The organism is Bradyrhizobium sp. NBAIM03 (assembly GCF_020194055.1).
In the GTDB taxonomy this organism is placed as follows: domain Bacteria; phylum Pseudomonadota; class Alphaproteobacteria; order Rhizobiales; family Xanthobacteraceae; genus Bradyrhizobium; species Bradyrhizobium yuanmingense.
On record NZ_JADYVS010000008.1, the window covers coordinates 228,675 to 285,353 of the forward strand.

Here is a 56,679-nt window from a genome sequence, read left to right on the forward strand (position 1 = left end):
GTCGACGGCACGGTCAACGTTCTCGAAGCGGCGCGGCACGCGGGCGCCAGCCGCTTCATCTATGCGGCTTCCTCCTCCTGCTACGGCATTCCGGATGTCTATCCCACGCCGGAGAGTTCCGAGATCCGGCCGATGTATCCTTACGCGCTCACCAAGAATCTCGGTGAGCAATGCGTCATGCACTGGTGCCAGGTCTACAAGCTGCCCGCCGTGGCGCTGCGCCTGTTCAACGTGTTCGGACCGCGCCATCGCACCACCGGCACCTACGGCGCCGTGTTCGGCGTGTTCATGGCACAGAAGCTGGCGGGCAAGCCCTTCACGGTGGTCGGCGACGGCGAGCAGACGCGCGACTTCACCTTCGTCAGCGACGTCGCCGATGCCTTCGTGACCGCCGCGCGCTCCGACGTCTCGCACGAGATCTTCAATGTCGGCTCGGACAACACCTACAGCGTGAACCGCCTGGTCGAGCTCCTCGGCGGCGACAAGGTCCACATTCCCAAGCGCCCGGGCGAGCCCGATTGCACCTACGCCGACATCAGCAAGATCAAGCGGGTCCTGAAATGGGCGCCGAAGGTGAAGTTCGAGGACGGCGTTGCGACGATGTTGAGGTCGATGGACCAGTACAAGGACGCTCCGCTCTGGACGGTGGACAAGATCGCCGACGCCACCAAGGACTGGTTCAAATATCTCGGTGACGACAAGGTCACCCCGCAGAAGGCAAGCCGTTGAGCAGATTCGTTCACCCCCCAATTTTGCCGCCAGCCGATCACGTCCGGGCCGGCCAACTGAGACCGACCGGCGCCTTGGGTCATTCACATGGGTAATGCTGCGACAGACAGGCCGGCCGGCCATCCGGCACCGCACGAGAAGATCAAGACGATCGAGGAGCTCGGCGAGATTGCGCGCGCCGCGCAGGCTGAGGGCCTGACCGTTGCGCTCTGCCACGGCGTGTTCGATCTGGTGCATCTCGGTCACGTCCGGCACATCCTGGCAGCCCGCAACGAGGCCGACGTCGTCGTGGTGACCATCACCGCGGACCGTTACGTCAACAAGGGCCCGGGACGGCCGATCTTTCCGGAGAACATGCGCGCCGAGATGCTGGCCGCGCTCGGCACGGTCGACTGGGTCGGCATCAATCAGACCTCCAGCGCCGAGCCGGTCCTCGATACCGTGCGCCCTGACATCTACGTGAAGGGCTCGGACTACGAGAATCCCGAGGATGACGTGACCGGCAAGATCGCAGTGGAGCGCGAGGCGGTCGAGCGTCACGGCGGGCGCATCGTCTTCACGCGGGACGTGACGTTCAGCTCGTCGTCGCTGCTGAACCGTTATTTCGACATCTACGATCCGCCGCTGCGCGACTACCTCCAGAAGGTGCGCGATGGCGGCGGCGCCGAACGCCTGCTGAAGCTGATCGACAAGATCCAGGACATGCACGTCGTGCTGGTCGGCGACACCATCATCGACGAATACCAATACGTCACGGCGCTCGGGAAGGCCTCCAAGGAGAACATCGTCGCGACCCTGCTCAAGAACGGCGAGCAGTTTGCCGGCGGCGTCATTGCCGCGGCAAATCACGTCGCGAGCTTCTGCAAGTCGGTCGAGATCGTCACGACGCTCGGTGGCAACGACTACCCCGAAGAGTTCATTCGGGCGCATGTCCGCCCGAACGTAAAGCTCACGCCGATCCGCGTTCAGGGCCGTCCGACCACCCGCAAGCTGCGGTACGTCGAGATGGGCTATCTGCACAAGCTGTTCGAAGTCTATACGATGGACGACACGCCGCTCGACGAGGCCGCGCGCACGGAGATCGACCGCGTCACCGCCGAGCGCGTCCGCGGGGCCGACGTCGTCATCGTCACCGATTTCGGTCACGGCATGATCGCAGCCAGCACGATCGACGCCTTGATCGCGAATTCCAAGTTCCTGGCCGTCAACGCCCAGAGCAACAGCGGCAACCACGGCTACAACCTGATCACGAAGTATCCGCGGGCCGACTACATCTGCATCGACGCACCGGAAGCGCGCCTGGCCGCCACCGACAAGTTCAACGACATCGCATCGGTGATCGAGGGCGGCCTGCATCGCAAGATCGATTGCGACAACATGATCATCACGCACGGCTCCTTCGGCTGCTACCCCTTCTCGTCGAAGACCGGCGTTGCGCGCGTCCCTGCTTTCACCAAGACCGTCGTCGACACCGTTGGTGCGGGCGATGCCTTCCTGACAATCACGGCGCCGCTGGTGGCGGCCGGCGGCAACATCGAGGACGTCGCCTTCATCGGCAATGCGGCGGGCGCGATCAAGGTCGGCATCGTCGGCCACCGCAACTCGGTCGAGAAGGCGCCGCTGGTCAAGTTCGTCACCGCGTTGTTGAAGTAGCGCGATCGAAGAATCCGGAGAACGACAGTGATTGATCGGAAATGGAATGTGATGGTCACCGGTGGCGCCGGCTATGTCGGCAGCGTGCTGGTTCCGCAATTGCTTGCCGCGGGCCACAAGGTCACCGTGCTCGACTTGTTCATGTATGGCGAGGACGTCTTCGACGCCGTTCGTGACAATCCGAACCTCCGCCTGATCAAGGGCGACATCCGCGATGAGGCCGCGGTCAACGAGGCCCTGCGCGGCAACAACGCGGTGATCCACCTCGCCTGCATCTCCAACGATCCCTCGTTCGAGCTAGACCCGGCACTCGGCAAGTCCATCAACTACGACTGCTTCCGTCCGATGGTGCGCGCTGCGAAGAAGGCGGGTATCAAGCGCTTCATCTACGCCTCCTCCTCGAGCGTCTACGGCATCAAGGATGAGGCCGAGGTGACCGAGGAGCTGTCCTGCGAGCCGCTCACCGACTACTCCAAGTTCAAGGCGATGTGCGAGACCGATCTTGCCGACGAGGCCGCGTCCGGCTTCGTCACCTGCACGGTTCGCCCTGCCACCGTCTGCGGCTACGCTCCGCGGCAGCGGCTCGACGTCGTCGTCAACATCCTGACCAATCTGGCCGTCAACACCGGCCGCATCCGCGTGTTCGGCGGAACGCAGAAGCGGCCCAATCTGCACATCCAGGACATGACGGCGGCCTATCTGTTCCTGCTGCAGCAGGACGATGCGAAGATCGACGGCAAGACCTACAACATCGGCTACGAAAACCACTCGCTGATGAAGATCGCCGACATCGTCAAATCGGTGGTCGGCAACAATGTCGACGTGGCCGTCGAGCCGACCGACGATCTCCGTTCCTACCACGTGTCGTCGGAGAAGATCCGCCGCGAGCTCGGCTTTGCGCCGACGCACACGATCGAGCAGGCCGTGTCAGGTCTCGTGGACGCCTTCAGGGCGGGCCGTCTGCCGAACTCACTCAACGATCCCAGGTATTTCAACATCAAGATGATGCAGAACATCAGCCTGAAGTGAGCGGCGTGCGGATCGGCATCGATTTCGACAACACGATCATCTGCTACGACAAGGTCTTTGCCGCCGCCGCGCGCCAACGCGGGCTGGTGCCGGAGGGCTGGGACGGGCTGAAGACCGACGTGCGGGATTTCTTGCGATCCCGCGCCGGCGGCGAGCTTGCCTGGCAGGGGCTGCAGGGCTTCGTCTACGGCAAGGGAATCGGCGGCGCCGAGATCAACCCTGGCGTCCGCGAGTTCCTTGCCGCGTGCCGCAAGGCCGGCGCGAGCGTCCATATCGTCAGCCACAAGACGCAGTTCGGCCATCAGGATCCCGATCGGGTCGATTTGCGCGAGGCTGCGCGTGGCTGGCTGAAGAGCGCGGGCCTTATCGACACCGCCGACGCGGCGATCTCGGCGGGCAATGTCTATTTCGAGGACACGCTGGCGGCCAAGGTCGAGCGGTTGGCAAGCCTGCAGCTCGACATCTTTATTGACGATCTCGTTGACGTCTTCGAGCAGCCGCATTTTCCGAAGGCGACGCGATCGATCCTGTTCACGCAGTCGCGGCCGCCGCATCCCGCGCATTGCGAGCCGCTCGCGACCTGGGCCGATATCCACCGCGGAGTGTTCGGAGCATGAGCCAGTCGGACCTCAGCGCACAGGATGCGGTCTCGATCGGCAGCCGCCTCTCCGGGGCGCGGGTCGCGGCGGCGCAACCGGCGCGGGCCGGCGGCAACAACCGGGTGTTTCGGCTGGAGATGGCGGAAGGCCCGCCCCTCGCCCTCAAGCACTATCCGTCCGACGGGCGCGATCGGCTGGGACAGGAATATGACGCGCTCTCGTTTCTCTCGCGCCACGGCATCAATGCGACGCCGCGGCCGATCGCGAAGGATCCGGCCGCGTTCTGTGCGCTGTATCAATGGTTAGACGGTGAACCCGCGGTCCTGCATCCGCAGCCCGACGACGCCGACCAGTTGGCCGATTTCCTGATCGAGCTGCAAAAGCTGCACGACGCTGAAGGCGCGCAGACTCTGCGGAATGCGTCGGCCAGCATCTTCTCGGCCGAGGCGGCCATCGCCCAGTACGAGCAACGCCTCGACGACCTGAGGCGGACTTCGGATGATCATCCGGATCTGCGCGCGTTCATGGACGGCAGCCTGGTTCCCACCGCTGCCGTCGCGATCCGGCAACTCCGTCGGCGCTATGCGGAACGGGGCCTGGATCCCGCCGCGGACCTTGCGCCCGCCCAACGTGCATTGAGCCCGTCGGATTGCGGACTACACAACGCACTGCGCACCGACGACGGCAAATTGCGCTTCATCGACTTCGAGTATTTCGGCTGGGACGACCCGGTCAAGCTCGTGTCCGACACCGCGATTCACCCCGGCAGCGGTCTGCCCGTGGCCGATGCGAACCGATTGATCGAGCGGCTCTCGCGCGCTTTCGCGGCTGGGGATGACGCGTTTGCGGTCCGCCTTGACGTACTGTATCCTGTGTTCGGGGCGATTTGGTGCCTGATTGTCCTGAATGCCTATTTGCCGGAAAGCCGCTCCCGGCGTGCCCTGGCTGCGCAAGGTGGCGATCTGACGGTCCGCCTTGCCGGCCAGCTCGACAAAGCCCGTCGGCTCCACCAAACGATTTGCCAACGTGATCCAGATCTCACCCCACGCTGAAGCTGCTCTCACCTGCACGCTGGACGAGCGGAGCCTCTATTTGCGCCGCCTGGTCCTCGGTTCTGTCCGCTCCGCGGGACGCGGCCATGTCGGGCCTGCCCTGTCGCTGATCGAGATGGTCCGCGTGCTTTACGACGACGTGCTGCGGATCGACCCGAAGAACCCGGGCGATCCCGATCGCGACCGCGCCATCCTCAGCAAGGGACACGGATGTCTGGCGCTCTATGCGCTATTGGCCGACCGCGGCTTCTTCCCGCTGTCGGAGCTGGACGGCTTTTGCGGTCCCGACAGCATTCTGGGCGGACATCCCGAATACGGCATGGTGCCCGGCGTCGAGGCCTCGACCGGCGCGCTCGGACATGGCCTCTCGATCGGCGTCGGCCTTGCGCTCGCCGCCCGCATGCGCGAGCGCAGCTACCGCACCTTCGTGCTGCTCGGCGACGGCGAGATCAACGAGGGATCGGTGTGGGAAGCGGCGATGGGCGCGACCAAGCACGGCCTCGACAACCTCGTCGCGCTGATCGACTACAACAAGCTGCAGAGCTACGGCCCCACCGACTACGTGCTGCCGCTGGAGCCGCTCGCGGACAAGTGGCGCAGCTTCGGCTTCGCGGTGCAGGAGGTCAACGGCCACGACGTCGGCGCACTGCGCATGGTCCTGAAGCAGCTCCCGGCGGTTGCCGGCAAGCCCACCGCCATCATCTGCCATACCGTCAAGGGCAAGGGTCTTCCGGCTGCGGAATCCAATGCCGATTGGCATCACAAGAACAAGCTGACCGACAGCGAGCTCGACGCCATTCGCGTCGCCGTCGGCGATTTTTGATCGGCTCCCCATGCGCAACACCGCGATGAACATGGTCCACAAGCTCGCCGCGCGCGACGAGCGTGTGCTTTACATCGGCTCCGATCCGGGTGCCGGCACGCTACGTGCGATGAGCAAGGAGTTCCCCAAGCGCCATCTGATCGAGGGCATCTCGGAAGCGCATATCATCGGCATGTCGGCCGGTCTCGCGATGGAGGGCTTCGTGCCTTACGTCAACACCATCGCGACCTTCCTCACCCGCCGCTGCTACGAGCAGGTCGCGGTCGATCTCTGCCTGCACAATCTGCCGGTACGGCTGATCGCCAATGGCGGCGGCCTCGTCTATGCGCCGCTCGGTCCCACGCACCAGGCGATCGAGGACATCGCCATCATGCGGGCGCTGCCCAACATGACGGTGATCTGCCCGTGCGACGCCGACGAGGCTGCGCGCATGATGGAGCAGACGCTGGATTGGAAGGGCCCGATCTACATCCGGCTCGGCAAGGGCGGCGATGCCATCGTGTCCAAGGCCGAGCACGGCTTCGAGATCGGCAAAGCCATCCTGATGCGGCCGCCCGGCGACGTCCTCATGGTGACCACCGGCATCATGCTCCAGCGCGCCCTCGCCGCAGCCGACCTGCTGGCCGCGCAAGGCATTCGCGCCGGCATCCTGCACATGCATACCGTGAAGCCGCTCGATACCGCAGCGCTGCTGCAGGCGATCCGCGGCACCAGGCTCGTGGCCACGCTGGAGGAGCACGTGCCCTCCGGCGGCCTCGGCAGCGCGGTCGCGGAGGCGCTGATCGACAAGCTCGGCTCCGGTTTCCCTGCGATGCTGCGGCTGTCGCTGCCCGACCGCTTCATGCACAATTACGGCTCTCAGGACTCGCTGCTGAAGAAGCACGGGCTCTCCGCCGGCGCCATTGCGACCTCGATCGAGCATGCGCTCGCGGCGTCGCACACCCCCTCACCTCAACTTCATTCCACCTGACGGGTCACATGTACGACGTTCGATATTCCTATCTGCTCGAGCAATTCGCGGATCCCGCACCGATCCTCGCCGAGATCGGCCGGCTGGTTGCGACCGGTGACTTCACCCTTGGCAAGCCCGTCGCCGAGTTCGAGAAGCGCTTCGCCGAATTGATCGGCGTCCGGCACGCCATCGGCGTCGGATCCGGCACCGACGCGCTCAAGCTGCCGCTCAAGGCGCTCGGCATCGGTCATGGCGACGAGGTCATCACCGCCGCGAACACCTTCATCGCCACGGTCGGCGCGATCGCGGAAACCGGCGCGACGCCGGTTCTTGTCGATTGCGACGATTCCTTTTGCATGAACGTGGACCAGGTCGAGGCTGCCATCACCGGGAAGACCAAGGCGATCATGCCGGTCCAGTTGACCGGCGAGGTCACCGACATGGGCAAGCTGATGCCGATCGCGCAGCGCCACAACATGCCGGTGGTCGAGGACGCCTGCCAGGGCATCCTGTCGGAGTTCGCGGGAAAACGCTCCGGCACCCACGGCATCGCGGCCGGCTTCTCGCTGCATCCGCTCAAGAACCTCAACGTCTGGGGCGATGCCGGCGTCGTCGTCACCAATGACGACGGCATGAACGAAAAGCTCCGCCTGATCCGCAACCACGGCATGAAGAACCGCGACGAGATCGCGATCCTCGGCTGCAACTCGCGGCTCGATTCCTTGCAGGCCGTGGTCGGCAACTGGCTGATCGGCCAGACCAGCGAGATCACGCGCCGCAGAATCGAAAATGCGGCCTACTACGATGCGGGTCTCGCCGGCCTGCCCGGCCTGCGCGTCCCGCCGCGCCGTCCCAACGTGAAGCACGTCTACCATCTCTACATGGTGTTCGCCGAACGTCGCGACGAGCTCTACAAATATTGCCTGGACAACGGCATCGAGGCCAAGATCCACTATCCGATCCCGCTGTACCAGCAGGAAGGCCTGAAGCATCTCGGCTACGCGCCGGGCACGTTTCCGGTCACCGACCGCCACGCCAAGGAAGTCATCAGCTTCCCGGTCGACCAGCACCTGACGCGCGCCCAGCAGGACCGCGTCATTGAGACCGTCAGGAAGTTCTGCCATGGACGCTGACACCGGCCGCCGGCGCATCGGCTACGTCAATCTTCCCGCGCAGTTCGAGGAAGAGCGCGCCGAGATCATGCAGGCGGTCGAGGGCGTGTTCCAGCGCGGCGACTTCATCGGCGGGGCGGCGGTCGGAAGGCTCGAGGAAGAATTATCCGCCTATCTCGGCTCGCCGCATGTGGTGACGCTGAATTCGGGCACCGACGCGCTGATCCTCGCCATGCGGGCGCTCGACATCGGTCCCGGCGACGAGGTGATCACGCCGCCGAATTCGTTCGTGGCATCGACCGCCGCGATCATCGCGGTCGGCGCCACGCCGGTGTTTGCGGACGTGCTGCCGGACCAGAACATCGATCCGGCCGCGGTCGAGGCCGCCGTCACGCCGCGGACCAAGGCGATCATGCCGGTGCATCTGACCGGACGCATGGCCGACATGGCTCCGCTGATGGCGATCGCTGCGAAGCACGCGCTCGCCGTGATCGAGGACAGCGCCCAGGCGGTCGGCTCGACCTATGACGGCCGGATGAGCGGCACGATCGGCACCTTCGGCTGCTTCTCCGCCCACCCCTTGAAGAATCTCAATGCCGCCGGAGATGCCGGCTTCCTCGTCACTGCCGACGCCGAGCTTGCCGCAAGAATCCGACGGCTGCGCAATCACGGCCTGATCAACCGCAGCGACGTCCAGGAATGGGGGATCGTGTCGCGGCTCGACACGCTCCAGGCCGAGGTGCTGCGCATCCGCCTGCGCCACCTTCCTTCCGTGATCGAACGCCGGCGGCGCAACGCCGCGCAATACCGCGCCGAGCTCGCCGGCCTGCCCCTGTTCATTCCGCCCTGCCGGAACATCGAGTTCAACACCTTCCACACTTTCGTGGTGCAGACCGAGCGTCGCAACGACTTCCAGAAATATCTTGCCGACAAAGGCATCGAGACCGCGATCCATTATCCGGTCCCGATCCACTTGCAGCCGGCAGCAGCGCATCTCGGCCATGGCCGCGGCGCGTTTCCGGTGACGGAACGGCAGGCGGACCAGATCCTCACGCTTCCCATCAACCAGTTCCTGTCGGCCGCCGACATCAGCTATATTTGCGCGACCGCCCGGGAGTATTTTGCATGACGGACACGGACTTCCTGCACGCCGACGAGCAGGCGCTGGCGCAGCGTTTCATCGACGATGGCTTCGTCACCACCCCGGCCGACGATCGCGCCGGGCTCGACCGGATCCAGCGCCGTGCTGCCGAGCTCGCGGCGGACTATCTGAAGCTGCCGCACAGCAACGATCCCTACGCGATGCTCGACACCATCCACACGCGGGTGAGCGTGGATGATCTCAACGGCCTGCGGCTGCACGTCTTCAACGGCCTCAACGCCGAGCCCTGGTTCCGGCCGACCTATTTCCGCCTGGCGCGCTCGACGATCGAGACCATCGTCGGCAACGAGCTCTGCATGCAGCGCCGCGTCAATCTCAGCATCCAGCTTCCCGGCGACAGCTCCTCGCTGCTCGCCACCCATTCCGACGTCTGGTCGGGCGACTCGCCGTTCGAGGTCGTGGTGTGGGTGCCGCTGGTCGATGTCCACCGCACCAAGTCGATGTATCTGCTGCCGCCGTCCCTGAACGGCGAGATGCAGGACCGGATGGCGGCCTTGCGCAGCGCCGAAGAGCTCTACAAGACCATCAAGCCGCACGCGACCTTCATCGAGATTCCCTACGGTCACGTCATGCTGTTCAACCAGACCCTGATGCACGGCAATCGCGTCAACGAGGAAGCCGGCACGCGCTGGAGCATGAACTGCCGCTTCAAGAGCATCATGTCGCCCTACGCGGACAAGCGCTTCGGCGAGTTCTTCGAGCCGATCCTGCTGCGCCCCGCAACCCGTGTCGGGATGCAGTACAAGCTGCCGGGAGGCTTCCATGGCTGAGCGAGCCGGCCACCGCGGCTATATCGGCGCCAGGCCGCTGAACGGCAGCCGCACCCCGCAGCACGTCCAGAACATCGTGATCCGCGACTATGCGCGGCGCAAGAACCTGCACTATCTGTTGAGCGCCGCCGAGCACACCATGCCCGGCAGCTACATGGTGCTGGAAGACATCCTGGACGAGCTGCCGCAGCTGCGTGGCCTGATCCTCTACAGCATCTTCATGCTGCCGCCCGACGAGGCTCGGCGGCGGCAGATCTACGACCGCGTGCTGCGCGAGGGCTGCGATCTCCATGCAGCGGTCGAGGAGATCACGCTGGCGTCTCAGAAGGACATCCAGGCCGTCGAGGACATCCTGCTCGTCAACAGGTTCGCGACTATCCTGTGATGATGCCGCGGACCGGTTGGCCCCCATGACCGAGATCAACCTGCTCCAGCCGATGCACGCATCGACGAGGCGGGACTACGTCCAGCGCGTGGTCGAGCACGACAAGGCGGAATCCGCCACTGTGGCGCGGCAATGGGGACGCGACTATTGGGACGGCGACCGGCGCTACGGCTACGGCGGCTATCGCTATGACGGACGGTGGCGCCCGCTCGCCCAGACCCTGATCGATCGCTACGGCATCAAACCGGGCATGAGCGTACTCGACGTCGGCTGCGGCAAGGGCTACCTGCTCTATGAGTTCACCCAGCTCGTCCCCGATCTCAGGATCGCCGGCATCGACATCTCCGAGTATGGCATCGCCAACGCCAAGGAGGAGGTGCGGCCGCATTTGAAGGTCGGCAGCGCCGTCGAGCTCCCCTACCCCGACCACACCTTCGACCTCGTCGTCTCGCTCGGCGTGCTGCACAACCTTCCGCTCGAGGACGTGTTCCGCGCGGTGCCCGAGATCGAGCGCGTCGGACGCGGCACCTCGAAATATCTGATGGTCGAATCCTTCCGCAACGAGCGCGAGAAGGCCAATCTGCTTTACTGGCAGCTCACCTGCCTGAGCTTCCACGGCCCGCAAACATGGGCCTGGATCTACGACAAATGCGGGTATCGGGGCGACCATGGGTTCATCTTCTTCGAATGAGGCAGGCCTGCACCGGCCGACCTCGTTGCGCGCGCAAAATCCGGAAGTGTACTATTCGGACGATGCCATCGTCACCGCGGACGATGCCACGATCGCGGAGCTGAAGCGCATCGCCGCCGGCAACCCGCGCCTGCGCAGTCGGCTGTGCACGCATCCCGATCCTTCGTCCGGACTGCACGAGATGCTGATCGTGCACCATCGCGAAGCCTATGTGCGGCCGCACAAGCACCTTGGCAAACCTGAATCGTTCCACGTGATCGAGGGGACCGCGCAGGTCGTGATCTTCGAGGACGACGGCGGCATTCGCGAGGTGCTCGAGATGGCGCCCTACGGTCAGGGCAAACGCTGCTATTATCGCATGCCGGAACAGGTCTTCCACTCGATCCTGATCACCTCGGAATGGCTGGTATTTCACGAAACCACCGCCGGCCCGTTCGATCCTTCGCGCACGGCATTTCCCGACTGGGCGCCTGATGGCAGCGACGCTGCCGCGGTGCAGGACTACGTCACAAGAATTGGTAGGCTCGCCGCGGAGCATCTGAACAAACGAGGCAAAGCCTAGGACCATGGTCACCCCCGTCGGTTTCGACGATGCTCGCACGAATGTAGATCCGAAAGCTGCGGCTCTCCGACAACGGGAGCGGGCGGGCATTGGATACGTCTACGTCGCTCTGGTTCTCGCCTTTGTTACGGCCGTGCCCGCGCTGTTCGCGCGTGAGGTCTTCGGCGACGATTGGACTGTGTACTACATCTATTGGACTCAAGGTGCCGCTGGCGTCGCTCGCGTGCTGTGGGAGTCGGCACACGCCGGCTTCGCAATCCCGATGACGCTGTTTGTGGCGCTTTTGAACGATACTCCCGATGTCTCTGCGCGGCTCGCGGGACTAGCCTGCCATCTGGTCAACGGCGTGTTGCTTCACTCCGTCCTGTCGCGATCATCCTATACGAGACGGATCGCCGGTCTTGTCACGGCTCTGTTCCTGCTCAGCCCGTTCTATGCAATTCGCCTGACACTCAACGCGGTCTACGACTTCTTCCTGCTCTTCTATCTGCTGTCCTACGAGCTGTCCTATTCGAAGGTGCGGGCGCTTCGATGGAGCGCACCTTTTTGTCTGTTATTCGCGTTGTCGCTCGAGACTCTGATCGCCCTCGAACCGGTTCGCGTCGTGCTCACCTGGTCTGGTCCCGAGCGGTGGAGGCAGAAACTCGCGCGTCTTGTACCGTTCTGGCTGGCCGTTGCAGCCATGATCGTTCTGCGACTGACAATTCTGGGGAAGAGCGGCCACTACGCCGGACAATACAGTTTCGCGAACGATTTCTCGATCATAGCCAATGCGCTCTATGCGCACCTCATGGCCTTCCCGAGCGGCCTGAGCTACGCATATTCTCACGGGGTTGCGCTGCTGGGGCTTCCTGTTTCCGCGGCAGTGACATTGGCCACGATCGCCGTCTTTGCCCGGTTCTCATCGACAGCATTGTGGACGCCCTGGCTGCTGAACGGCCGCTCGACCACGAATGCGATGCTTCTGCTGCTGGTGCTGGGAGCCGCGATTGCCCTCATCGGCGCGCTGCCCTACGCTCTTACCGGAATTTATGGCGACGTGACGCGGGGCGAGTCCAGGCTACTCTTTCCCTCGCAGTTCGGCGTCTTGATCCTGATGGCGACCGTTGTGCAGGCGATTCCGGGATCGCGCGTCCGCGCAGCCGTCGCGGGGGGCTTGGTCGCGATCTTCGCCTTGTCGTCGGCTCACGATTCCAAATGGCTGCTCTACGACGGGTTGCTCAGCAGCGACATGCTGCGGCAAGTCCGAGCAGCCTTGCTCGCGGACCCCGAGCCAAAGGTCGTTAAGCTCCAGTTCGAGAACTCGCACGTCTTCTCGTTCCGCTCACGATGCCTCGGCGGCAATGACATGAACGTGGCACAGACGATCCTGCGGGATGAAAATCGCGAGCGGTCGTTTATCTACACGGACTACTGCGGGGATTTTACTGATCCTCATTTCGTTGTGAACGGCAACTGCCCGGTTTCCTACCTCGAGACCTTTCCTTGCCCACCCCGTCGCGAGACCTGGCGCTATCGCGCCGCCCCGGGAATTCCACGACCCGACGACATTGGATTCATCGAGCTTCTGACGGCGACCCTCGGAAATAACTCCTCGGCCACGGAGGGCCGCGGTGAACTGATGCAGTTGAAGGATGGAGAGCCGGCCCCTGTGGCGAGAGCCGAGTATCGGCCGCCTTGCAATCGGCCTGGCGTCCGAGGCGCAGCCTGGTTGCTGGCGCTGCCGGCACCGGCATGTGAAGGTGCTGCCTCTGGAGTTCGCTAGAGCATGCGTCAGCCATGGAGGGTTCCAGCGCCCATCGTCCAGACACAAACATTGCCATGCCGGAGGCAACCACGGGCTTCGCGGGATTGTTCAGGGAACGCTGTGGTGGTAGAAGCGCCTCGCAACGGGAAGTTCAGGCAATTGGGGACTGGACGTGATTTCAGAGAAAGTTAGATTTTCCGCTGTGTTCGACGCAGCCTCCTCCCCGACTTCGATCGTAGCTAGCCTCGAGACCTCCTAGTGGAGTACACAAGGGAATTCTCGATCGCCGCCAGAGCTGTTATGGCCGCCCTGCTGGGATGCGCCGTCGCCTACGTGGTGCTGCTGCTGGTGAAAAATCACCTTCCGTCATTTCAATCAAATTTCGTCGAAGGCTTCGACATGGCCTTGGCAGACAGGAATTGCGATTTCTGCAAGAAGGCGTTCTACGGCTCGTTCTTCCTGTCCGGGCCGATTGCGGCAGCAGCGGCATTGTACGCGACGTATCGATCATCGGGCTCGCTCGCACTGAGCGCCATCACGGCGAGCTTCGTCTATCTTGCCCTCGGCGCTGCCAACGATTGGAGGAGCCCCGGGATCGCGATCGCCCTGCTGGCGGTCGCCGCTATCACCGTCGCGCTCAATCGAGACGCCAACAATTACCTTCCTGCTGCAAAACCCTCGACCGACACCCGGTTCAGCGTGGGGTCCGGCGATCTGCTCGCGATCATATTCCTCGCTCTGCTGCTGATCCCCTCCGACCTCGAAGGCCTGACCGCGGCCGTGAGGGACGAAGCGCACAAGGTAAGTTACTTCATCGGTCCCGCGCTTTATGGCTACGCCCCCGGGCTCGTTCCCGGATTGGACTTCCATTCGCATTACGGCCCTGCGCTCGGCTGGTTCTTTCATCTCATCATGGGAGATGATTGGAAATCGGCGGCGATGCGAGCGGTCGGATTGAACATCGCGGTCACGCTCGCGACCTACGTCCAGGCCTACTTTCTTCTGTATTACTTGATCCGCTCGAAGCTTGCCGCGATCGCCGTCATCACGGCGCTCGCCGTGCTGGCTTTCTCTACGACCGGCCAGTTCTACTCGCCATCTGCCTACCCGACGCGATTTCCGCTCTTGATCGTCTTTGCGCTCGCGATCAGCCTGCACTGCACCGCTCCCGGGCGCCTGACATGGCTAATCCTATCGGCCATCATGTGCGCCGTCTCGCTGCTCTGGCAGACCGAGATCGGGCTGTTCTTCCTTGTGACGGGTACCTTCGTCGCGGCGATCGCCGGAGGGTTTCCGAACTATCGCAATGCCCTCGTGTTCGCAGTCACATCGATAGGTGCCGCAATCCTAATGTGCCTGGTGCTGTTCGGCACGAGAGCCTTCTCCCTGGAGTTTCTGATCGAATGCTTTCGCCCGCTCGTACTCTACGGGACCGGGTGGGGAAGCACGCCCATCAAATGGGACTTGGGCTGGGGCATCATCTACAATCTGCCGCTCCAGATCGTCGGATGCATCACCGTCGGCTGGGCCGCGATCCGGCTGTCACGGCCCTCCGATTCCTGGCATGACCGGTTCGTGACCGGGATTCTGCTGACCCTGTCGATGATTGGCATGGCGCTGATGATCAAATGGGTCAACCGGACGCTGGACGCTGTCTGGCACCAGAACGCGTTGCCGCTGGTGATGGTCTCGGCCTGGTGGATCCGCCAGTTTTCAACGGGGTGGCAACCGTCGTTCCGAAGAACCGCCGGCGCCATAACGGCCGCTGCGACCGTTCTTGCGCTGCTGTTCGTCCAGGACAAGAACAATCCCCACCTCTACGGCCTGAGATCGTATGCAACTTATCCCAGCCTTCTGCGGTGGCCGTTCGTCTCGAGCCCGGCGGTCACGTGGCAGGAGGACCTGGATCAGATCACCGAGGCCGACGCGAAGTTCATCCAGGATAAAACCAGGCCAGACGAGAGGGTTCTGGTCATCGCCCTCAGGGATTGGGCCTATCTGGCCCAGGCCCATCGGGCGCCGATGGCCTATTTCATGCCGTTCCTGGTGTCCTTTGACGCGCGGTTCCTGGATCGCTCGATGAACCCGGCGGACCGGCTGTTCTACGACAGCATGGTTGAGCGCAGGCCGGAGTACCACCATGTTCAAGAGGTCATGAAGCGGATCAAGCGGGATTTCGTGGCCGTGGAGACCCGGGGTAATTTGACACTCTACGAGCGGCGGCGGCCTTGACGTCGACCGTGCTCGCAGCCGTCGCGCGCGTACATGGCCGGCCGCATCCACCTCCAATTGAGGGACGGCGGCACGTCTTGCAAGACCTATCCACGGCTGCTACCTGCTTTGGCCGAGAACGCACAGGCCGGAGGAATGCCCCGCGTAACCCGGTTATGATGTATCCGGGAGCGTCTCGTTGCCGGCCACGCCGGTTTCCATTGAAGGTCGCCTCGTCAGACCTGCTCAAATGCGAGAATAATCAGTGACCGATCATTGCCGCCTCTGCCATTCGACCAACCTGCGACCGGTCATCGACCTCGGGCAAATGCCAATCGCGCATCGACTTCGGCGCAGCCGGAACGAGCAGGAGGAGCGGTATCCGTTCGAGGTCCTCGCCTGCGGCGACTGCGGCCTGCCGCAGATCGTCAAGCCGATTGATCCAGACATCCTCTATCGCCAGTTCAACTACAATTTCAGCAGCTGGAAGCCGGAGCCGCACCAGGTCGACGAGCTCGACACCATCGCGAAATTGTCGAAGCACCAATCCGTGTTCGAGATTGGATGCAACGACGGCCTGTTCATGGATAAGTTGCGCGAACGCGGCGCGAAGGTCTTGGTGGGTGTGGAGCCCAACCCCGTGTCGGGCAAGATCGCCCGCGAACGCGGCATCAAGGTCTATTCCGACATGATCAGCCCGGCCCTGTGTCACGACGCGGTCGCCCAGTCCGGCAAGTTCGATCTCGTGGTCTCGCGCCAGGTGCTGGAGCACATCGTCGATTTCGAGAACTTCTTCGACTGCGTGAAGATCGCGCTCAGCGACGACGGACTGCTGTTCATCGACGTGCCCGACTTTGATCCCGGTTCGACGGCGGGCGACCTCTCCGTGCTGTGGGAGGAGCACGTCAGCTACTTCACCGAGCCGACGCTACTCGCGCTCTTGGTCCGCCACGGCTTCGAGGCCGTCTCGGTGAAGAAATACAATTTCAGCGGCGGCAGCCTCGCGATCGCCGCCCGTCGTGCAACCCGCGACGTGACGCCGCCGCCTGCGCCCTCCGGCGTCGGCGAGAAATTCGGCCAGCGCGCAAGGGAGTACGGCGCGCGCCTGCGGCCGATCCTCGCCAAGGCCCGTGCGAACGGCGCCGAGATTGCCATCTACGGCGCGGGCTGCCGCGCCTGCACCTTCACCAACGCGCATGAGCTGGCGGAGCTCGTCGATCTCTCCGTAGACGACCAGAAGGAGCGCCAGGGGCTGTTCCTGCCCGGCACCGGCATACCGATCCGTTCGCCGGACGAACTCGCCGGCAAGTCGGAGCCGCTCGTCTGCCTTCTCGCCGTGAACCAGGAAAACGAAGCCAAGGTCAGCAGCCGGCTGCGCGAGAACGTGAAGCGGCCGCTGCACATCGTTTCGATTTTCGCGCCCTCCGACATCTGGAGCGAGCTCGACCGGCTCGAGGCGGCCTTGGGTTAGGGACGCGGCATGGCTGACGAGAAGCTCTTCAATTACTACGAACGTCAGGACGTCCTACCGACGTTCGGGAATTTCAAATCGGCCGCCGAACTCGATGCATATGCCAGCCAGCGGCGCGAGCTGTTTTCAGACAAGCTCGTGCTGCCGCCGCGGCTGTTCCGCGATGCGGAGTTGCTCGAATTCGGTCCAGATTCCGGTGAGAATGCGCTGGTGTTTGCCGGCTGGGGCGCGAACATGGCGCTCGCCGAACCGAACCGGCATGCGCATCCGAAAATTGAGGCCTATTTCGCGCATTTTGGCCTGAGCGAGCGCCTGCGCGAACTCGCGTTGGCCGATGTCGAGGGATTTCGCAGCGAGCGCCGCTACGACATCATCGATGCCGAAGGTTTCATTTACACCGTGCAGCCGACCGAAAATTGGCTCGGCGTTTTCCATCGGCTGCTCAATCCGGACGGTTTCGCCGTCGTGTCCTATTACGAGCGCTATGGCGGCTTCTTCGAGCTCGCGCTCAAGGCAATCCATGCCGCCGGCAAGGCTTTGTCAGGCCGTCCCGCACTCGAAACCGCGAAGACGCTTTTCGACGCGAAATGGAACAGCATTCCGCACACCCGCAGCTTCGAATCCTGGCTGATGGACGTGCTCGAGAACCCGTTCGTCCGGCATCGGTACTTCCTCGACGCAGCCGCCTTGTGCACGGCAGCGCATGAGCAGGGATTCGACATCCATTCGGCGTGGCCAGCCTATCGCGACAGCCTGGACGTCTACTGGCACAAGAAGGTTCTCTCCGCCGACGAGAAGCTGCGGCGTGCGGCGCGCCATCTCCACCGCAGCCGCCTCAGCTTCCTCGGCGGACGCAAGCTCTACCTGGTCGGCAAGGCCGATGCCGTGGCGGCGATTTCGGCATCGATCGAGACGCTGGTTCTCGACGTCGACGCGATGATCGACGCCCCCTTCGGCGAGAGCCTGCCGCGCGTGATCGCAAGCCTTGCGTCCTTACGCGAGGCGATCCGAACGACGGACATTCTCGCGGACGATGCTTCCGACATCGAAACCATCGTTGCGACGCTCGACAGTTTCCACCGCATCTTCGCCGCGATCGGGCGACGCGATGCGCCTGCGGTCACGGCCCTGACCCAGACAGATCCGGCATTCATCAACACCTGGGGACAGCCGGCGCATTTCCTCGTCATCCGGAAGCGCTTCAAGGGATCATAGCCAGTGAGGCCAGGCATTGGCATCATCGGAACGGGGATGGTCGGCCAGATGTGCCACCTCGCCAATTTCGTGGCCAATCCCGCCTGCCGCGTCGTCGCCATCGCCGATCTCCGGCCGGATCTCGCTGCCGCCGCAGCGCAGAAGTTCGGCATCTCGCAGGTCTACGGCACGCATCGGGAGCTGCTCGCGGACGCTGCGGTGTCCGCTGTCGTGGTCGTGACAAAGCGGCGAGCCACCGGTCCGATCGTGCTGGACGCGTTGAACAGCGGCCGCCACGTGCTGTCGGAGAAACCGATGGCCTATACGACGGCTCAGGCGACGTTGCTGGTCGAAGCGGCGCGGCAGCGAAACCTCGTCTACAGCGTCGGCTACATGAAGCGTCACGATGCCGGTGTGGCGCGCGCGCTCGATGTGCTGACGCGCTTGCGCAACGACCGATCGCTCGGACGCGTGGTCCGCGCCAAGGGCTGGTGCTTCGGCGGCGACACCGGCCGGTCGCGCGACAATTTCGTGATGACCGGCGAAACACGGCCGGACGGGATCGAACTCTGGAAGGACGGTCCCGACTGGATGCCGAGCACGATGCGGGCCGGCTACGACAACTTTCTGAACGTCTTCAGCCATATCATCAATCTGACGCGCTACCTGCTCGGATCATCGCCAACGCTCGCCGACAGCTCCGTCGAAACTTCGGGAGCCGCGCGCATCACCCTCGACTTCGACAGCATCGCTTGTACGCTGGATCTCGTGAACGGGTCCGAGGGAGCCTGGCGCGAGGGTCTGACGATCGATTTCGAGCGCGGCGCGGTGACCTTGAAACTGCCCCCGCCCTTTGCCGAGCAAGAGGCGGAGGTCATCGTCGAGCACGATGGTCAAAGCACGCATCTGACGGGTGAAAAGAGCTGGGCATTTCGGCGCCAGGCCGACGCCTTCGTTTCCGATATCGCCGAGGGACGCCCCCCCCTGGCCTCCGGCGCGGACTCGGTGACCGACATCTCACTGGCGGAGATGGTCTACAAGCGGCGGGCTGACGGCATCGCATGATGCGGAAGTTTGCGCAGCCAGCCGTTTCCATCGCGACACACGCGAGTCCGCGTGACAATCGCCAGTCAAAGGCGCCGGGCTGCCTTGACCTGAAAAATACGACCCCCTATAGACTTTCGCTCTGACTGGCCTGAGAGGCGTCCGGGACGATTTTCCGCAATGAACCTGCTACCGGGCCCGGCGCAAGCTGCTGCGATTGGTGTCAGCCTCGCCTTTCCACTGTTGTTGCTGCTTTACGCGCGCATCGCCGCCACCGGCGGAGCCGGCCGTCGCTTCCGGCTGGGCTGCATCAGCGTCGTCATCCTTTACGCCGTCGCCTGTATCGCCCTTCCAGGTCAGCGCCACGTCGGCGATGTGCTTGGCGGTCTCTTCCTGCTCGGGACCGCAATGATGCTCTGCTACATCCTGTTCAGCCTGCTGGCCTGGGGCTTCACGCTGACGCTGCTCACCGCACTCGTTCAGGCTGGACATCCTCTCACCCTGGAGCAATGGGCGAGAGCCTACATGCAAGGTGGAGATCTCGGCACCTTCACGCACAACCGCCTGAAGCTCCTGATCGGGGCCGGGATGGTCATCACGGCGGACGGCCGGCTTGCCCCCACCTCCAAGGGGGTTGCGGTAGCGCATCTCGTCAAGCTCGTTCGTCTGTCGACAGGCCTTGGGTGAGTCGATGTCCTTTGCTGTCGGACTTGCCGCCGTCGCCGCGTTCGCCCTGCTGGCGCCTGCCCTGCAATTCATGGCCCGCGCACGCGCTTGGCCGCTCGGACCCGTGACCCTGCTGGCGATTGCCACGGTTGTCTCGCACGGTCTCGGGGTGATGCTCGGAATTCTCTTCGTCCCGCAGCTTCAGTACTGGGACGCCGCGTCGATTTTCGGATTTTGCGTCATGGCTTACGTGTTCGCCTTTGGCGCCGTGTATAAATCGGTTTCGCTGGGCATCCTGCTCAGCCTCGTCGATCGCCCCGATCGCAGGGCACCGCTATCGGAGATCGCTGACGGGCAGGTTCCAGATCTGTTCCGCGGACGAATTGGGAACTTGGTCGATGGCGGCTTGGTGGAACGGACCGATTCGCACTTCGCGGCGACGGCGGCGGGCCGGAATATGGCAGGCCACGTCGGACGGCTGCGCCGCGCCTTCGGCATTGGCGACACCAGCCTCTATGATTTTTCCGACTAGTTGCGCGGAACACACACATCATAGGTTTCGCGCCGGTCTTGTGGGCATACCGGCGAGCCGCATTGTTCGCCCGGTTCAGATGACCTAGACTTGCATGGGGTCACCGGGACAGAGTGGCCCCGCCAACGGGCGCATACAATGACACCTTCCAGGGCGGCAAAAAGGCTTACGATCGTCATTCCTGCACTGAACGAGCAGGACAAGATCGCCGACACGATCGACGGCGTGCTGCCGCTCGCCCGCGACCTGCTCGACGATTTCGAGATCTTCCTGATCGACGACGGCAGCACCGATGCCACCGGCGCGATCATGGACGAGTTCGCAGCCGGCGAGCCGCGCATCATCGTGCATCACAATGCCGAACCGCGGGGTGTCGGTGCCGGCTTCGAATATGCGCTGTCGCGCGCGAAATTCGATGCCATCACGCTCATCCCCGGCGATCACGCCTTCCAGAACGAGGGTGTTGCCCGGATGTTCAAAGCGGCGGGCGCCGCCGACCTCGTCATCACCTATCGCGACAACCAGTCGGACCGCTCCGTCAACCGCTCGCTGCAGTCGCATTCGTTGCGGTTCATCCTGAACTGCCTGTTCGGCTTCTGGCTGTCCGACTATCACAGCATGATCGTCTATCCCGTGAAATGGCTGCGCCAGATCGCGGTCAAGGCCGACGGCTACGGCTACCAGATCTGTGCGCTGATCTCCCTGCTCCAGCTCGGCCTCACCTAGGTCCAGGTTCCGGTGAGCCTGAACGCGGAGCTGAAGGGCTCGTCGCGCGCGCTGCGGCTGCGCACCTATCTCGAGCTCGGCGGGACCATCCTTTCCCTGCTGCGCCGCGTTCCCATCCGGAACGTCAACCTCAGGCAGATTCCCGCCGACGCGGAACGGACCCCGGCGCGCTAGGCCTCGCCAGACCACGACACGGCACCTCCAGCACAGCGGCTGCGAGAGCACGGGCGCGCGCGAGACGCCCTCCCGCCGCAATCTAGTCTAAGTGATTGATTTGGCTGGCAGGAGTGGCAGGGCTCGAACCTGCGACCCCCGGTTTTGGAGTTCGGCTAGGTGCTTCCCTCCTCGTCCCTGCCGTGCACAGATCATCCTGTTCTAATAGACATTTTGCGGTTGGAAGCCGTTCTAGCTTCGTTCAATCCCGTCCTGTTTCAGGTGGTTTGTTAGCAAACCCGTTAGCAGCGCGTTCGCGATCTGCCCCGACTAGCGACGGTAATGCCCGGTTCAATTGGCCAGGGAGCAGCTTCTTCTGCGCACCGTGAGCTAAACACTCCAGCGAGCGGCTAAATGTGCGTGGCGCGGCCTACGCGCTCCCGGCCGCGTCTGCGGCCTTCCTGCCGCCTTCACTTAGCCGGTCCGGTCCCTTGCCACCCTCCTCGCACGAAGCAACAGGTCGGCCCCTTGCGCTTAGCGTGTGCCCGCGAAATACTCTCCTTCTGGTTTAGGGGGTCGGTTGGTGCGCCTTTTGTCGATCGTAATCTTGGGGGCCGCGCTGGCGTGCAACGCGAGCGCAGTAGCAGCGCAAGATGGCCCGGAGTGCTTCTCGAAATTCACAAAGTTCAACGTCTGCGAAAAGGCGCGAGAGGCCCAGGCCGGTTTGGCCGCGACGCTTCCAATGAAGATGAACGCAAATATCACGATGTCCACCGCGATTGCCACAGGGCCACGGGTCATAATCGCTGCAGTCTGGAACATCGACAAAGCCGAGTTCGATGCTCGGTTAAAAGCAAACAATACGACTGTGGCCGATCTGGCCTCGAAGATGGATATTGCGACAAAGAACTCCGTTTGCAGCTTGGATGTCATGGCTGCATTCGTCAGATTGGGCGGCCAAGTCCAGTATCTCTACCGGACGCTGGATGGCACTATCGTTATGTCGCCTCTTGTTGCTGCCTGCTAATCAGAACGCCGTAGATAGAAAACCCATGGCGCTCGATCATTACGTCTCTCAGGTTCACCTGAAGAACTTCTACTCTCCGGCGATGGATGGCTTGATGTACGCCATCCGCAAATCGGACCTGAAGCGGTTCCCGACCAAATCGCAGGACGTGTGCCGCATTGAGGAGGGCAGTACCAACGCATACCTCACGAAGGATCGTGCCGTTGAAGAGTTCCTGAAGGATGTTGAGCCGCGCTACAACGCTTCGGTCGCGAAGTTGCGCGAAAACAAGATGGATCAGGAAGCTATCGCCAGCCTTGCGGGATTTGCCGCCTACATCGTGGCGTGCTCGCCTACGGCGATGCGTCTGCACTCCGGCCCCCTCAAGGCCCAGCTTGAGGCAACGGCGGCCATTCTCGACAACCAGGGCGCAATCCCGCAAGCGCCGGAAATTCTCGGCGGAAAGTCGATCACCGAACTACTAGCTGATGGTACCGTGAAGTTTACGGTTGATCCCAAATATCCGCAGGCCATCGCGATTGCCAACATTCTGCACCACACTGCTGTTTTCGGAAATTCGCCCTGGGAAATCCTGCACAACGGCGAAAATGAAAGTCCATTCTTCACCAGCGACTACCCGGCTGCCATCGAGGCGTTCGACATCAATACCCCAATTAACCGCATCGTACCTCTTGCGCCGGACATCGCCGTGCGGATCAAGCCGGACATTAACCTGTCAGGCGTGAAGCCCGACATCACCTTTGCAAAGTTTAACGCCACGCACCGCTATTTGAGGCGCTCCGAAGTCCTCGAAATCAACCGCCTGCTAGTGCGTTGCGCGGAGGACATGATCTTCTTCCGCGATGATGGGGATTGGATCGAGGACTTCGTTGCCAAGAACCGCCGCTACCGCATCGAACCGGTGACGCACAAGCTCCCGCATGGAAGCGGCCACGTTCTAGTCTCCACGCACCGAATTCTTGCCCAACCTGAACAGACCAAGTAAGGCGAGTGATCCAGCAACCACTTGGAGGGAGAGCGAAACTCAAATGACCTCAGCGGAGGCGGTAAAAAACGAAATCGAACGATTTCTGAAATCACCCGAACCAGAAGTTCTGTGCATTACAGGAGCATGGGGCGTCGGGAAAACATATACCTGGCAGACTGTTCTAGACCGCGTCCGGGCCAAACGAGCGACGGGCCTATCACGCTACTCATATGTTTCGCTGTTCGGCATTAGCTCGTTAGAGGGAATGAAAACAGCCATTTTCGAAAACTTGGAATTCCTACTTCCAGAGGGCAGCACCGGACTGGAGCGCTTCCTGTCCGGCGGAAACAGCATAGTAAAAGGAGGAAAACAACTGGTGGGCGCAGCCGCGGCGCTCCCAATTCCTTATTTGGGTGGCGCACTGTCCAAGGCACAACCGCTATTGTTCTCCGCGATCCGCAATCAAATCGTCTGCGTCGATGACCTGGAAAGACGCGGAGCATTGCCCGTCAAAGACGTGCTTGGATTAATTTCGTACTTGCGTGAGCAACGCTCCTGCAAAGTGGTGTTACTTCTGAACCGGACGCAACTGGATGACCCCGGCCAGAAAGAATTCGCCGACTTCTTCGAAAAAGTAATCGATGTCCACTTGGTCTTTACCCCTACCGCCGCTGAAGCGGTTGCCATCGCTATCGATCACGATGACGAGCTTTCTAAGCTGATCCGTGAATACTGCCAGAAACTTGAGATTTCAAATATCAGGGTCATCAAAAAAATAGAGCGACTGATCAACATGCTGAAGCACCCGGTCCTCAGCAAATTTGGACCCGAAGTCACCCGGCAAGTTGTTCACTCAATGGTCATGTTCGGTTGGCGAAAACTGGACGTTGGAGCAAATCCGCCATCGATTTCTTATCTCCAACGCAGTGAATTTGATCGTTATCTTTCGAAAGAGCACGGAACCGACGATGACAATGAAGAGAGTGGTGATCACCAACGTTGGGATGTGATTTTGGCCCAGTACGGTTGGGGCACTCTGGATGAACTCGACAACGCCCTGATGACCTTCGTTGAAAGCAGCATTTTTGACATAGAAGAGATTACTGCCAAGGCGGCTGCTGTCGAAGCGAGCCGAAAACAGCAGAACCGGATGGTTGCATTTGAACAAGCCTGGCAACCCTTTCACGATGGTTTTGACAACAACGAGGACGAAGTGTGCGAAAGCATCATTGCGGGCATTCGTAACAACTTTGAGGTAGTGTCTCGTTCAAACCTCGACGCCGCAATCTCGATCCTGACGGAGCTTGGTCGGACTGATGAGGTCGAAGCACTGATTGATTTTGCTAGGACCCATGGCGGGGATGAATTTTGGACCTCTGACGATCCTTTCCACCGGCGCATAAGCGATCCCCGCATACAAAAGCTTGTGGAAGAAAAGCGGAAGGCGACGGAACCGGTCTTTCACTTCGAAAAAGACCTATTGTCCGCCGCTCACAGCATGAACGGCGACAAACTTGCGCAACTCGCTGCCGTTCCGGTTGAACGCTACCAACATTTGTTTGAAAGCAGCACGGGAATTGATTTGCGCAACTACATCTATGCTGCGTTCGAGTATCGTAAGATTGGAAACGCAACTGACGACATGAAAAGGGTTATCTCGAATGCCGAAGAGGCCCTTAGGCGGATTGCAAGGAAGTCGAAGCTCAACGAAATTCGCCTGAGGAAATACGAAATATCACTTGGTGCACCGGGTGACGCCCCAGACGACATCAAACAATGACAACGTCCCAATGTGCAATCTCTACAGCATCACCACGGACCAAGCCGCGATCCTCGCGCTTTTCCGTGTGGTCAACCGCTACGTCGGCAACTTGCAGCCAATGCCCGGCGTCTTTCCCGACTATCCGGCCCCGGTCATCCGCAACACCGACACCGGGCGCGAGTTGAGCATGATGCGATGGGGTATGCCGCCGCCACCGCGCACTGGCGGTCCGCCTGTCACCAATATCCGAAACACGCCATCACCGCACTGGCGCGGCTGGCTAAAGCCTGAGAACCGCTGTCTCGTGCCGTTCAACAGCTTCGCCGAATACGCACCGGAGTCGAATCCTGAGACCAAGAAAAAGGATGTCGTCTGGTTTGCGCTCAATGACGACCAGCCGCTTACCGCGTTCGCTGGCATCTGGACCGAGTTCAGAGGAGACCGTGGCACCAAGTCCAAACCAATCGCCGGACCTCACCTCGTCTATGGCTTCCTGACGACAACACCGGATGCAGTCGTCGAGCCGATCCATCCCAAGGCCATGCCAGTGATCCTGACCACCGATGAGGAGCGCGATGTCTGGATGCGCGCCGTGGGATGAAGCGAAGGCGCTGCAGCGGCCATTGCCGGATGATGTGCTGAAGATCGTCATGCGCGGTGCGGACAAGGAAGATATTCTCGTAGCATAGCTGGACACGGGGGCAGCGATGAGTGGGAGCAAAGTGCCACGACTTAACGGGTGGCAGCGCTTAGGGATCGTTCTTTCGATTGCGTGGGCGGTTTGCGTAGGAATTGAAGCGTGGATCGAACTACGTCAGGGACCATTCGGCTTGAACCTCCTTAGCGAAACCGTCGCCACTAGAACGGGCGAGCCCGTGTCGAAGGTTGCGCCCCGATTCCGCGACTTGGTGCCGGTCGATCAGGTTGTGACTTGGGATCGATTTTGCATCTGGCTATTAGCGCCCCTCGCGCTGATGTGGACGGTTGGTTACGCGGTCGCATGGGTCAAGAATGGCTTTGCACTTCACTCGCGACCCTGACGGTTGCGATCTACGTCGTTCGGCGAAAACCTGATAGTGCCCAATAGAAGCCGCCACCAACCAAGAGCGTCCCTACTGGAACTCCAACCGCGAGATAAATCGCAAGAAGGTCGATTGGCTTGCGCGGCATCTCCAGCTTGGCCGGGTAACTACACCATGGCCCGCTTTTGTTCGCAGAGCAGTCGGTACGAGGGTTTTGCTGTGCGAAGGCAACTACCTCGGCTTCTGTGGCATTTGGCGGCGCTAATATCTCGTACTTCTCCTTAGCTGGCCCTTCGACTTCAAAGGTCCTTTTTGCTTCGAGCAAGTGCGCTTCGGCAATGTAGATCGCCAACAGACCCGTAATCCAAATGGCGCTGAAGATCACCCACAAGCGAAATAATCCGCGTCCCCAGTTCACTGCACTTGCCTCCCGCCGATCATGGCGAGCGCTTTGTCCCGTGCATTGGTGTGCGGCATTTCATCGAAGGTGCGCCCGCGATAGTGCCTGCCCGTGCTCTTTTTGCGAACGCCGCCCCACTGCTTGAAGAAGAAGGCCGTGCGTGCCTTGCGACATGCAACCTCAATCTCCGCGACCCACTGCTCGGCCATGGGACGCGCACGCGGGCCGCTCTCGCCGCCCACGATTGCCCAGTGGACGCCGGTCAGATCAGCGCCAGCCACCGACCCGAGCAAAGGCTCGAACGACACGAACCTGACGGCAGCATCGACCTTGCGCAGATCGCCGATGCGACTGAGATAGTCGGCGTTTTCGACGCTCGTCCCGAGCCAAACGTTCGGCAGCACCGGCACCGACGCGGTGATCGCCGCCATCCGATCGGGGCGCTTCGTAAGAATTTGATAGGTGTGCTGAGGCGTTGCTTGCATCGTCTTCCAGACAGCAGCAACGAACGCCGCTGGCACTGCATCATGAAAAAGGTCGGACATCGAGTTCACAAAAATCCGACGCGGTTTCTTCCAGCTTGCTGGTATGGCGAGCGCGGCACGATCAAGTCTGACCTTGCCGGTCCAGACCGCGCGCTTGCCGCTCTTGCGGGTCAGCCCGCGATACTTCGGCATGCCCATCGCGTCGAGCCGCGCCGCCATGCGCATCGCGTAGCAGTTCGTGCAGCCTGGCGAGAGCACCGTGCATCCAGCGACAGGGTTCCATGTCGCGTCGGTCCACTCGATCGAGGTGTCAGCCATCAGAAGTCCATCGTTGTCTGTCGCATGGGATCGCGGATCGCCTCCCAGAACTTTCGCGCAATGCCGTGCTCGCTTGCGAATACAAGCCAGTAGAGCCGCTGTCCGGTCGGACCTTCGACAAGCTCGACGCCTTCTGCTGGCAACTTGCCGAGTTTTCGGATTTCAGCCAGCCAGTATTCCATCAGCGCCGCTCGAAATGAGTTCCGCGACAGCTTCTTTGGATCAACGTGCTTGCTCCAACCGGGAGCGAACGTGTCTAAGACATCGCCGGGTCTGCTGTAGTCGTCAAGATTGCGTTGGAGGTCGTGCACGCTGACGTGGATGAGCAGATCGACCTTCAGTTTCGACAGCTTCCTGATGATGTCGAATGACAACCCTGCGAGGTTGAACGGGTCTAAAAAGGCAAAATGGAGCCCGCTCGGGTTGACCGCCGCGACGATCTTATCGATGGCAACATCGGCGGGGTCGCTGTAGCAGATCGGAGCGCCGCCGAGTGCACGGATGCGTGAGTTCAGCGCAGAGGAATTTTCGGCGTCGAAATCGTTGAGATGCATCTCCGTGAAAGGCACAGTGGCTTGCGCCGCCTTGAAGGCAACGAGCGGACTGCCGTCGATGATACGGTTGGTGCCCCTGATCAGGGAGCGACCAGGACCTGAGAATAGTTCGATATATGCTGCACCTGCGTGCCATGCGGGCGGCGGGATGTACTTCTTCCGCGTCGCGCTCGAAATCTCGATGTACTGCCGCACGCGGGCGTGCTTCTCCGTCGCCCACGGACCAACCTCGCTGACGATCAGCCCGTCGTCGTGATCGAATTTAACTTCCCTTTTTGCCATGCAGCAGCTCCCCAGCTCCAAGCACTACCACACGGCCGAAGGTTGAGGGTTAACGGAACGGCACTTCCTCGAAGATCGAACCGGTAGCCTGCTGCCCTTTCCCGCGCGGCCCCGTGGCCCAGACGGCGCTCCCACCGCTCAATCCGAAATGTCGGGCCTTGGCTTAACCCCCGGACCGCGCATAGCATCGGCCAAGGTTTAACCTCACCGGGATTAGAAAGATGAGCCGTTTCCTGCTGTGCTGCTTCGCCGGAGCCTTGGTATTTCATTCCTCCGAAGCGAATGCTGTCTTTTGGCGCGGCATCACCGCGCCAACGAACATCGACATTCATGGATGGCCGATCATCAAAGAGCCTCCGCCGAGTCCATGCCAATGGATACGAGTGAGCGGTGGCTACTGGGTCCGACAATGCGTTTACTAGGCCAGCATTGGCCCAATCCTCTTTGGAAAGCGGCTCGCGGGCTTTGTGGCGTAGGAGATGGTCCTCGGCATCCCGCACTGCACTGCAAACTTCGGTTACGCGGCGCCCGTAATTCTACGGCCGTTGCGCATCCGCTATCTTTAGCATCTACTTCAGATAGATTTTATGACGATACTTTTCCGATGAGGACGCATGAGCGTCAAAGCCTTGATGGCGGCCATTCTCCGAGATCAGATGGCCGTGCGCGGCGTGAACTCGCTATCGCCAGCCGAGTACGATGAAATCGTAGAGCTGCTGATCGAGCAGATCAAAGAGTTGGAGCTTAGCTTGGCTGCGCGAGAAGTAGCCGACAAACAGAAGCACGCGAAGCGAAAGATCTATGTGCCGACGGCGGGCGCCCAAAGCTGGCAAGCGCTTTTGGCCGACCCGATAAAACATTGGCGAAGAGGCTATTCTGCTCGAACACTCGCGCATTGCTGGGAAGCCGTTGACGGGCTGCCGCCCGAAATCGGGGCGTTATTCGGAGTGGACACCGAGTTGCTCATAGCGATGCCGGAGCACAAAGTGGCATTGCGCGATGCCGGACGCGAAAGCCAAACGGACGTTTTCGCCTTGGTGAAGTCAAAGAACCGAACCATCGCCGTTGCCGTAGAAGGCAAGGTCAATGAGCCGTTTGGCGAGACCTTGCGCGACTGGTACGTGGACCCATCACCGGGAAAGCGACAGCGGCTCGCATTCTTATGCGATCTAATCGGGGTTCAGTGTCCGCCCCCTGATCATGTCCACTATCAACTGTTTCACCGTACTGCCTCGGCTATCCTCGAAGCTGATAGGTTCGAGGCCGACGATGCTGCCATGATCGTTCATTCCTTCTCGCCCGAAAACAGGTGGTTCGATGCCTATGCAGCGTTTGTCGAACTCTTCGGATTAACCGCCAACACGGGACAACTAGTGAGCAAAACGCTGCTTAAAGGCCGAACGCTGCATTTTGGTTGGGCGAAGGGTGACCCGCGATTTTTATCGATGTGATGCGGCAGGCAGCTATGGACTTTGGCAGGGAAAGAGCAATGAAAGTGTTAAAGCGGCCTCGCAACCAATCTGAAGCACGACGAATTGCAAATTTAGCTTACCCCTATCCGGGTTGCTGCCTGTGTGGGCAGACGGTCGGGAAAGAACTGGCCCATCTGGATCATGAAGCGTCGAACAATGACCCGGATAATCTCGCGTGGCTGTGCACTCACCATCACTGGATGTATGACGTTGGTTTGTTTTCGCTTGCCGCGTTGAAGGTACAACGCGCTCACTGGCAAGAGATGAAGGGTAAGCGAACTAACGCTTTCATGAAAGACGCTGGTAGAAAGGCCGCGGTTACACGAGCGGCAAACGCCGCAGCGAAGTTGCGCAGCGAGGCCGCGCGCAAAGCTGTTGCAACACGCAGAGCCAATGCCTTGAAGGTTGGAAATGTGCAGCCCTCCAAATCTTAGCCTTACGCGGGTCTTGATAGCTGTCGCAGTACTGCGCTGCGCAGATCACGATCAATCGCCCACAGCTTCGAGACGCGGCTAGAGAATGATAGAAGTCGAGCTTATCCGGGCGAGCTATCGCCCAGACCGAATTACTACGTTGTTCGTCGGTGAAAGTGCGCCAGCCAGCGGCGATTTTTTCTACTTGGGCAACAACGCGATGCTACGGCACATGCAGCGCGCCACAGAGACAGCGCTTGGCCCCGCCGACGGAGAGTTTTTAGATCGGTTCAAGGCATACGGCTGGTTCCTCGATGACCTCGTACTCACGCCCGTAGACAAATTGCCTCCTTCCAAACGCAAGACGACATGTCTCGCTGCCATGGACGGCCTAAAAGATCGAATCGCGGCTTATCGTCCTCTCGCAATTGTCTCTATGCTCGTCGGCATCAAGAACATTGTTGAAACGGCTGCAAAGGCGGCAGAGAGCAACGCCCCACGATATGCTGTGCCGTTTCCCGGCATGGGACAGCAAACACGCTTTCAGAACGCGATGCTCGAAATAATTCCTTCACTTCCACGGAATGGGATCAAGAAAGGCGCTGGGTAAACTCATGCTCAATATCCATGGCAAGCAATCCTCTTGGCGAACCTCGGGCCAGCATAGCAGAGAGGAGGAGAGCACGATCACGCATGCGCCACGGCTATGGGATCACACATGGAATTGAACGACCTATTGCGGGGCAGAGAGATTGAGCCCCGCAAAGTCCTTGTACTACGTCATCGGCCCACCGAGCCCGACTTGAACAAGGTCCTCCCGCTGCTCGCAGCGGATAAGCCAGAACTGTTCAATGCGTATCAGCAAACGCAAGGGGCCACGCTTGAAAAGAGCATGTTGAGCGCCAGCTATGTTGCGTCTTTCATAGGTCACGAGCCGGGTAGAGCCTTGTATGTCGGCCTTTATAAAATAGGGAAGACGAAACCGCTCACTGTCGCCCAATACCTGAAGGTACCTGAGAAGATTGAATTGATGAAGCTAGGCAAGAAAGGCCCGAGTGGAAAGCGCCCATCGTGTCTCTGGTTTGATCTCAAGCTGATGGACTTCTATTCCGAATGGAAAGGCAAGCTGGTCGTGGATTGGCCTCCTCCTGAGCGGTCATGGTGGAGACGAGCGCATCAGAACATCATGCCAGTTCGCGCAATCTTGGAGGATAGCGCTCTAGATACCGCAATGAAGCGCTGGGACGAGTTGGACTTTACTTGGAGCCAACTAGCTGTTTTGCCGAAACGCTGGCAAGCCAAGCTCGCCGAGTGGCGCGGCATCTACTACATCTTCGACACCTTAGCCGGAAGGGGTTACGTTGGGTCTGCGTATGGAGCGGAAAACCTGCTTGGTCGATGGCGCAACTATGCTGCATCGGGACACGGTGGAAATCGCCTATTGAGGCAGCGCGATCCGCAGCATTTCCGGTTTACCATTCTCGAATTGGTCGCTCCCAACATGGAGCCTGACGAAGTGATCCGGCTCGAAAGCAACTGGAAGGAGCGCCTGCACACTAGGCAGCCGCACGGGCTCAACGATAACTGAGCTGCACCCGAAGCCGCAAATGGCCTTAAATATTGCACGTCGAGGCCAATCGAGATCATCGGGCCGGTTACATCCGCCGTGCCTTATGATCCTTGATGTCGCCGATTACTGCATCCGATCTTATGCAGATGATGGCAGCCGCAGAGCGGAGGGCAACGGTGGACGAGATTGCCGTTCCATTTCTATTCCTTGCCTTCAAGGCTGCCAGCTCCATCGCTGGAAGCGTTCTCGCAGTTGATGGCGGCTACACGGCAAACTGACCGCGCGGCGCGGGAGACATTTAGTTTTCTTGGGAGTGGCTTTTAGCCAAACGGGTCAATACGAGTTTCCCTTCGGGCCGTTTGCCGAGCCTCGCGAGCGCTACTCGCTGAGGGCCGCTTGTGACCCTGCCTGTGTGGAAACGCGAAGAATCGAAACTCAACTAGAATTGCATTCTTCAGTTCGTCGTCAAAGTTGACGGCTCTTGCGAGCTTGAGCCCCAGAACGGGCTTGGACGAACAACTTCTTCTATCGCGCTCAAGCGTCCTGGCGTTTTCACACAGCCAAGCCCCCTAAGCGGAACTCGCCCTTCGTGCGTTCGCCAAGCTGTTGTGCTCACCGATAGGCGCGTCATGATGCAAGCTCGCATCTGACGCGCACGACGACGCATTGCTGCTCACGCGCCCATCTTCGCTCTCGGCAGCGATGCAAGAAACAGCACGATGCAGACACACAACAGAACGATATCCTTGAATAGGAACTCGCCCGCCAAATTCCAGGCCATCGGATCGGTCGACAGGCTCCACGTTACCACGCCGGGTGTCGTGAAGAAGAACGACCATGTGATGGCGAAAGTGACCGTGCCAAGAAACGAGCCCACGACCGAGAGAATTGGGTTGAACGCACCCGCCACGAGCAGCGCCGCGATCACGAACTCCGTTACGCCCAGGAAATAAGCCTCACCTCTCAAGCCGAGCACGGATAGCCAGGAGATGAAGGGACTGTTGGTGATGAACTGGGCGATACCTTGTGCTGACTGAGGTGTAAACTTCTGCATTCCAAACGAAACGAAGATGACCACCATGACCCATCTCAGGAGCGCCAGCATCCTGTAAGATCCTGAGCCGGTCTCGGCAACATTGAACGTCTCCTTCATCGTTCCCCTCGCATTTGGTTAGTGCGCTGTGAACTCCTTCGTCACAGCCTACCGGCTATACGCGGACTCGATCGGCTCGTTACGCGCAGGTCCACCGAGGAAGGGTCACGATTTTGTGCGGATCAAGAGGGAATAAAAGTACGCCGCGCCCCTTAGAGCGGCATGACCGCTTCTGGCCCACCGCTTCCACTAGGGCGTAGCAGGCGAGCTGTCCGGAGTCGGGGGTACACCGGAAGCGCCCGACCACTGGTCAAAACGGCCCTTTGACCCTTAGCGGAAATTAACATTTGGCGATCAACATGCTCAGCATGGGTTCAGAGCAACCTCCTGAACTGCCCTATTTGGGTCACAACGGCAGAGAACTCGGCCTGATGCTGAGAGGCACGAAGCCTCTGGCCTACTTCCTGAATTTTGTCCTCCGTGAGTTCGACGTCGATATTGGCGGATGTTCGACAGACATGTCGCTGCGGTCCGATTGATACGACGCGAATTGGTTGAGCTGCCACACCGAAGACTGCTCTATGCGTTACCCGACCATGAGTGGCGGATAGATGCTATGCTTGCGCTCCTAGACGAACTCGAAGCATGGTCCGAAGAGCACGAACGGCGCTGTTGCGAATTGCTTGGCTACGAGGGCTGGCAGATTGACTACTGGCTGGCGCACCGGCGCTCGCGTGCGGATGCTTAAGTCCGGTTATGGCCCGTCAGCGAAGTTGCGCCTCGGCGGTCGGTGGTCCGCTCGTTGAGCCAGAGCGGACCAGATTAGCTCAAGCTGAGTTCTTCGCGTTTTGACCTGAGCGGACATGATTGAGCCAACTGCGGCCTCCAAAAACCTCATTTGTTTTCTCGGTAGAAATCGCGTGCACTCAGCTCGTTGGCGAGCGTGTTTCGACGGTGATATTGATCTCCGTCTAGATGAGTTTTCATGTCCTTGAGCCACGGCAACTTTGCTTGAATGCCTGCAGTCAATGGGTCTTGCGTTACCTCAATGGCAACGTCGCGGAGTAAAACTCCATCGCCAAATGTTGCTGCTAGATTTTTGGGATCAATCTGTTCAACAGACTTCGGGTCATTATGATCACGAAATCTGACCAACATCGGAATTTCGTCAACCTTCAACACCCGGTGTGGATGCTGCTCTCTCAATAGCCGCACTTGCGCAAGGGGATCGGTCTCGTTCTTGATCGAGTCGGCAAAGGCATGAAACAGCATAGACGCAGGACCACCTAAATCTCCATATCCAGCCTTCGGCCCATGCAAAAGCGCGAAAAGCGTACCGTGAAGGCCGAGATCGACCACAACGGCTTCGCCGCTAACCTCATTGCCGAAGCCTCCCATGGAGCCGAAGAGGCCCCTCGTGTCGGACTGCTTGACTTGAGTGACGCCAGAACCGCTGACGAGCTTTCCATCAATTTCTACGTTGATTGTTAAGCGGTATCTGATGGTCTCGCTCAGGCTACCACAGCCAGTTAGTGCGCTCAGAAGAACGTAGAGCGCAGCCAGCCGTTTCGCAAGTAGTAGAGCCATCGTCGTACCAATACTGCGCCGCAGATTTGGTCGAGCTTGCTGGCGCTCTAACAAGCTTTGGTTGTGCGTGGTAACAAACTAAAGTTCTGTAAATGTCGATCCCGGCGGGCCTAAAGGCGCAAAGGTGGGCAGAGTTTCACTTCCGCTTGTGGCCCATCGACGAAGTTGCGCCTCGGCGGCCTGGTGGTGGCGAAGCACCGCCAAGTATACCTCTGTATGATCCAATTGCGGAGCTCATGGAGTAGCATCGGTCCTGTTTTGAGGGGGACTTCAATATGGATTTGCTCCGCGCAGAGAAGATCGCAGAAATAGAAAATAATTCGGACCGGAGATGTCGTGTCTGCGACAAGCAGCTGATGTTAGTTCGCGCGATCCTGAACATGGAAACCGGGAACCTCATCCACCTGTTTGAATGCGAATGCGGAGAACGCATCTGGAATGACTGAGGCCGCCTCAGTTGGCGGCCTTTTCGTACAATATGATGTCGCCTTATGGCCCATCGCTGCCCCATCGCACGGCCGACAATATGTCGGCTGCAAGAGGTAGATCGGACCTAACGTCAACCGGGCCCAAACGTCGCGATTGACCCGGAGCAGACCAGCGCCGCCTGTCGCCACTCGCTCAGCAAGCAAGCATCTTCTCTAGCTCAGTCATAGAGCGATCAAGAATTGCTGCCCCCGTCGCCGGCCTGGTTCACCAAGACGGAAACTATGGTCTTTTCATACTTCGCCCATTCCATTCCGGAGTTCTCGATGCTGATCTTCGGGATATCGAGCTCCGCGTAGAGACCGTCGGTAAGCCGGCGGTAATCACGATAGAGCTCGATGAGTCCCCCAAGACCAGCGTAGCCATGCCTAACGGCGTACGGCGACGTCAGCTTCCAATTGACCTGATATGTCACCCATGAGTCCCCCCGCTCAGTGGAAATCGCTCTAATCGCTCGGTCAACGTCGTCTTGGTGAAAGTAGATCAGCAAAGGATGTAGCGGCTTGATAGTGGCTACCACCTCACGAAGGTAGCTGCGGATCAGGGCGATGTCGGCATCAAGCAGAAACAGCGACGTTAAATTCCCATGGAAGAGCTGTCCGTCGACAACCGTGATGCTTGCCGACGTCGCGGCAGAATTGGCGTAGGCACTCCAACGCGCAGCAGCTGACTTCGCCAGATGCGTTGCCGGCATATCCTCCCATGGCACGTCCCAATCAAAGCGGATCGGATGTGGGCTGGTGCCCTCGGTAATGCCGAGGGCGGACACACCGGAAGCCTTCAAGCGATCAGCAATTCGCCGTACGGTCGTCGACTTGCCGGACCCCATGATCCCTTCGACGATCACAATTCTGGACGATATGTTGCAAAAGACCCGGGTCATGCAAAGCCAATGATGACCTGTCTCATGGGCCACTACCAGCGAAAGTTTTTCTGCTTATGGCCCAAGGCGGACCTCTGGTGAAGTTCGCTATTTCGTCGCCATGAGGCCATACTGGACCTCACCCACGGCCCACGCTCGCAATTCGAACGCGGCGAGCTAACCAACAAACGCGAACCTTAAACTACCGGCGCGGCCATGGTTCGCAAGCAATTCCATCCTCGTCGCGGTCGTGGTGTTTCCAATAACCGGGCTCCCCCCGCCTAGCGGGTGCCAAGCCGACTAGGCGGGCAAACTCACAGTTGGGCGCGGACGCAATATGTCTGAGCGTTGTCATGATCGGCCAAGAGCTCGAAACAAGGAGCCAAATAGCCGGATAGGCAACCAAAATGGCAGCGATTGCGATCAACGCCGCCATAGCCCACCGCAGCTTAGTGGTACGATCGCGGCGCGCCGATACCGCACGGAAACGGCGCTGCAAGTTGCGCAGTCGCCGTTCAGGACCGGGGCCGGGTCGAACGGGATTAGGGTTCGGAAGGTGCGGCATGGCTAGATCAAGGAAGCGCCTACAAAAGCGTCTGACCGAGGAAAAGTCCATTCTAAATAGCTTGGTAGCAATGCGTCTGCTCGAGACACCAGCCGACGCCGGCACCACCAATGTCTACAACGTCCGAGCCTCGGACCGACGCGCGCAGGTGGTTGCCCATAAAATTCCTCAAAACCTGCGGCGGCTAAAATGCGATCTCCCCTGCGGTCGCAGGGTCCCAGCGCTCGGATTTTTTGCCTCGCCCCCCGGGCGACCGATCGCGGCAAGGAGGTCGCCCTACTCTCGACCTCCGCATCGAGGCCGCTGCCGTTGCCGGTCGTGCCTCCGACGCCGACAGGGGCTGGTCGCTTTGCAGCGAACGTGTGCTCCGCTTGGCGACGCGCGGCGGCGCACACCGGGAAAGCCGGGAAAGTCGGGAATGTTTTGCCCGCTCGCTGCTCGGACTGGTGTTATCTGACAAGTTCATCTTCCGGTTTCACTGAATGCGAAAAAAATGAGGCTGTAAACTTTCCCGGCTTTCCCGGCTTTCCCGGTCAGCGCTTGCTGGGGGGAGCATCAGGGGTCTGAACCACCACCTCATATTTGTTCCCATCCTTGTTGAAGCCGAGTGGCACCTTGCGCAAGACTGCGCAGTGACCGCCATCGATCCATGCGGGCCGGTTGGTGAGGTGCTTTTGAAAGAGCTTGCCGAGACTGCGGGCTGTCGGATTTTCGAGCGGCTTCCCAATCAATTCGGAGAGCGCATCGAACAGCGCCTCGGCGCGGGCTCCCGTGTCGTCATCAAGAAGCGAGTGCCTCTCCTTGAGGAACATCACGACGTCTCGGGTTGTGAACCATTTGCCCCGCCATTCCTGACCGAGAACAGTTAGCACCCTGGAAGTGGCGCTCGCCTCCTCCTCCCCGGCCTCTCCGGAGCGCAGCAATTCCGTGCAATCCAGCTTGAGGCTGAGCAGGCCCGCCGCATACTCCACCGGCCAGCCGATCAGGCCCCACCAGAGCTTGAAACGGGTCTTCGCCACCTGCCCCTCCGGACGTTGCAAGGTGCCGCCGATCAAGATCGTGTAGAGGGCGCGCAGAATTTTCGTCCGGTTCGCCTGCGTCCATGCCACTGGGTCGGCGTGTTCGAAATTGCGGTTCTCGGGGTCCGGCCGATCCACGTTCAGCGGCAGGACGAACGACCGGCTTGCCATATCGCCGCGCGGTGCAATCGAGTTACCGGTGAAAATCTGGACCGTTGTCGCAGGCACCGTCTCAACGCAAGAGACCCCAAGCACCCGGTCAGAGATTTCCGACGCGGTCAGCGCCGCCTCGATGTGCGGGCAACTGATCGTTGATCCGCGAGCGATGTTATCCCAGACTAGGGCTGCGACGCTCTGTCGGAGATATGAAAAGAGCGCCTTCTTGCGTTCCTCGACACTATCGGACCATGCCGCTGCTGTGGCGCGCCGCCCCAAGACCGCCGCGATGATCATGATGATCAGCGTCGTCTTGCCACCGCCACGCTGGCCAGCAGTCACAAAGAACGCGGGGCGCTCGGGCAAGAGCGCTCGCTGGAGCAAGGTGAGTGCCAGCATGATTGCGACGCATTTGCCCGCGCGATCCAGCGCGACATCGACGAGCCACTCATCCAGCAGGAAACTCAAAGACTGTTTGATCTCCTCATCCGTGGGCTTGCCGGCCGGCAAGCATGCGCGCAGGACGGGATCGATGCGATGCACCAGCCTCGTGCGCCGGTCGAGCCCAATCCCGTCGATCACGCGTCCGGACATCGTGACGAGCGGGGACGTATTGATCGCACGCACGCCAGGGATGGCGCTGTTCGGAAACTCGATGAGCGCATTGATGAACGGCGCCGGCAACGCTGCAAAATAAGGCACTCCCTTGTGATTGTAAGCGATCCAGCGCACATGTTTTTCAATGAGCATCCCGACGCCGATCACCGTCAGCTCGGTCAGCACAGGCTCCGCGGGCGGCTTCATGATCTCGGCTTCCCCACCGCTCGCGTTCGCGCTGTCAGAAGTCAGCAGGTGCAGAGCCCAAGGCTCCTTCTCTTCGATCCGCACAATCTGGCCGTTCGCATTGCGCATCGGGGGCTCCTCGCTCTGATCGTCCGCCAGAACACCGTCAAGGAACGTCACCGTCGGCAGCAGCTCGCCATCCTTCGGAGGCCGTTCACGAACGATCTGGCCGTCGGCTGTCGCCTCCGCCTGGATGGAGGCTTTGCATGCCTCTTTCTCGCGTTCTGCGCGCTCCTTTTTGATCCGCTGTTTCAGGGCGTGTTTGCCGGTCCCCGTGGCCTCCGCCAAAGACGTGGTGAAGTTCTCAAGCTCATCCTGTTCAAGCTCGGCTCGAGCCAATATCGCCATCGCATGGTCAACCGTGCCACCGCCCGCGACCGCCGCAAACGCCTCTTGAGCGGACTTCAGATCGTATCGAAGACGGTAGATGGAACGGCCGTGCGCAAAGCTATGAATGATCAGGTTGCCGTCGTCGCCACGCATGACCATAGCTTTGCAGCGGCCGTAATCGACGCCTTCCATGGGGTCGGCAAGCGTCTCGCCGACATAGCGCTCAGGGGCTGCCAATACGGCACCAGCCGCAACGATGCCGAGATGATCAAACTCCAGCTCGACATCCGGGTACAGCACTCCGCTATGGCGCGCCTTTACGATGCGATGCGCGGTCGGGATCGGCATGCCGGTCTTGGCCGCGATTTTCTCAGCCAGCTCCTGGTCGTGGTTGTCGCGGACTTTCGCCGCGTCTTTGCCCAGCGCCTTCTTGCTTGCGGCTTTGGCCTCGTTGACACGATGACGCTCGTATTCAGTCAACGGCGGCACGACCCGATCCGAGCGGATGGCGTCACCTTCGAATGCGACAGGCGCGCGCTTCGACGCATCCTGCGCCAGCGGTGGCACAACGACAGCCGCGCCCTCGAAGCACAGGCGTTCACCAAAGCCGACCATGCGATCGACGATGCTACGGTCGAGCAGTTGTCCAGCGCCGCCGATCATGTGCCAGCCGAAGCCCGCCAACCAGCAGCGGTCGTGCAGGTCCGAGAGAAAACGCCCGACATCGCTACCGTCGCGAACGAGCACATAGTGGTGCATGCCATTTGAACCGGGGATCGGCTCGCCAGTGCCGCTATGGAACAGGCCGGCACTGGTGCTGGCACGACTGACACGGGCAGCGCTCACGAGCTCGGGCACGACCGTCAACAGCGCGTTCCACATGCCGCCTGCGGCGTCGATCCGCTCACGAACCTCCTTCGGCATGCCTTTGGTGTCGAAATCGACCAATGCCCAAGCAGGGATGCCGCGCCGATAGTCGATACATTCCCGTGACCGGGTGATGGCGCCGGGCAGCTTGTCGAGCCGCTTCGGGATCGTCACGGCAGCGGAGGAGGTGATCTCCGCCTTGAGCGCCCCGAGAGCGATCGCCTGATCAGAACGGCAGCTTTCGATGATCTGCGCAAGCGCGCTCGCCGTCCCCGCAAATGCGCGGGCGGCCGCGCCGAGGATCATACGGCATTCCGATCCGTCGCTGCGGAGCTTGCCATCATTTGTCAGCGAAATGCGCTTGGACATCAGCGCCGGGATATCGCGCTTGGTGATCAGGGTGATCTGCGGCATCAGGCCGCCGGCCGATGCTTTGCTGGCCTCAGGCTCAGCATTGGTCGGCTCGCCGCTCGGCGAATTGGGATCGTGCGCGTTCATGGGCGCGCTCCCAAGTGCTCGCATCCAGAGACAATCACGCCGCCCGCTTGCGAATAACAATCTTCAGGAATATTCTGCAGCATAACGGCTCCCATCGCCGTGACCGAAATGAAGACCCCGTCTCTGGTGGAGCTGGAGGCGGGTTTCGCTTTCTGGAAGATGACGCTCAGCCTGATGGCGTGAGCGGCGACGGTTGGCGTTAGCTCGCCTTCCTCGGGTTCAGCATGGCTTCGAGCGCAGCGACGGGGACCCGCAACAACTTGCCCAGCTTGATGACGGGGATTTCCCCGCGCTGGACTGCGGCATAGGAGCCGTTCCGAGACAGACCGAAATAGCGCAGGCCAGCTTCCGGTACGCTCAAGGTTTTGGGTAAATCAGAGGACATGTCAGCGAATCTCCTGAATAGTGGTGTATAACCACCATTAAGAAGGCATGGTTTCGGTTGATGCGCAACAAATAAAGGTGGACATCCACCACCTTTTTTGGCTTTCTTACGTCATGTCCAGTTTGAAAACGTTCCTTCACGACATCTCAGGTCGTCTGCGGATGAGCCCGGCTGCGCTCTACGAGCGACAGCGCGAACTTGTGAGGCACGGTCTCCTGCCCGTCCGTGAAGGCCGGGGTCCGGGCAGTGGCGTGCCGCTTACGCCAGAAACGGTTGCAACTTTCCTGATCGGACTTCTTGCAACGGACAGTCTCACGGACCTAGCTGAGCGTACTGCCGGGCTTAGCGCGGCAAAGCCAGTGATCCTGGGCTCACAGCCACCGGCATCGACGCGCACGTTTCATTCGGACTTGGCTGCTGCTTTGATAGATGAAGCAAACGGTCGCTATATGGGCGTGCAGGTAACGCGGCACTGGCGCGGATTGCTTTTGCTCGACCGACCAATGGCATTGGACAACGAAGGGTTTCTCGAAGGCGTTGCGTCGGTAGAGTATGTGGTGAGCGAGGAAGCACGTGTAGAAGCGCCTGTCTTGGCGCATACCGTATCGTTGGAAGCTGAGTATTTTTGGATGGTCTGCCACCGGCTCAGGGGGCAGTTGGGCCTCATCAAGCCCCCTCCCCCTCCGCCGGACAAATTGGTCAGCGGGGGTGGCGAATGAAAGGCTCGATCAAGCAGCGCTCCGAAGGTTCTTATTCGCTGATCATAGACCTGCCGCGCGACCGTGGCGAAAAGCGCAAACAGAAATGGATTACGTTTAGGGGCACCAAACGCGGAGCCGAGAAGGAGCTTGCTCGCCTGCTCACCGAAATGGAGGCAGGCAAATATGTCGAACCTTCCAAGCTCACGGTCGGCCGTTGGATCGACCAATGGATTGAGGCTGGCGCACCGGGACGGCGGCGAAAGAAGGTCAGCCAGCGGACGCTGGAGCGTTACGGGCAATTGCTGCGGACCCACGTCAAGCCTGTGCTCGACAATCGGCGGCTGCAAAATTTGCGTGCACCCGAAATCGATAAACTCTACGCAGATATGGCGGACGCTAAACTCATATCGCCGCGCACCCAACATCATGTTCACACTGTCTTCGGTGCCTGCTTGGCGACCGCTCACCGCAAAGGGCTCGTAGCCATCAATCCGATGCAGCGGGTTGAGCAAATCCCTGCGCCGGAGACTTTCGATCCTGATGAAGGAATCGACGAAATCGGAGAAGGCCTCACCGAGACCGAACTGGCAATGCTAATCGCTGGCTTCAAGCCGTCCAGCATCTACCCTATCGTCGTGTTGGCGGCGGCGACTGGCGCACGACGGAATGAGTTGCTGGCCCTGCGTTGGTCTGATCTTGACGCCGATAAGAAGACGCTGCGGATCGAGCGTGCGCTGGAGCAGACGAAGAAATTCGGGATCAGGATCAAACCGCCGAAAACGAAGCGCGGGTTTCGAACAATCGATCTGGATGACGGGACGATTGCTGTGCTGCTAAAGGCGAAGGAGCGGCACCTTCGGCTCGCCGCTGGCGTTCCGGATGGTGCTGACGTTGATTTGGCGCTGATCCGGCTGCCGGCTGACGCGCTGATGTTCCCCGCCATCACCGTGTCGTTCACCTCGCCGCGCCATCCACGGAATTTCTCCAAGGATTTCGCCTACCGAGCCGAGACCCTTGGTTTCGGAAAGACCCGCTTCCATGATCTGCGCGGTATCCATTCTACAGCCCTGCTGGATGCAGGCATCCCGGTGCATACCGTTGCCCAGCGGATCGGCGACGATCCAGCCATCCTGTTGCGGAATTACACGAAGCGAAAGCGGCTGAAGCGGGCAGATCAAATGTTGTCCGACACCATCGCGGGCTTGGCGGCAGGATTTCTCAACGTCGGTTGATTTGCGCGACACCTGTTAGCAAACGGGTTAGCAAAACCAAACCTCCCGCGTAGGAACGCCAGCTAAGTGATTGATTTAACTGGCAGGAGTGGCAGGGCTCGAACCTGCGACCCCCGGTTTTGGAGACCGGTGCTCTACCAATTGAGCTACACTCCTACGAACCCGCGTCGCCGCGGATCAGGGGCGCTTTCAAGCACAGAGAGCGGCCGGTTTGCAAGGGTGAACCGCGCCGGCTTCGCTTGTTTGTGCCGGGGGTTCTGGGCCACAGTCCATCGGCCATAACGAAAAACAATCGGGAGTGCCCATGACCGCTACAGCGACCGCCACTGCCGCCCCGCAGGCCGCAAACGCGCCCCACACCCCAGCTTTGCCGGAAGCGCGCCCAGAGACGCTCGGGCTGTCGCGGCCACGGCTCCAGGCCATGTCGGACGCCTTCAAGCGCGAGATCGACAAGGGAACCGTTCCCGGGGTCACGGTGCTGGTGGCGCGACGCGGCCAAATCGGCTGGTTCGAGGCGCTCGGCAAGCAGAGCCCGGCAGGCGCGGCGCCCATGGCGCGCGATTCGATCTTCCGCATCTTCTCGATGACCAAGCCGATCGTCTCGGTCGGCATCATGACGCTGGTCGAGGACGGACAGCTCCTGCTCAGCGATGCCGTCGCAAAGTTCATACCGGAGTTCGCGAGCCAGCAGGTCGGCGCCGTCAAGGACGGCCGGTTGGAGCTGGTACCGCCGGCGCGGCCCATGACCGTGCAGGACCTGCTCCGCCACACCTCCGGCCTCACCTACGAGCACCAGGGCGACGGCCCCGTGCACAAGCTCTACCAGGAGTCCCGCGTCCGCAGCCGAAAGATCACCAACGCCGAACATGCCGCGCTGGTGGCGAGCTTCCCGCTCGTCTGCCAGCCCGGCGCGGAGTTCAACTACAGCCGCTCCACAGATATTTTGGGCCGCATCATCGAAGTCGTCAGCGGCAAATCGCTCGGCGCGTTCCTCACCGAGCGCGTGCTTGCGCCGCTCCAGATGGCCGAAACCGGCTTCTCGACAAGCCAGGCCAATGCCGGCCGCCTTGCCGAGCCGTTCGCGGCCGACCCGTGGACCGGCGACAAGGTCGCGCTGTTCAACATGCTCGAGCAGCCCGTGATGGAGTCCGGCGGCGGCGGCCTGGTCTCTACCACGATGGACTACGCCCGCTTCTGCCTCATGCTGCGCAATGGCGGCACGCTCGACGGCAACAGGATCATCGGCCGCAAGACCCTGGAGCTGATGGCCTCCGATCACCTCGGGCCAGGCGTGCCGACCAACGGCACGCTGCTATCGCCGGGTCATGGCTTCGGCCTCGGCTTTGCCGTGCGCCGCGAGGCCGGCATCGCGCCCTTCCCAGGCAGCGTCGGCCAGTATTTCTGGAGCGGCATTGCCGGCACGTTCTTCTGGATCGATCCGAAGGAGGATCTGTTCGCAGTGTTCATGAGCCAGGGGCCGGGACAGCGCGACCACACGCGGACCCTGGTGCGGGATCTGGTTTACGCGGCGGTGGAGTGAGGCCCTGCGCTTACGCGCGACGCCGTATCATCATCCGCACTGTCATGCCCCGCGAAGGCGGGGCATCCAGTACGCCGCGGCGGTCATTCGTTCACACAACTGCGGCTGCGGGGTACTGGATCGTCCGCCTTCGCGGGCGATGACCGCTGTGTATGGGTGGACTACGTGCCCTTTCCCTTCCGACAAACGCATCAACTGATCGTCGCGCCGCCATCGATCACCATGGTCTGGCCGGTCATGAAGTCGCCGGCCTTCGAGCCCAGGAACACGGCCGCGCCGGCGATCTCGTCGGGGATGCCGATGCGCAAGAGCGGCGAGCGCGAGGTCGAGGCTTTCAGGTTCTCCGGATTGTCCCACAGCGCCTTGGCAAAATCGGTCTTGATCAGGCCCGGCGCGATGCAGTTCACGCGAATGTTGTGCGGGCCGTATTCGCAGGCGAGGTTGCGCGCGAGCTGCATGTCGGCGGCTTTCGAGATGGCGTAAGCGCCGAGGATGGTCGAGCCCTTGAGGCCGCCGATCGAGGAGACGATGATGATCGATCCGTCCTTGCGCTCGATCATCTGGGGCACCACCATCGAGATCAGCCAATTGTTGGCGACGATGTTGTTGTCGAGGATCTTCCTGAACTGATCGTCGGAGATGCCGGCGAGCGGGCCGTAATATGGATTCGATGCGGCGTTGCAGACCAGCACGTCGATCTTGCCGAAGGCGCGGTTGCTCTCGTCGACGAGGTTTTGCAAATTCTCTTTCGAGGAGATGTTGGCGGCGACCGCGACCGCGGTGCCCTTGCCAAATCTGTCGTTGATGCCCTTCGCCACCTGCTCGCACACGTCGGCCTTGCGCGAGGAGATCACCACCTTGGCGCCGTGCTCGGCCATGCGCTCGGCGATCGCGAGCCCGATGCCGCGCGTCGAGCCCGTGATGACGGCGACTTTCCCCTTCATGTCGAACAAGGTCATGTTTCTCTCCCAGATTTGATTTTCGTATTCAGTATCAGGCCAGCTTCTTGACTTCCGGCCCCGCCGGCTGATGCATCGCCGCGTGCGCTGGATCGGCGATCCACGGCTGCTGATTGACCATCGGCAGCCGCCAGACCGTGCGATCGGGACTCGCAAAATAATCCAGCCGCGTCACCGAGCAATTGTCGATGTCGAACGACAGCCCGCGCTCCGGCTGCCCGCCGAGCGCGAACCCCACTGCCGCCCTGATAGTGCCGCCATGCGCGACTGCGATGATGTCCTGCCCGGCCGCCTCGGCGTTGATCCGCTCGATGGTGCGGCGCGTGCGGTTGTACAGGTCCATGAAGCTTTCACCGCCGGGCGCGGGCTCGTTGATGTCGGCGAACCAGCTCGCACCGACGGGGCGGCTGGCAATGAACTGGGCGCGGTTCATGCCCTGCCAGCGGCCGAGGTTCTGCTCGGCGAGATCCGCCTCCCATTTCAGCGCTGCCGGCCTTGGAAAACCCGCGGCCCAGATCGCCTCGGCGGTCTGATGGGTGCGCATCAGATTGCTCGAATACCAGACCGCCTGGCGTGGCAGCACCTTGGCAACAGCGTTGAACACGTAGGTATCGCTGGTATCGCAGGCGATGTCGCTCTGCCCGTAGATGTTGCCGCCGTCGTTGCGCACCGGCGCGTGACGGACCCACCACCACCGCGTGATGACCACGTTCGGCTTGTCTGCACCTGCCATCGAAACCCTTCCATCCCGTCTATTGTCGCTGTACGTGAGTAGTGAACGCGTCTCAAGACACTTTGCCGTTTGAAATCTTGTTTGAAATTCCGTCGCGCGGCAAGCGTCGTGCACGAGCAAAAGGGAGAAACGCATGGGTCGCCTGCAAGGCAAATCCGTCATCATCACCGGCGCCGGCAGCGGCATCGGCCGCGCGGCTGCGCTGCTGTTCACCAAGGAGGGCGGCAAGTTGATCGCGGTCGATCGCACCGAGGCGGTGAAGGAGACGGTCGAGGAGATCAAGAAGGCCGGCGGCGTCGCGGAAGCGATGGTTGCGGATGCCGGCTCCGAACGAGACGTCATCGCTGTGATCGACAAGGCGGTGAAGACGCACGGCCGGCTCGACGTGATCTGGGCCAATGCCGGCGTCTCCGGCGGACTCGTTCCGCTCGCCGAGCAGACCGTCGAGCATTGGCAGGAAATCCTGCGCGTCAACCTGATCGGGCCGTTCCTCGCGGTGAAGTACGCCATGCCGCACATGGTCAAGCAGCAGTCCGGCGCGATCGTGCTGACCGCCTCTGTCGCCGGCCTCAAGGCCGGCGCGAGCGGGCATCCCTATGCCGCGAGCAAGGCCGGCGTGATCAGCCTGGTGCAGACCACGGCGTATTCGCTCACCGGCACCGGCGTGCGCATCAATGCGGTCTGCCCCGGCCTGATCGAAACAGGCATGACCAAGCCGATCTTCGACCGCGCCAAGGAGCGCGGCACCCAAGACAAGATCGGCCAGCTCAACCCGCTCAAGCGGCCGGGACAGCCGCACGAGCTCGCGGCGATGGGACTGTTCCTGGCGAGCGACGAGGCTTCGTATGTGAACGGCCAGGCGTTCCCGGTCGACGGCGGCTTGACGGCATCGATGCCATATACGGGCAAGCCGGTTTAGTTCGCAGGTCGTGTCCCGGACGCGACGCAGCGCGCAAGCGGTGCGGCGCAGAGCCGGGACCCAGCAGGCTACGTCGCTCGCTGCTGCACGGGCCCCGGCTCTGCAGCGCATCGTCGAACCGGACGATGCTTCGCATCGCCGGGGAGACGCTGCGCAGCGTCCGGGCCACGAGACGTGAGTTTCAGGTACACAGCTGCCTCAATCCTTCATTGCGAGCGCAGCGAAGCAATCCAGAATCCCTCCGCGGAAAGACTATGGATTGCTTCGCTGCGCTCGCAATGACGGTCGTGTGGTGGGCAGCATCCGGGCTGCGGGACTGTGTTGATTTGCTCGACCGGGGCTCACGTTGGTATGGTTCCTGCAGGCAACTCAGCCTCCATTCCCTGACAAGACCGTGACAATGCCAAGCTCAAGACCCGACCGCATCCGAAAACTCCTCGCCGACCTCGTCTCGTTCGACACCGTCAGCGACCGCACCAACCTGCCCCTGATTGCCCATATCGAGAGCTATCTCGCCGCGTTCGGCCTCAAGGGTGAGCGCATCGTCGACGAGACCGGCGAGAAGGCTTCGCTCTGGGTCACGATCGGGCCGGAGGATCGGCCGGGCTTCGTGCTGTCGGGCCATACCGATGTGGTGCCTGTCGTGGGCCAGGACTGGAGCCATGATCCGTTCAAGCTGGTGGAGCGTGACGGCAAGCTGTACGGCCGCGGCACCACGGACATGAAGGGCTATGTGGCGGTGTGCCTCGCCATGGTACCGGAGATGGTGGAGGCGAGACTCAAGACGCCGATTCATCTGGCGATCTCCTATGACGAGGAGATCGGCTGCGTCGGCGTGCGGCCGATGCTGCACGAGGTCGCGAAGAAGAGGGTCCGGCCGCTCGGCGCATTCATCGGCGAGCCCACCCAGATGCAGGTCATCATCGGCCACAAGGGCAAACACGGCGTGCGCGCCACATTCCACGGGCTTGCACGTCATTCCTCGATCGCGCCCGACGGCGTCAATGCGATCGAATATGCCGCCGAGCTGATCGTCGAGATCCGCCGCCGCGCCGTGGCGCTGGCGGCCGTGCGGTCGACGGACAGCCTCTACGATGTCCCGCATTCGACGCTGCTCACCAGCATCGTGCAAGGCGGCGCAGCGCTGAACATCGTGCCTGATACCTGCACCGTGGATTTCGAATGCCGCGGCATCGGGATCACCGAGTCCAAGGAGGTGACTGATGCGATCGTCGCCTGGGCCAAGGCCGAGATTGAGCCGGCGATGAAGGCGAGACATCCCGATTGCGGCATCGATTTCGAGGAGATCCTCGACTATCCCGCGCTCGACACCGCCGCCGACGCCGCCATCGTCACGCTGGCCAAGAGCCTCGCAGGACGCAACGACCACGCCAAGGTCGCGTTCGGCACCGAGGCGAGCTTGTTCGCCGACATCGCCGACATTCCCTCCGTGGTGATCGGCCCGGGCTCGATCGCGCAAGCGCATACGCCTGACGAGTTCGTGGAGATGGCAGAGCTGGAGAAATGCGCGGGCTTCGTGGAAAGGCTCATCGCGCATTGTGCGAAGGGGTAGCTCGTCGTCATTGCGAGGAGCGAAGCGACGAAGCAATCCAGACTGTCACCACAGAGAGGTTCTGGATTGCTTCGCTGCGCTCGCAATGACGGGCGTGTAGGAACCTCCTGCCCGGATATCGCTGTACTCATCCGCTGCGGGCTCACCGCTCCTGCAGGGCCAGCCTCACGCCGACGGCGCAGTAGATGGCGCCGACCACCTTGCCCTGCCACTTCACCACCGCCGGATGGCGGCGCAGTAGGTTGCCGAGACGACCGGCGCCGACGGCGAACACGACAGTGCTGACGAGACCGAGCAGCACGAAGACGACACCGAGAATGGCAAGCTGAAGTGCAGGCGCGCCGTGCTCCGGCTTCACGAATTGCGGCAGGAACGCCAGGAAGAACAGTGCGGTCTTGGGATTGAGCACCTCGGTCAGCACGGCCTCGCGAAAGGCACGGCCCGCGCCGATCGGAGGGGCACCGCCGTTCAGCGCGATCGGCGCCTCGTCCAGCATGGCCCGAATGCCGAGATAGATCAGGAAGCCAGCGCCGGCATATTTGACGATGCTGAACAGCAGCGCCGAGGTCGCGATGATCGCCGAGAGTCCGACAATCGCCATCCCCGTATGTACCAGGTCTCCAGCGGCGATTCCCGCACCCGTGGCGATGCCGACCTTCGCTCCCGAGCTTGCCGCCCGCGCCATCGTGAGCAGCGTCGCTGGTCCCGGGATGAAGACGAAACCGAGCACGATGAGGACGTAGGTGATGAGGGTAGTGTGGTCGATCATGCGCGGGTCTCCCGGGGCGGATTGGGCAAAGGGATACAAGGACTCGGTCGCTGCGAAAGGCACTTGCGCGGTGTGAATTGCGAGTCTTGGATTCCGCCTCCTCGTCATTGCGAGCGCAGCGAAGCAATCCAGGGGGCCACCGCGGAAAGAATCTGGATTGCTTCGCTGCGCTCGCAATGACGGCGCGTGTGGAGCAGCGCTTACCAAAACAAAAAAGGGCGCGGCCATCAGCCGCGCCTTTGTTCTTCCTACACCGCCCCCGCCTTCTGCGCGTATTCCCATGAGGCCTTTGACAGCGGCACGGTGCGCTTGGCGGATTCGAGCGCCTTGGCGTTGGCGGCGGTACCGTCGCGGACGCGGCCGGCGATGCCCTGGGTGATGCCGGCGAGACGGAACAAATTGTAGGCGAAGTACCAGTTGAGATCGGGCACCGTCATCTCTGTGACGTTGCAATAGATCTGCGCGGCCTCTTCGAGGCTCGGGATATTGAGCGCCTTGAGGTCGGCACCGTCAAGGCCCGGCATGATCCATTGCATCAACAGATAGGTGAAATCGGCCATGGGATCGCCGAGCGTCGACAGCTCCCAGTCCAGCACCGCCTGCACGCGCGGTTCCGTCGCGTGGAAAATCATGTTGTCGAGGCGATAGTCGCCATGGACGATGGAGACGCGCGCCTGCTCCGGCACCGTCTTCGGCAGCCATTCGGCGACCTTCTCGAATTCGGGAATGTGCTGGGTCTCGGAGGCCCGATATTGCTTGGTCCAGCGATCGATCTGGCGGGCAAAGTAGTTGCCAGGCTTGCCGAAGTCGCCGAGCCCGATGGTAACAGGGTCGAACATATGCAGCTTGGCCAGCGTCTCGATCTTGCTGGTGAAGATCTTGCGCCGCGCTTCCGGCTCCTGGCTCGGCAGCGTCGGATCCCAGAACACGCGCCCCTCCTCCATCGACATGATGTAGAAGGCCGCGCCGATGACGCCGTCGTCTTGGCACAGCGCATAGGCGCGCGCGACCGGAAAGCCCTGCTTGCCAAGCGCCGCGATGACGCGATACTCGCGGTCGACTGCATGCGCCGAGGGCAGCAGCTTGCCGAACGGCTTGCGGCGCATCACGTAGGAGCGGTTCGGTGTGTTGAGGCGATAGGTCGGGTTGGACTGCCCGCCCTTGAACTGCAGCACCACAAGCGGGCCTTCGAAGCCTTCGACGTGCTCGCGCATCCAGGCCTCGAGCCGCATCTCGTCGAAGCGATGCCGCTCCTCGACCGGCTTGGTGCCCGAAAACTCCTCGTCTTTCCTGACGCCGTCAGCCACGGTCACGCTCCCTCTTCAGTCCGAACATGATCCTAATCGGTAACCGCTAACGCACTTGCGTCAAGCGGTTACCGCAATTGGATCATGTCCCGTCGTTTCTTCAAGTCGGGAGCGCCGCAGGGCTCCCCCGCTTAGTGATTGGGAGAGTTTGCATACTTCCGAAGTTCGAGCCTGGCAATGGCGCGATTGTGCACCTCGTCCGGGCCGTCGGCGAGCCGCAGCGTGCGGATGTGGGCGTAGTCCTTGGCAAGGCCAGCCTCGTCCGACACACCGCCGCCGCCGAACGCCTGGATCGCCTCGTCGATGATCTTCAGCGCCATGTTGGGCGCAGCGACCTTGATCATGGCGATCTCGGCCTGCGCGGTCTTGTTGCCGACCTTATCCATCATGTCGGCCGCCTTGAGACACAGAAGACGCGTCATCTCGATGTTGGTGCGGGCCTCGCCGATGCGCTGCTCCCACACGCTGTGCTCGACGATTTTCTTGCCGAACGCGGTGCGCGAGGCAAGCCGCTTCACCATTTTCTCCAGCGCCTCCTCAGCCTTGCCGATGGTTCGCATGCAGTGATGGATACGGCCCGGGCCGAGGCGGCCCTGCGCGATCTCGAAGCCGCGGCCTTCGCCGAGCAGGATGTTCTCCTTCGGCACGCGCACGTTCTCGAGCAGCACCTGGGCATGGCCGTGCGGGGCGTCGTCGAAGCCGAACACCGGCAGCATCTTCTCGACCTTGATGCCGGGCGTGTCGAGCGGAACCAGGATCTGCGACTGCTGCTGGTGCTTGGCGGCCTTGAAATCGGTCTTGCCCATCAGGATCGCGATCTTGCAGCGGGGATCGCCGACGCCGGACGACCACCATTTGCGGCCGTTGATGACGTAATGGTCGCCGTCGCGCTCAATGCGGGTCTCGATGTTGGTGGCGTCGGACGAGGCCACCGCCGGCTCCGTCATCAGGAAGGCGGAGCGGATCTCACCGTCCATCAGCGGCCGCAGCCATTTCCGCTTCTGCTCCTTGGTGCCGTAGCGGATGAACACTTCCATGTTGCCGGTGTCGGGCGCGGAACAATTGAACACTTCCGAGGCCCAGGTGATGCGGCCCATTTCTTCCGACAAAAGCGCGTATTCGAGATTGGTCAGTCCCGCGCCGCGGAATTCATCGTCCTCATGCTCGGACGGCGGCATGAACATGTTCCAGAGGCCTTCGGCCTTCGCCTTCTTCTTGAGGTCCTCGAGAACAGGGATCACCTTCCAGCGGTCGCCGCTCTTGTCCTGCTGATCGTAGATCGGCACCGCCGGGCGCACGTGCTTGGCCATGAAGGACCGCACGCGGTCGAGCCATTCCTTTTGCTTGGGCGACATATCGAAGTCCATGCGACGCTCCTCTCTCTCACTGGTCCTTTTGCCCGGACTGTCCTCCCGCTTTGCGCGGCCCGCAAGCGCGAATGCGCGTCCTTGCGGACCTGTCGAAACCCGGCTGCAGTTGCGAACGAGTCCCGATTGCGGATTGACTTTTCCCGACCTTCAAACGATAGTTTCATACAACTGTTTGAATTGCAACTCCCCTCCCCGAGGGCATCCATGGCCAGCGATCATACGAGGTCTGCCATTCTCGCCGCCGCCGAGCGGCTCTATGCCGATCGCGGCTTCGGCGACGTGACGCTGCGCGACATCGTCGCGGAGGCGGGCGTCAACCTCGCCGCGGTGAACTATCATTTCGGCTCAAAGGACGAGCTGATCGCGGAACTGTTTGTCACGCGGTCGATCGCCACCAACCGCGAGCGCCTGCACGAGTTGAAGGCGGCGGAGGAGCAAGGCGGCGGCCGCGCGCCGATCGAGGTCATCCTGCGCGCGTTGGTCGGGCCGACCTTGCGCGGCTGCCTGGGGCCGGAGAACCAGCGCTCGACCGCCGCGCGCTTCATGATCCGCGCCTCGATCGAATCCGTGCCGCCGATCCGGCGCATCAAGAACCGCGAGATCGACCATTTGCGCAAATTCGTCGGCGCGATGCGGCGGTCCCTGCCCGACCGCAGTGACGTCGATATCTATTGGGGCCTCAACTTCGCGCTCGCCATGGCGCATCACACCATCCGTGAGAGCGAGCGGCTGACCAAGCTTTCGGAGGGCAAATGCGACCTCGACGACGTCGAGGATGTGGTCACGCGCGTCGTCAGCGTGGCGACGATGGCGCTGACGGCGGGACGGATGGAGCCGAAGGTCTCTTCAAAGGTGGCGGCGCGTTAGCGCGGATGGGCGTTGACGGTACGGAGCTGGAAGCTGCATTCGCGGTGCGCTCCCTCGCCCCGTTCTTACGGGGCCGCGACGAGCTTTGCTCGCGCTGAGAGGGGTTGGGGTGAGGGGCCTCTCTCCACCCGTGCGGTCTTCGGGGAGACCTGTACCCCCTCACCGGGATTGCACCGGACGATGCTTTCGCATCGCCGAGGCGATCCGACCTCTCCCCGCAAGCGGGGAGAGGTGAAGTCAGCGCCATTCACCTCACAACAGGCGATGCAGTCGATCTGGTCGAAGAATGATTGGTGGGCGGGACTACGCCCGCTGCGGCATCTCCTCGGCCTCTTCCTTGGCGAGCAGCAGCAGCATTTCGATGCCCATCTCGCCTTCCTGCGGCGAGCGGATGAACTTGATCTCGTCAGCGCTCTGCCGCAGCGCGGCAATGATGGCGACGGCCTGATTGGCGGTGGCCGCCTCGGTCGCCAGAATGGCCTTCTGGTCCTTGGCCTGGAACCCGATCGTGTAGGACACTCACTTCCCTCCCCGAACTCAAGTGGAGAGATCGAATCAGAGTCGGAGGCAAAGCGGAAGCCTGTGCGACTACGGACCGGGATTAGCTGGGGATTGCGGGCAAGCTTCACGCAAGCCCCGGCATGGCGCCCCGATTTTCTCGCCGTTTCCACAAGCGCGGCCCTCTTCCCTTCTCCCCTTGTGGGAGAAGGTGGCGCGAAGCGCCGGATGAGGGGTTCTCTCGACGAACTCGACTGCAGCTTTGCACGCGGAGAGAACCCCTCACCCGTCTCGCCGCTTTGCGGCGAGCCACCCTCTCCCACAAGGGGAGAGGGAAAGCCGGCGCCGCTTCGTCGAATCTAGATGATGCCCTGCGCCTTCAGCTGCTCGATCTTGCCGGCATCATAGCCGAGCTTGCCGCCGAGCACCTCCTGGGTGTGCTCGCCCAGAAGCGGCGGGGCGCGGTAGTCCTTGATCGGGGTCTCCGAGAGCGTCAGCGCGTTGCGGACCAGCGACAGATCGGGCTCGAAGGGATGGTTGACCTTCACGCGCATGCCGCGCGACTGGACGTGCGGGTCGGAGAACACCTGCTCGAAATTGTTGATCGGCCCTGAGGGCACCCCCGCCTCCTCCAGCTTCTCCAGCCAGTAGGCTACCTTTTGCTTCAGGAACAGGCCGGCGAAGATCGCCATGATCTCCTTGCCGTGCACGACGCGGTCGTTGTTCTTGACGAAGCGCGGATCGTTCGCGAGCTCGGGCTCGCCGAGCACGGCGCAGGTGCGCTGAAACTGGCCGTCATTGCCGACCACCAGCATCAGCTCGCCGTCGGCGCAGCGGAACACGCCGGCGGGCATGCCGCCATTGCCCCAGGTGCCGCGGCGCGGCGGCGTCTTGCCGTTGACAAGGTAAATTTGGAGCCAGTGCGACAGCGATGCGATCACGGTATCGAACAGACAGACGTCGATGTGCTGTCCCTGCCCGCCATTGGCATCGCGATGGTAGAGCGCCGAGAGAATGCCGATCGAGGCGTTCATGCCGGTCATGTAGTCGACGATCGAGGGGCCGACCTTCATCGGGCCCTCGCCGGGCTCGCCGTCGATATGGCCGGTGACGCTCATCAGGCCGCCCATCGCCTGCAGGATGGCGTCGTAGCCGGCGCGCGGCGCGTAAGGTCCGGTCTGGCCGAAGCCGGTCACCGAGCAATAGATGATGCGGGGATTGATCGCCTTGATGGTCTCGTAGTCGAGACCGTAGCGCTTGAGATCGCCGACCTTGTAGTTCTCCATGAAGACGTCGGCGTCCTTGGCGAGCTCGCGGACGATCGCCTGCCCTTCGGGCTTGGCGATGTTGACGGTGACCGACTTCTTGTTGCGGTTGGCACAGAGATAGAACGAATTGTTGTTGTTGGCCTTGCCCTCGGGGTCGGCGAGGTAAGGCGGACCGAAAGCGCGCGCGTCGTCGCCGGTGCCCGGCCGCTCGATCTTGATCACCTCCGCGCCGAGATCGCCCAGCATCTGGGCCGACAGCGGCCCGGCCAGCACGCGGGTGAGGTCAAGGATCTTGATGCCTGAGAGCGGCAGGGCCGACATGTCGATTTCCTCCGGGGAACTAACCTTGGCGCGGCGGCGGGATCGCGAGGCTGCGCTCCCTGCCGATACCACCATTTTCGCACGCTGAGCACTGCACTGGCGGCATACGGCTATCTCCTGCCGGGCCGGAGGTGATCGCCGTCCGCAAACTTTCCGCGCCGCGAATATTGCTTGATCGGCTCAGGTCACGACCGCCGGCTGTCGCGGCCGGCGGCGAGCGAGCAGAACGAGGATCAGCACCGTCGCGCAGGAGAACACCAGCGTGAGACCGAGCGCAGCACGGCTGCCGAACTCCGTCAGCAGGCCCGCGAGCAGCGGCGGTGAGATCGCGGAGGCGAGGTTGAGCGGCAGCGAGATCATCGACATCGCCTTGGCGAACTCGGCCTGGTCATAGAACACCAGCGGGATGGTCGCCCGCGCCACCGCCATTGCGCCGCTGCCGGCGCCATAGAGCAGGATGAAGACCGCGACCGCCCACGTGGCGCCCTCGCTCGACATCAGCAGCAGCATGGCGACCGGCAATGCGCTGCCCGCGACGAGCCCGGTCGTGATGCCGTCCCATCGTCCGCCGCCGAGAAAATCCAGCCCGCGGGCGCTGACCTGGATCACGCCCAGCATCGAGCCGAACACCAGCGCCTGAGCCGGCACCAGCCCCTCCGCCCGCAACAGCTCGATCAGGATCGCACTGACGCCGAAATTGACGAAGGCGTTCAGCGTGATCGCGGCGACGACGAGGCCGAACGTGCTCCGTGCAATGGCAGGCGGCGGCGACCGCTTCGCCGGCGCGGTGCCCTCGTCCTGTGCGATCTTTCGGCGCGGCGCGCCGAACGCATAGAGCGGGAGGCTGACGAGGAGCATCATCGCGGCGTAGACCAGGCACGTCCCCCGCCAGCCGAGGTGACCGCTCAGGAACGAGGTCGTCGGCCAGAAGATGCTGCTGGACAGGCCCGTCACCAGCATCAGCGCGCCGATCGCGTTCTTGGCCTGCCGCCCCGCGATCTCGTTCAGCATGATATAGGCGCCGGTCGACAGCGTGGCGCTGCCGGCGATGCCGAGGACGATCCACGCGGCGAAATAGAGCATCGGCTCGCGCGCCAGCGACAGCAGCACGAAGCCTGGCGCCGTGACGATCGTGCCGACCATCATCACCGTCCGCGCGCCATGCCGCGCAAACGACTTGGCGAGCAACGGACCGCACAGCCCCATCGAGACGTAGAGAACGGACGTGCCGGCGAACACCGCCGGCAGGCTCATGCCGAGATCGGCGGCGAGATCGCGCCCGACGATGGCGGGAAGCCCGATCGTGCCCCATCCGACCAGCTGCGTGGTGGCGAGCATCAGCAAGACCCCGATGAGCCTGCCGTCATATTTCAAGAACTGCATTCCAAACGTCGCCTGCCCGGCAGGCGCAGATTGCGCCTGTAGCACCTGTCTACTCGGAGAAACGGCGCACGGGAACGCCGGCCGCCGAATGGCAGGCGGCAGCCGGGAGCATGTGAGGACGAGGAAGTCGCCCTACCCTGCCATGGCGAGTAGCGATCGCGCCTCAGTCGCGGTCGCAACGCGCCGGCCGTGGCGCGCGACCGCCTCGCAGGCCAGGGTCACGAGCTCGGCGTTGCTGGCAGCGAGGCGCGTCTTGTCGATGCGGATATTGTCCTCGAGCCCGGTGCGGACCGCGTCCGCCCCTCGGGCGAGCGCCCACCCCATGACCTCGGCCTGATGGCGGCCGATTCCGGCTGCGGTCCAGGTTGCCTTCGGGATCAGCCGCCTGAGCTCGCCCAGGAGAATGTCGAGCACATGCTCGTCCGCCGGCATCGCGTTCTTAACGCCCATGACGAACTGCACGTGCGGACGCGCGTCGATGAGGCCCGCATCGATCAGGCGGCGGGCGCCATGCAGATGCGACAGATCGAAGATCTCGATTTCCGGCCGGATGCCGTTCGTCTTCATGCTAGTGGCGAGCGTCTCGACCAGCGCGGCGCTGTTCTCGTAGACGATGGTCGGAAAGTTCACCGATCCCGTGGAGAGCGAGGCCATGTCGGGCTTGAGGTAGAGCGCCGATCCGCGCGCCGAGGGATCACGGCCACGCCCGCCGGTCGAGAACTGGACGATCATATCAGGACAATGCTTTTTGATCCCCTCCTGCACCTGGGCAAAACGCTCGGGATCGGAGGACGGCGTCTCGTCGTCGTTGCGGACGTGGATATGCGCAAGCGTGGCGCCCGCCTCGAAGGCCTGGTGCGTCGATTCGATCTGCTCCGAGGGCAGGATCGGCACCGCCGGATTGTCCTTCTTGCGCGGAACGGAGCCGGTGATGGCGACGGCAATGACAGCGGGGTTCATCCAGCGACCTCATGATCTTTGCGCTCGCGCGCATAACGTTCGGCCAGTCTTGC

Annotated in this window: 55 protein-coding genes, 1 tRNA gene and 1 pseudogene (1 of these 57 cut by a window edge); 38 read left to right on the plus strand and 19 right to left on the minus strand. The window is 61.7% G+C overall.

Going from position 1 to position 56,679, the window contains the following annotated elements:
- From I6F21_RS14860 to I6F21_RS14985, 26 genes and pseudogenes are all read left to right on the plus strand, one after another.
- A protein-coding gene (locus I6F21_RS14860; protein WP_036041505.1) for an SDR family oxidoreductase crosses the window boundary here: on the plus strand, nucleotides 1–729 show its 3' portion. Its footprint begins 288 nt before the window's first position; the window shows 729 of its 1,017 coding nt (coding positions 289–1,017); its start codon lies beyond the left edge, outside the window; the stop codon is at nucleotides 727–729.
- An 87-nt stretch (nucleotides 730–816) separates the two neighbouring features.
- Entirely contained in the window at nucleotides 817–2,382 is a 1,566-nt protein-coding gene (locus I6F21_RS14865; RefSeq protein ID WP_225139869.1) for a PfkB family carbohydrate kinase, read from the plus strand.
- A 27-nt stretch (nucleotides 2,383–2,409) separates the two neighbouring features.
- Nucleotides 2,410–3,411: an SDR family oxidoreductase gene (locus I6F21_RS14870; protein WP_036010979.1), complete on the plus strand. Its 1,002-nt coding sequence runs from the start codon at nucleotides 2,410–2,412 to the stop codon at nucleotides 3,409–3,411.
- Nucleotides 3,412–3,416: 5 nt separating this feature from the next.
- The gene (locus tag I6F21_RS14875; protein WP_225113233.1) at nucleotides 3,417–4,028 is read left to right on the plus strand and encodes a hypothetical protein; all 612 of its coding nucleotides are present in this window, start codon (nucleotides 3,417–3,419) and stop codon (nucleotides 4,026–4,028) included.
- Entirely contained in the window at nucleotides 4,025–5,062 is a 1,038-nt protein-coding gene (locus I6F21_RS14880; RefSeq protein WP_225113234.1) for an aminoglycoside phosphotransferase family protein, read from the plus strand. Before I6F21_RS14875 ends, I6F21_RS14880 begins: the two co-directional genes overlap by 4 nt.
- Nucleotides 5,037–5,885, plus strand: coding sequence for a transketolase (locus I6F21_RS14885; protein WP_082641499.1), 849 nt, complete (start codon nucleotides 5,037–5,039; stop codon nucleotides 5,883–5,885). Before I6F21_RS14880 ends, I6F21_RS14885 begins: the two co-directional genes overlap by 26 nt.
- 10 nt (nucleotides 5,886–5,895) lie before the next feature.
- On the plus strand, nucleotides 5,896–6,855 hold the full coding sequence (locus tag I6F21_RS14890) for a transketolase C-terminal domain-containing protein (protein WP_036010951.1): 960 nt from the start codon (nucleotides 5,896–5,898) through the stop codon (nucleotides 6,853–6,855).
- Nucleotides 6,856–6,863: 8 nt separating this feature from the next.
- Nucleotides 6,864–7,970, plus strand: a complete 1,107-nt coding sequence (locus I6F21_RS14895; protein ID WP_225139868.1) for a DegT/DnrJ/EryC1/StrS family aminotransferase — start codon at nucleotides 6,864–6,866, stop codon at nucleotides 7,968–7,970.
- Nucleotides 7,960–9,078, plus strand: coding sequence for a DegT/DnrJ/EryC1/StrS family aminotransferase (locus I6F21_RS14900; RefSeq protein ID WP_225139867.1), 1,119 nt, complete (start codon nucleotides 7,960–7,962; stop codon nucleotides 9,076–9,078). The genes I6F21_RS14895 and I6F21_RS14900 overlap by 11 nt, the downstream gene beginning before the upstream one ends.
- Nucleotides 9,075–9,881 carry a sporadic carbohydrate cluster 2OG-Fe(II) oxygenase gene (locus I6F21_RS14905; RefSeq protein WP_025037016.1) on the plus strand — a complete coding sequence of 269 codons (807 nt, stop codon included), beginning with the start codon at nucleotides 9,075–9,077 and terminating at the stop codon, nucleotides 9,879–9,881. The genes I6F21_RS14900 and I6F21_RS14905 overlap by 4 nt, the downstream gene beginning before the upstream one ends.
- A complete protein-coding gene (locus tag I6F21_RS14910) occupies nucleotides 9,874–10,266 on the plus strand; it encodes an LIC12192 family sporadic carbohydrate cluster protein (protein ID WP_036010940.1) in 393 nt (130 codons plus the stop codon). Before I6F21_RS14905 ends, I6F21_RS14910 begins: the two co-directional genes overlap by 8 nt.
- A gap of 25 nt (nucleotides 10,267–10,291) precedes the next feature.
- Nucleotides 10,292–10,957, plus strand: a complete 666-nt coding sequence (locus tag I6F21_RS14915) for a class I SAM-dependent methyltransferase (protein ID WP_225139866.1) — start codon at nucleotides 10,292–10,294, stop codon at nucleotides 10,955–10,957.
- Nucleotides 10,935–11,519 (plus strand): WbuC family cupin fold metalloprotein, encoded by a 585-nt coding sequence (locus I6F21_RS14920; protein ID WP_050996026.1) that lies wholly within the window; start codon nucleotides 10,935–10,937, stop codon nucleotides 11,517–11,519. The genes I6F21_RS14915 and I6F21_RS14920 overlap by 23 nt, the downstream gene beginning before the upstream one ends.
- Before the next feature lie 4 nt (nucleotides 11,520–11,523).
- The gene (locus I6F21_RS14925) at nucleotides 11,524–13,284 is read left to right on the plus strand and encodes a hypothetical protein (protein ID WP_109143348.1); all 1,761 of its coding nucleotides are present in this window, start codon (nucleotides 11,524–11,526) and stop codon (nucleotides 13,282–13,284) included.
- A gap of 282 nt (nucleotides 13,285–13,566) precedes the next feature.
- On the plus strand, nucleotides 13,567–15,498 hold the full coding sequence (locus I6F21_RS14930; RefSeq protein ID WP_225183278.1) for a hypothetical protein: 1,932 nt from the start codon (nucleotides 13,567–13,569) through the stop codon (nucleotides 15,496–15,498).
- Nucleotides 15,499–15,742: 244 nt separating this feature from the next.
- Nucleotides 15,743–16,948 carry a class I SAM-dependent methyltransferase gene (locus I6F21_RS39025; protein ID WP_225139865.1) on the plus strand — a complete coding sequence of 402 codons (1,206 nt, stop codon included), beginning with the start codon at nucleotides 15,743–15,745 and terminating at the stop codon, nucleotides 16,946–16,948.
- 9 nt (nucleotides 16,949–16,957) lie between these two features.
- On the plus strand, nucleotides 16,958–18,163 hold the full coding sequence (locus I6F21_RS14940; protein ID WP_225139864.1) for a class I SAM-dependent methyltransferase: 1,206 nt from the start codon (nucleotides 16,958–16,960) through the stop codon (nucleotides 18,161–18,163).
- 3 nt (nucleotides 18,164–18,166) lie between these two features.
- Nucleotides 18,167–19,207: a Gfo/Idh/MocA family oxidoreductase gene (locus I6F21_RS14945; RefSeq protein WP_225139863.1), complete on the plus strand. Its 1,041-nt coding sequence runs from the start codon at nucleotides 18,167–18,169 to the stop codon at nucleotides 19,205–19,207.
- Between the two features lie 159 nt (nucleotides 19,208–19,366).
- A complete protein-coding gene (locus tag I6F21_RS14950) occupies nucleotides 19,367–19,873 on the plus strand; it encodes a hypothetical protein (protein ID WP_109143344.1) in 507 nt (168 codons plus the stop codon).
- Nucleotides 19,874–19,877: 4 nt separating this feature from the next.
- Nucleotides 19,878–20,384: a hypothetical protein gene (locus I6F21_RS14955; protein WP_225139862.1), complete on the plus strand. Its 507-nt coding sequence runs from the start codon at nucleotides 19,878–19,880 to the stop codon at nucleotides 20,382–20,384.
- Nucleotides 20,385–20,522: 138 nt separating this feature from the next.
- Nucleotides 20,523–21,110 (plus strand): glycosyltransferase family 2 protein, encoded by a 588-nt coding sequence (locus I6F21_RS14960; RefSeq protein ID WP_225183279.1) that lies wholly within the window; start codon nucleotides 20,523–20,525, stop codon nucleotides 21,108–21,110.
- Between the two features lie 12 nt (nucleotides 21,111–21,122).
- A complete protein-coding gene (locus I6F21_RS14965) occupies nucleotides 21,123–21,284 on the plus strand; it encodes a hypothetical protein (protein ID WP_225183280.1) in 162 nt (53 codons plus the stop codon).
- A gap of 571 nt (nucleotides 21,285–21,855) precedes the next feature.
- On the plus strand, nucleotides 21,856–22,290 hold the full coding sequence (locus I6F21_RS14970; RefSeq protein WP_225183281.1) for a hypothetical protein: 435 nt from the start codon (nucleotides 21,856–21,858) through the stop codon (nucleotides 22,288–22,290).
- A 25-nt stretch (nucleotides 22,291–22,315) separates the two neighbouring features.
- On the plus strand, nucleotides 22,316–23,275 hold the full coding sequence (locus I6F21_RS14975; RefSeq protein ID WP_225183282.1) for a DUF4238 domain-containing protein: 960 nt from the start codon (nucleotides 22,316–22,318) through the stop codon (nucleotides 23,273–23,275).
- Nucleotides 23,276–23,318: 43 nt separating this feature from the next.
- Nucleotides 23,319–25,037, plus strand: a complete 1,719-nt coding sequence (locus I6F21_RS14980; protein WP_225183283.1) for a KAP family NTPase — start codon at nucleotides 23,319–23,321, stop codon at nucleotides 25,035–25,037.
- Between the two features lie 10 nt (nucleotides 25,038–25,047).
- Nucleotides 25,048–25,708, plus strand: a pseudogene (locus I6F21_RS14985) (SOS response-associated peptidase family protein).
- 361 nt (nucleotides 25,709–26,069) lie between these two features.
- Here I6F21_RS14985 and I6F21_RS14990 read toward each other — a convergent pair.
- The 3 genes from I6F21_RS14990 to tcmP are packed head-to-tail and all read right to left on the minus strand — an operon-like array spanning nucleotide 26,070 to nucleotide 28,080.
- Nucleotides 26,070–26,459, minus strand: a complete 390-nt coding sequence (locus I6F21_RS14990; RefSeq protein WP_225183284.1) for a hypothetical protein — start codon at nucleotides 26,457–26,459, stop codon at nucleotides 26,070–26,072.
- Complete coding sequence (locus tag I6F21_RS14995; RefSeq protein WP_225183285.1) at nucleotides 26,456–27,244, minus strand: DUF5131 family protein; 789 nt, start codon at nucleotides 27,242–27,244, stop codon at nucleotides 26,456–26,458. The genes I6F21_RS14990 and I6F21_RS14995 overlap by 4 nt, the downstream gene beginning before the upstream one ends.
- Nucleotides 27,244–28,080, minus strand: a complete 837-nt coding sequence (gene tcmP / locus I6F21_RS15000) for a three-Cys-motif partner protein TcmP (protein ID WP_225183286.1) — start codon at nucleotides 28,078–28,080, stop codon at nucleotides 27,244–27,246. The genes I6F21_RS14995 and tcmP overlap by 1 nt, the downstream gene beginning before the upstream one ends.
- 614 nt (nucleotides 28,081–28,694) lie before the next feature.
- On the opposite strand from tcmP, the gene I6F21_RS15005 reads away from it, so the two are divergent.
- From I6F21_RS15005 to I6F21_RS15025, 5 genes are all read left to right on the plus strand, one after another.
- Nucleotides 28,695–29,531, plus strand: coding sequence for a hypothetical protein (locus tag I6F21_RS15005; protein ID WP_225183287.1), 837 nt, complete (start codon nucleotides 28,695–28,697; stop codon nucleotides 29,529–29,531).
- 38 nt (nucleotides 29,532–29,569) lie between these two features.
- Nucleotides 29,570–29,986, plus strand: coding sequence for an HNH endonuclease (locus I6F21_RS15010; RefSeq protein ID WP_225183288.1), 417 nt, complete (start codon nucleotides 29,570–29,572; stop codon nucleotides 29,984–29,986).
- A gap of 85 nt (nucleotides 29,987–30,071) precedes the next feature.
- A complete protein-coding gene (locus tag I6F21_RS15015) occupies nucleotides 30,072–30,575 on the plus strand; it encodes a hypothetical protein (protein ID WP_225183289.1) in 504 nt (167 codons plus the stop codon).
- A 192-nt stretch (nucleotides 30,576–30,767) separates the two neighbouring features.
- Nucleotides 30,768–31,553, plus strand: a complete 786-nt coding sequence (locus I6F21_RS15020; protein ID WP_225183290.1) for a GIY-YIG nuclease family protein — start codon at nucleotides 30,768–30,770, stop codon at nucleotides 31,551–31,553.
- Between the two features lie 95 nt (nucleotides 31,554–31,648).
- Nucleotides 31,649–31,813, plus strand: coding sequence for an SDR family oxidoreductase (locus I6F21_RS15025; protein ID WP_225183291.1), 165 nt, complete (start codon nucleotides 31,649–31,651; stop codon nucleotides 31,811–31,813).
- Nucleotides 31,814–32,208: 395 nt separating this feature from the next.
- On the opposite strand, the gene I6F21_RS15030 is transcribed toward I6F21_RS15025, so the two are convergent.
- On the minus strand, nucleotides 32,209–32,688 hold the full coding sequence (locus tag I6F21_RS15030; RefSeq protein ID WP_225183292.1) for a DUF417 family protein: 480 nt from the start codon (nucleotides 32,686–32,688) through the stop codon (nucleotides 32,209–32,211).
- Between the two features lie 287 nt (nucleotides 32,689–32,975).
- On the opposite strand from I6F21_RS15030, the gene I6F21_RS15035 reads away from it, so the two are divergent.
- Entirely contained in the window at nucleotides 32,976–33,167 is a 192-nt protein-coding gene (locus I6F21_RS15035; RefSeq protein WP_225183293.1) for a hypothetical protein, read from the plus strand.
- A 355-nt stretch (nucleotides 33,168–33,522) separates the two neighbouring features.
- Here the strand turns inward: I6F21_RS15035 and I6F21_RS15040 are convergent, their stop codons facing one another.
- From I6F21_RS15040 to I6F21_RS15060, 5 genes are all read right to left on the minus strand, one after another.
- The gene (locus I6F21_RS15040) at nucleotides 33,523–34,269 is read right to left on the minus strand and encodes a hypothetical protein (protein ID WP_225183294.1); all 747 of its coding nucleotides are present in this window, start codon (nucleotides 34,267–34,269) and stop codon (nucleotides 33,523–33,525) included.
- A gap of 607 nt (nucleotides 34,270–34,876) precedes the next feature.
- Nucleotides 34,877–35,584, minus strand: a complete 708-nt coding sequence (locus I6F21_RS15045) for a hypothetical protein (protein ID WP_225183295.1) — start codon at nucleotides 35,582–35,584, stop codon at nucleotides 34,877–34,879.
- A 181-nt stretch (nucleotides 35,585–35,765) separates the two neighbouring features.
- Nucleotides 35,766–36,179 carry an excalibur calcium-binding domain-containing protein gene (locus I6F21_RS39030; protein ID WP_346656818.1) on the minus strand — a complete coding sequence of 138 codons (414 nt, stop codon included), beginning with the start codon at nucleotides 36,177–36,179 and terminating at the stop codon, nucleotides 35,766–35,768.
- 482 nt (nucleotides 36,180–36,661) lie between these two features.
- A complete protein-coding gene (locus I6F21_RS15055) occupies nucleotides 36,662–39,841 on the minus strand; it encodes a hypothetical protein (protein WP_225183296.1) in 3,180 nt (1,059 codons plus the stop codon).
- 199 nt (nucleotides 39,842–40,040) lie between these two features.
- Nucleotides 40,041–40,226 (minus strand): helix-turn-helix domain-containing protein, encoded by a 186-nt coding sequence (locus I6F21_RS15060; protein WP_225183297.1) that lies wholly within the window; start codon nucleotides 40,224–40,226, stop codon nucleotides 40,041–40,043.
- Between the two features lie 47 nt (nucleotides 40,227–40,273).
- Here I6F21_RS15060 and I6F21_RS15065 point away from each other — a divergent pair, with 47 nt between their 5' ends.
- Both I6F21_RS15065 and I6F21_RS15070 read left to right on the plus strand, forming a co-directional pair.
- Nucleotides 40,274–40,945 (plus strand): hypothetical protein, encoded by a 672-nt coding sequence (locus tag I6F21_RS15065; RefSeq protein WP_225183298.1) that lies wholly within the window; start codon nucleotides 40,274–40,276, stop codon nucleotides 40,943–40,945.
- The gene (locus I6F21_RS15070; protein ID WP_225183299.1) at nucleotides 40,942–42,159 is read left to right on the plus strand and encodes a site-specific integrase; all 1,218 of its coding nucleotides are present in this window, start codon (nucleotides 40,942–40,944) and stop codon (nucleotides 42,157–42,159) included. Before I6F21_RS15065 ends, I6F21_RS15070 begins: the two co-directional genes overlap by 4 nt.
- An 80-nt stretch (nucleotides 42,160–42,239) precedes the next feature.
- Here I6F21_RS15070 and I6F21_RS15075 read toward each other — a convergent pair.
- A tRNA-Trp gene (locus I6F21_RS15075) sits at nucleotides 42,240–42,315 on the minus strand.
- 148 nt (nucleotides 42,316–42,463) lie between these two features.
- Here I6F21_RS15075 and I6F21_RS15080 point away from each other — a divergent pair.
- Nucleotides 42,464–43,699, plus strand: a complete 1,236-nt coding sequence (locus I6F21_RS15080) for a serine hydrolase domain-containing protein (RefSeq protein ID WP_225139861.1) — start codon at nucleotides 42,464–42,466, stop codon at nucleotides 43,697–43,699.
- Between the two features lie 191 nt (nucleotides 43,700–43,890).
- Here I6F21_RS15080 and I6F21_RS15085 read toward each other — a convergent pair whose 3' ends face one another.
- Nucleotides 43,891–44,658: an SDR family oxidoreductase gene (locus I6F21_RS15085; RefSeq protein ID WP_225139860.1), complete on the minus strand. Its 768-nt coding sequence runs from the start codon at nucleotides 44,656–44,658 to the stop codon at nucleotides 43,891–43,893.
- Between the two features lie 34 nt (nucleotides 44,659–44,692).
- Nucleotides 44,693–45,391, minus strand: coding sequence for a histidine phosphatase family protein (locus I6F21_RS15090; protein ID WP_074448153.1), 699 nt, complete (start codon nucleotides 45,389–45,391; stop codon nucleotides 44,693–44,695).
- Nucleotides 45,392–45,524: 133 nt separating this feature from the next.
- On the opposite strand from I6F21_RS15090, the gene I6F21_RS15095 reads away from it, so the two are divergent.
- Both I6F21_RS15095 and argE read left to right on the plus strand, forming a co-directional pair.
- The gene (locus tag I6F21_RS15095; RefSeq protein WP_036027664.1) at nucleotides 45,525–46,310 is read left to right on the plus strand and encodes an SDR family oxidoreductase; all 786 of its coding nucleotides are present in this window, start codon (nucleotides 45,525–45,527) and stop codon (nucleotides 46,308–46,310) included.
- Nucleotides 46,311–46,710: 400 nt separating this feature from the next.
- Nucleotides 46,711–47,883 (plus strand): acetylornithine deacetylase, encoded by a 1,173-nt coding sequence (gene argE / locus I6F21_RS15100; protein WP_036027666.1) that lies wholly within the window; start codon nucleotides 46,711–46,713, stop codon nucleotides 47,881–47,883.
- A gap of 142 nt (nucleotides 47,884–48,025) precedes the next feature.
- Here the strand turns inward: argE and I6F21_RS15105 are convergent, their stop codons facing one another.
- The 3 genes from I6F21_RS15105 to I6F21_RS15115 all read right to left on the minus strand — a co-directional run bounded on the left by I6F21_RS15105 (nucleotide 48,026) and on the right by I6F21_RS15115 (nucleotide 51,326).
- The gene (locus I6F21_RS15105) at nucleotides 48,026–48,652 is read right to left on the minus strand and encodes a LysE family translocator (protein ID WP_036027667.1); all 627 of its coding nucleotides are present in this window, start codon (nucleotides 48,650–48,652) and stop codon (nucleotides 48,026–48,028) included.
- Nucleotides 48,653–48,900: 248 nt separating this feature from the next.
- Nucleotides 48,901–49,959, minus strand: coding sequence for a phosphotransferase family protein (locus I6F21_RS15110; RefSeq protein WP_036010960.1), 1,059 nt, complete (start codon nucleotides 49,957–49,959; stop codon nucleotides 48,901–48,903).
- A gap of 131 nt (nucleotides 49,960–50,090) precedes the next feature.
- Nucleotides 50,091–51,326, minus strand: a complete 1,236-nt coding sequence (locus I6F21_RS15115) for an acyl-CoA dehydrogenase family protein (RefSeq protein WP_036027669.1) — start codon at nucleotides 51,324–51,326, stop codon at nucleotides 50,091–50,093.
- Between the two features lie 207 nt (nucleotides 51,327–51,533).
- Here I6F21_RS15115 and I6F21_RS15120 point away from each other — a divergent pair, with 207 nt between their 5' ends.
- Complete coding sequence (locus I6F21_RS15120; RefSeq protein WP_036027671.1) at nucleotides 51,534–52,196, plus strand: TetR/AcrR family transcriptional regulator; 663 nt, start codon at nucleotides 51,534–51,536, stop codon at nucleotides 52,194–52,196.
- Nucleotides 52,197–52,499: 303 nt separating this feature from the next.
- Here I6F21_RS15120 and I6F21_RS15125 read toward each other — a convergent pair whose 3' ends face one another.
- The 4 genes from I6F21_RS15125 to I6F21_RS15140 all read right to left on the minus strand — a co-directional run bounded on the left by I6F21_RS15125 (nucleotide 52,500) and on the right by I6F21_RS15140 (nucleotide 56,626).
- The gene (locus I6F21_RS15125; protein ID WP_036010888.1) at nucleotides 52,500–52,715 is read right to left on the minus strand and encodes a hypothetical protein; all 216 of its coding nucleotides are present in this window, start codon (nucleotides 52,713–52,715) and stop codon (nucleotides 52,500–52,502) included.
- Nucleotides 52,716–53,053: 338 nt separating this feature from the next.
- Complete coding sequence (locus tag I6F21_RS15130; RefSeq protein ID WP_036027673.1) at nucleotides 53,054–54,283, minus strand: CaiB/BaiF CoA-transferase family protein; 1,230 nt, start codon at nucleotides 54,281–54,283, stop codon at nucleotides 53,054–53,056.
- A gap of 180 nt (nucleotides 54,284–54,463) precedes the next feature.
- Nucleotides 54,464–55,666, minus strand: a complete 1,203-nt coding sequence (locus I6F21_RS15135; protein ID WP_036027674.1) for an MFS transporter — start codon at nucleotides 55,664–55,666, stop codon at nucleotides 54,464–54,466.
- Nucleotides 55,667–55,798: 132 nt separating this feature from the next.
- A complete protein-coding gene (locus I6F21_RS15140) occupies nucleotides 55,799–56,626 on the minus strand; it encodes a 3-keto-5-aminohexanoate cleavage protein (protein WP_036027676.1) in 828 nt (275 codons plus the stop codon).
- Between the last annotated feature and the right edge of the window lie 53 nt (nucleotides 56,627–56,679).

Excerpts from the sequence above, each read along its gene's own strand:
- I6F21_RS14865 (WP_225139869.1), top strand. The coding sequence starts at position 817 with ATGGGTAATGCTGCGACAGACAGGCCGGCCGGCCATCCGGCACCGCAC.
- I6F21_RS14880 (WP_225113234.1), top strand. The coding sequence starts at position 4,025 with ATGAGCCAGTCGGACCTCAGCGCACAGGATGCGGTCTCGATCGGCAGC.
- I6F21_RS14890 (WP_036010951.1), top strand. The coding sequence starts at position 5,896 with ATGCGCAACACCGCGATGAACATGGTCCACAAGCTCGCCGCGCGCGAC.
- I6F21_RS14895 (WP_225139868.1), top strand. The coding sequence starts at position 6,864 with ATGTACGACGTTCGATATTCCTATCTGCTCGAGCAATTCGCGGATCCC.
- I6F21_RS14900 (WP_225139867.1), top strand. The coding sequence starts at position 7,960 with ATGGACGCTGACACCGGCCGCCGGCGCATCGGCTACGTCAATCTTCCC.
- I6F21_RS14905 (WP_025037016.1), top strand. The coding sequence starts at position 9,075 with ATGACGGACACGGACTTCCTGCACGCCGACGAGCAGGCGCTGGCGCAG.
- I6F21_RS14910 (WP_036010940.1), top strand. The coding sequence starts at position 9,874 with ATGGCTGAGCGAGCCGGCCACCGCGGCTATATCGGCGCCAGGCCGCTG.
- I6F21_RS14915 (WP_225139866.1), top strand. The coding sequence starts at position 10,292 with ATGACCGAGATCAACCTGCTCCAGCCGATGCACGCATCGACGAGGCGG.
- I6F21_RS14920 (WP_050996026.1), top strand. The coding sequence starts at position 10,935 with ATGGGTTCATCTTCTTCGAATGAGGCAGGCCTGCACCGGCCGACCTCG.
- I6F21_RS14925 (WP_109143348.1), top strand. The coding sequence starts at position 11,524 with ATGGTCACCCCCGTCGGTTTCGACGATGCTCGCACGAATGTAGATCCG.
- I6F21_RS14930 (WP_225183278.1), top strand. The coding sequence starts at position 13,567 with ATGGCCGCCCTGCTGGGATGCGCCGTCGCCTACGTGGTGCTGCTGCTG.
- I6F21_RS14940 (WP_225139864.1), top strand. The coding sequence starts at position 16,958 with ATGGCTGACGAGAAGCTCTTCAATTACTACGAACGTCAGGACGTCCTA.
- I6F21_RS14950 (WP_109143344.1), top strand. The coding sequence starts at position 19,367 with ATGAACCTGCTACCGGGCCCGGCGCAAGCTGCTGCGATTGGTGTCAGC.
- I6F21_RS14955 (WP_225139862.1), top strand. The coding sequence starts at position 19,878 with ATGTCCTTTGCTGTCGGACTTGCCGCCGTCGCCGCGTTCGCCCTGCTG.
- I6F21_RS14960 (WP_225183279.1), top strand. The coding sequence starts at position 20,523 with ATGACACCTTCCAGGGCGGCAAAAAGGCTTACGATCGTCATTCCTGCA.
- I6F21_RS14975 (WP_225183282.1), top strand. The coding sequence starts at position 22,316 with ATGGCGCTCGATCATTACGTCTCTCAGGTTCACCTGAAGAACTTCTAC.
- I6F21_RS14980 (WP_225183283.1), top strand. The coding sequence starts at position 23,319 with ATGACCTCAGCGGAGGCGGTAAAAAACGAAATCGAACGATTTCTGAAA.
- I6F21_RS14995 (WP_225183285.1), bottom strand. The coding sequence starts at position 27,244 with ATGGCTGACACCTCGATCGAGTGGACCGACGCGACATGGAACCCTGTC.
- tcmP (WP_225183286.1), bottom strand. The coding sequence starts at position 28,080 with ATGGCAAAAAGGGAAGTTAAATTCGATCACGACGACGGGCTGATCGTC.
- I6F21_RS15005 (WP_225183287.1), top strand. The coding sequence starts at position 28,695 with ATGAGCGTCAAAGCCTTGATGGCGGCCATTCTCCGAGATCAGATGGCC.
- I6F21_RS15010 (WP_225183288.1), top strand. The coding sequence starts at position 29,570 with ATGAAAGTGTTAAAGCGGCCTCGCAACCAATCTGAAGCACGACGAATT.
- I6F21_RS15015 (WP_225183289.1), top strand. The coding sequence starts at position 30,072 with ATGATAGAAGTCGAGCTTATCCGGGCGAGCTATCGCCCAGACCGAATT.
- I6F21_RS15025 (WP_225183291.1), top strand. The coding sequence starts at position 31,649 with ATGTCGCCGATTACTGCATCCGATCTTATGCAGATGATGGCAGCCGCA.
- I6F21_RS15030 (WP_225183292.1), bottom strand. The coding sequence starts at position 32,688 with ATGAAGGAGACGTTCAATGTTGCCGAGACCGGCTCAGGATCTTACAGG.
- I6F21_RS15045 (WP_225183295.1), bottom strand. The coding sequence starts at position 35,584 with ATGACCCGGGTCTTTTGCAACATATCGTCCAGAATTGTGATCGTCGAA.
- I6F21_RS39030 (WP_346656818.1), bottom strand. The coding sequence starts at position 36,179 with ATGGACTTTTCCTCGGTCAGACGCTTTTGTAGGCGCTTCCTTGATCTA.
- I6F21_RS15055 (WP_225183296.1), bottom strand. The coding sequence starts at position 39,841 with ATGAACGCGCACGATCCCAATTCGCCGAGCGGCGAGCCGACCAATGCT.
- I6F21_RS15060 (WP_225183297.1), bottom strand. The coding sequence starts at position 40,226 with ATGTCCTCTGATTTACCCAAAACCTTGAGCGTACCGGAAGCTGGCCTG.
- I6F21_RS15065 (WP_225183298.1), top strand. The coding sequence starts at position 40,274 with ATGGTTTCGGTTGATGCGCAACAAATAAAGGTGGACATCCACCACCTT.
- I6F21_RS15070 (WP_225183299.1), top strand. The coding sequence starts at position 40,942 with ATGAAAGGCTCGATCAAGCAGCGCTCCGAAGGTTCTTATTCGCTGATC.
- I6F21_RS15080 (WP_225139861.1), top strand. The coding sequence starts at position 42,464 with ATGACCGCTACAGCGACCGCCACTGCCGCCCCGCAGGCCGCAAACGCG.
- I6F21_RS15085 (WP_225139860.1), bottom strand. The coding sequence starts at position 44,658 with ATGACCTTGTTCGACATGAAGGGGAAAGTCGCCGTCATCACGGGCTCG.
- I6F21_RS15090 (WP_074448153.1), bottom strand. The coding sequence starts at position 45,391 with ATGGCAGGTGCAGACAAGCCGAACGTGGTCATCACGCGGTGGTGGTGG.
- I6F21_RS15095 (WP_036027664.1), top strand. The coding sequence starts at position 45,525 with ATGGGTCGCCTGCAAGGCAAATCCGTCATCATCACCGGCGCCGGCAGC.
- argE (WP_036027666.1), top strand. The coding sequence starts at position 46,711 with ATGCCAAGCTCAAGACCCGACCGCATCCGAAAACTCCTCGCCGACCTC.
- I6F21_RS15105 (WP_036027667.1), bottom strand. The coding sequence starts at position 48,652 with ATGATCGACCACACTACCCTCATCACCTACGTCCTCATCGTGCTCGGT.
- I6F21_RS15115 (WP_036027669.1), bottom strand. The coding sequence starts at position 51,326 with ATGGACTTCGATATGTCGCCCAAGCAAAAGGAATGGCTCGACCGCGTG.
- I6F21_RS15120 (WP_036027671.1), top strand. The coding sequence starts at position 51,534 with ATGGCCAGCGATCATACGAGGTCTGCCATTCTCGCCGCCGCCGAGCGG.
- I6F21_RS15130 (WP_036027673.1), bottom strand. The coding sequence starts at position 54,283 with ATGTCGGCCCTGCCGCTCTCAGGCATCAAGATCCTTGACCTCACCCGC.
- I6F21_RS15135 (WP_036027674.1), bottom strand. The coding sequence starts at position 55,666 with ATGCAGTTCTTGAAATATGACGGCAGGCTCATCGGGGTCTTGCTGATG.
- I6F21_RS15140 (WP_036027676.1), bottom strand. The coding sequence starts at position 56,626 with ATGAACCCCGCTGTCATTGCCGTCGCCATCACCGGCTCCGTTCCGCGC.